68 protein-coding genes (1 of these 68 running past the window's edge) are annotated in these 47,797 nt (G+C 63.7%); 14 read left to right on the forward strand and 54 right to left on the reverse strand.

Translation table 11 applies throughout. The features are described from left to right. Both groL and groES read right to left on the reverse strand, forming a co-directional pair. On the reverse strand, positions 1–224 hold the beginning of the coding sequence (gene groL / locus HYH07_RS09260) for a chaperonin GroEL (protein ID WP_220002204.1). Its footprint begins 1,399 nt before the window's first position; 224 of the gene's 1,623 nt are visible here — the first part of the coding sequence; it begins with the start codon at positions 222–224; its stop codon lies off the left edge, out of view. 35 nt (positions 225–259) lie between these two features. Next, positions 260–574, reverse strand: a complete 315-nt coding sequence (groES, locus tag HYH07_RS09265) for a co-chaperone GroES (protein ID WP_220002205.1) — start codon at positions 572–574, stop codon at positions 260–262. 295 nt (positions 575–869) lie between these two features. Between groES and HYH07_RS09270 the strand changes: the two genes are divergently transcribed. Further along, a complete protein-coding gene (locus tag HYH07_RS09270) occupies positions 870–1,100 on the forward strand; it encodes a hypothetical protein (RefSeq protein WP_220002206.1) in 231 nt (76 codons plus the stop codon). A 51-nt stretch (positions 1,101–1,151) separates the two neighbouring features. Here HYH07_RS09270 and rpoH read toward each other — a convergent pair whose 3' ends face one another. After that, positions 1,152–2,066, reverse strand: a complete 915-nt coding sequence (gene rpoH / locus HYH07_RS09275) for an RNA polymerase sigma factor RpoH (protein WP_220002267.1) — start codon at positions 2,064–2,066, stop codon at positions 1,152–1,154. 240 nt (positions 2,067–2,306) lie between these two features. Then, complete coding sequence (locus HYH07_RS09280) at positions 2,307–3,185, reverse strand: NAD(P)H-dependent oxidoreductase (RefSeq protein WP_220002268.1); 879 nt, start codon at positions 3,183–3,185, stop codon at positions 2,307–2,309. A gap of 91 nt (positions 3,186–3,276) precedes the next feature. Between HYH07_RS09280 and HYH07_RS09285 the strand changes: the two genes are divergently transcribed. Continuing rightward, positions 3,277–4,209 (forward strand): LysR family transcriptional regulator, encoded by a 933-nt coding sequence (locus HYH07_RS09285; RefSeq protein WP_220002207.1) that lies wholly within the window; start codon positions 3,277–3,279, stop codon positions 4,207–4,209. 44 nt (positions 4,210–4,253) lie between these two features. Here HYH07_RS09285 and HYH07_RS09290 read toward each other — a convergent pair whose 3' ends face one another. Both HYH07_RS09290 and modD read right to left on the reverse strand, forming a co-directional pair. Beyond that, positions 4,254–4,520 (reverse strand): hypothetical protein, encoded by a 267-nt coding sequence (locus HYH07_RS09290; RefSeq protein WP_220002208.1) that lies wholly within the window; start codon positions 4,518–4,520, stop codon positions 4,254–4,256. 577 nt (positions 4,521–5,097) lie between these two features. After that, the gene (gene modD, locus HYH07_RS09295) at positions 5,098–6,012 is read right to left on the reverse strand and encodes a ModD protein (RefSeq protein WP_220002209.1); all 915 of its coding nucleotides are present in this window, start codon (positions 6,010–6,012) and stop codon (positions 5,098–5,100) included. 236 nt (positions 6,013–6,248) lie between these two features. On the opposite strand from modD, the gene modA reads away from it, so the two are divergent. From modA to modC, 3 genes are read left to right on the forward strand one after another with little or no spacing between them, the layout of a single operon-like run. Further along, positions 6,249–7,001 carry a molybdate ABC transporter substrate-binding protein gene (modA, locus tag HYH07_RS09300; RefSeq protein ID WP_220002210.1) on the forward strand — a complete coding sequence of 251 codons (753 nt, stop codon included), beginning with the start codon at positions 6,249–6,251 and terminating at the stop codon, positions 6,999–7,001. A 5-nt stretch (positions 7,002–7,006) separates the two neighbouring features. Beyond that, positions 7,007–7,693 (forward strand): molybdate ABC transporter permease subunit, encoded by a 687-nt coding sequence (modB, locus tag HYH07_RS09305; protein WP_220002211.1) that lies wholly within the window; start codon positions 7,007–7,009, stop codon positions 7,691–7,693. Then, positions 7,690–8,997: a molybdenum ABC transporter ATP-binding protein gene (gene modC, locus HYH07_RS36275; RefSeq protein ID WP_228749328.1), complete on the forward strand. Its 1,308-nt coding sequence runs from the start codon at positions 7,690–7,692 to the stop codon at positions 8,995–8,997. Before modB ends, modC begins: the two co-directional genes overlap by 4 nt. Before the next feature lie 13 nt (positions 8,998–9,010). On the opposite strand, the gene HYH07_RS09320 is transcribed toward modC, so the two are convergent. The 11 genes from HYH07_RS09320 to nifH form a co-directional block, all read right to left on the reverse strand. Beyond that, complete coding sequence (locus HYH07_RS09320) at positions 9,011–9,217, reverse strand: molybdopterin-binding protein (protein ID WP_220002212.1); 207 nt, start codon at positions 9,215–9,217, stop codon at positions 9,011–9,013. Positions 9,218–9,340: 123 nt separating this feature from the next. Beyond that, positions 9,341–9,637, reverse strand: a complete 297-nt coding sequence (locus HYH07_RS09325) for a ferredoxin family protein (RefSeq protein WP_188096714.1) — start codon at positions 9,635–9,637, stop codon at positions 9,341–9,343. A gap of 36 nt (positions 9,638–9,673) precedes the next feature. Next, positions 9,674–10,981 carry an FAD-dependent oxidoreductase gene (locus HYH07_RS09330; RefSeq protein WP_220002213.1) on the reverse strand — a complete coding sequence of 436 codons (1,308 nt, stop codon included), beginning with the start codon at positions 10,979–10,981 and terminating at the stop codon, positions 9,674–9,676. A gap of 66 nt (positions 10,982–11,047) precedes the next feature. Continuing rightward, complete coding sequence (locus tag HYH07_RS09335; RefSeq protein WP_220002214.1) at positions 11,048–12,154, reverse strand: electron transfer flavoprotein subunit alpha/FixB family protein; 1,107 nt, start codon at positions 12,152–12,154, stop codon at positions 11,048–11,050. Between the two features lie 19 nt (positions 12,155–12,173). Then, positions 12,174–13,016: an electron transfer flavoprotein subunit beta/FixA family protein gene (locus HYH07_RS09340; RefSeq protein WP_220002215.1), complete on the reverse strand. Its 843-nt coding sequence runs from the start codon at positions 13,014–13,016 to the stop codon at positions 12,174–12,176. Positions 13,017–13,198: 182 nt separating this feature from the next. After that, a complete protein-coding gene (gene nifW, locus HYH07_RS09345) occupies positions 13,199–13,528 on the reverse strand; it encodes a nitrogenase stabilizing/protective protein NifW (RefSeq protein WP_220002216.1) in 330 nt (109 codons plus the stop codon). Next, positions 13,521–14,312 (reverse strand): serine O-acetyltransferase, encoded by a 792-nt coding sequence (cysE, locus tag HYH07_RS09350; protein ID WP_220002217.1) that lies wholly within the window; start codon positions 14,310–14,312, stop codon positions 13,521–13,523. The genes nifW and cysE overlap by 8 nt, the downstream gene beginning before the upstream one ends. 7 nt (positions 14,313–14,319) lie before the next feature. Further along, a complete protein-coding gene (nifV, locus tag HYH07_RS09355) occupies positions 14,320–15,501 on the reverse strand; it encodes a homocitrate synthase (RefSeq protein ID WP_220002218.1) in 1,182 nt (393 codons plus the stop codon). A gap of 143 nt (positions 15,502–15,644) precedes the next feature. Then, the gene (gene irr / locus HYH07_RS09360) at positions 15,645–16,151 is read right to left on the reverse strand and encodes a Fur family transcriptional regulator Irr (RefSeq protein WP_228749329.1); all 507 of its coding nucleotides are present in this window, start codon (positions 16,149–16,151) and stop codon (positions 15,645–15,647) included. Beyond that, positions 16,142–16,840, reverse strand: a complete 699-nt coding sequence (locus HYH07_RS09365; RefSeq protein WP_312016656.1) for a nitrogen fixation protein NifQ — start codon at positions 16,838–16,840, stop codon at positions 16,142–16,144. Before HYH07_RS09365 ends, irr begins: the two co-directional genes overlap by 10 nt. Positions 16,841–16,941: 101 nt before the next feature. After that, positions 16,942–17,826 (reverse strand): nitrogenase iron protein, encoded by an 885-nt coding sequence (gene nifH, locus HYH07_RS09370; RefSeq protein ID WP_220002220.1) that lies wholly within the window; start codon positions 17,824–17,826, stop codon positions 16,942–16,944. A 391-nt stretch (positions 17,827–18,217) separates the two neighbouring features. Between nifH and HYH07_RS09375 the strand changes: the two genes are divergently transcribed. Beyond that, complete coding sequence (locus HYH07_RS09375; RefSeq protein ID WP_220002221.1) at positions 18,218–18,652, forward strand: response regulator; 435 nt, start codon at positions 18,218–18,220, stop codon at positions 18,650–18,652. A gap of 68 nt (positions 18,653–18,720) precedes the next feature. On the opposite strand, the gene HYH07_RS09380 is transcribed toward HYH07_RS09375, so the two are convergent. From HYH07_RS09380 to HYH07_RS09390, 3 genes are read right to left on the reverse strand one after another with little or no spacing between them, the layout of a single operon-like run. Further along, entirely contained in the window at positions 18,721–19,074 is a 354-nt protein-coding gene (locus HYH07_RS09380) for a ferredoxin (protein WP_220002222.1), read from the reverse strand. Continuing rightward, positions 19,071–19,406: a Grx4 family monothiol glutaredoxin gene (gene grxD, locus HYH07_RS09385; protein WP_220002223.1), complete on the reverse strand. Its 336-nt coding sequence runs from the start codon at positions 19,404–19,406 to the stop codon at positions 19,071–19,073. Before grxD ends, HYH07_RS09380 begins: the two co-directional genes overlap by 4 nt. A 14-nt stretch (positions 19,407–19,420) precedes the next feature. Further along, positions 19,421–19,654: a BolA family protein gene (locus HYH07_RS09390; protein ID WP_220002224.1), complete on the reverse strand. Its 234-nt coding sequence runs from the start codon at positions 19,652–19,654 to the stop codon at positions 19,421–19,423. Between the two features lie 356 nt (positions 19,655–20,010). Between HYH07_RS09390 and HYH07_RS09395 the strand changes: the two genes are divergently transcribed. The 4 genes from HYH07_RS09395 to HYH07_RS09410 are packed head-to-tail and all read left to right on the forward strand — an operon-like array spanning position 20,011 to position 21,893. Continuing rightward, complete coding sequence (locus tag HYH07_RS09395; protein WP_220002225.1) at positions 20,011–20,490, forward strand: M48 family metallopeptidase; 480 nt, start codon at positions 20,011–20,013, stop codon at positions 20,488–20,490. A 7-nt stretch (positions 20,491–20,497) separates the two neighbouring features. Then, entirely contained in the window at positions 20,498–20,827 is a 330-nt protein-coding gene (locus tag HYH07_RS09400) for an iron-sulfur cluster assembly protein (RefSeq protein ID WP_220002226.1), read from the forward strand. A gap of 38 nt (positions 20,828–20,865) precedes the next feature. Beyond that, the gene (locus tag HYH07_RS09405) at positions 20,866–21,633 is read left to right on the forward strand and encodes a dienelactone hydrolase family protein (protein ID WP_220002227.1); all 768 of its coding nucleotides are present in this window, start codon (positions 20,866–20,868) and stop codon (positions 21,631–21,633) included. Between the two features lie 14 nt (positions 21,634–21,647). Then, positions 21,648–21,893 (forward strand): hypothetical protein, encoded by a 246-nt coding sequence (locus HYH07_RS09410; RefSeq protein ID WP_220002228.1) that lies wholly within the window; start codon positions 21,648–21,650, stop codon positions 21,891–21,893. A gap of 12 nt (positions 21,894–21,905) precedes the next feature. Here the strand turns inward: HYH07_RS09410 and HYH07_RS09415 are convergent, their stop codons facing one another. From HYH07_RS09415 to HYH07_RS09510, 20 genes are all read right to left on the reverse strand, one after another. Then, positions 21,906–22,334 (reverse strand): group II truncated hemoglobin, encoded by a 429-nt coding sequence (locus HYH07_RS09415; RefSeq protein WP_220002229.1) that lies wholly within the window; start codon positions 22,332–22,334, stop codon positions 21,906–21,908. Between the two features lie 21 nt (positions 22,335–22,355). Beyond that, positions 22,356–22,523 (reverse strand): hypothetical protein, encoded by a 168-nt coding sequence (locus tag HYH07_RS09420; RefSeq protein WP_220002230.1) that lies wholly within the window; start codon positions 22,521–22,523, stop codon positions 22,356–22,358. Positions 22,524–22,536: 13 nt separating this feature from the next. Continuing rightward, positions 22,537–22,986 (reverse strand): Rieske 2Fe-2S domain-containing protein, encoded by a 450-nt coding sequence (locus tag HYH07_RS09425; RefSeq protein ID WP_220002231.1) that lies wholly within the window; start codon positions 22,984–22,986, stop codon positions 22,537–22,539. Between the two features lie 16 nt (positions 22,987–23,002). Next, the gene (locus HYH07_RS09430) at positions 23,003–23,227 is read right to left on the reverse strand and encodes a hypothetical protein (RefSeq protein ID WP_220002232.1); all 225 of its coding nucleotides are present in this window, start codon (positions 23,225–23,227) and stop codon (positions 23,003–23,005) included. A gap of 16 nt (positions 23,228–23,243) precedes the next feature. Next, positions 23,244–23,552 (reverse strand): 2Fe-2S iron-sulfur cluster-binding protein, encoded by a 309-nt coding sequence (locus tag HYH07_RS09435; RefSeq protein WP_220002233.1) that lies wholly within the window; start codon positions 23,550–23,552, stop codon positions 23,244–23,246. Positions 23,553–23,586: 34 nt separating this feature from the next. Then, a complete protein-coding gene (locus tag HYH07_RS09440; RefSeq protein WP_220002234.1) occupies positions 23,587–24,795 on the reverse strand; it encodes a DegT/DnrJ/EryC1/StrS aminotransferase family protein in 1,209 nt (402 codons plus the stop codon). Further along, on the reverse strand, positions 24,792–25,061 hold the full coding sequence (locus HYH07_RS09445; protein WP_220002235.1) for a hypothetical protein: 270 nt from the start codon (positions 25,059–25,061) through the stop codon (positions 24,792–24,794). Before HYH07_RS09445 ends, HYH07_RS09440 begins: the two co-directional genes overlap by 4 nt. Before the next feature lie 14 nt (positions 25,062–25,075). Then, the gene (locus tag HYH07_RS09450) at positions 25,076–25,435 is read right to left on the reverse strand and encodes a hypothetical protein (protein ID WP_220002236.1); all 360 of its coding nucleotides are present in this window, start codon (positions 25,433–25,435) and stop codon (positions 25,076–25,078) included. Between the two features lie 10 nt (positions 25,436–25,445). Continuing rightward, positions 25,446–25,685, reverse strand: a complete 240-nt coding sequence (locus HYH07_RS09455; protein WP_220002271.1) for a nitrogen fixation protein NifZ — start codon at positions 25,683–25,685, stop codon at positions 25,446–25,448. After that, complete coding sequence (locus tag HYH07_RS09460) at positions 25,685–26,002, reverse strand: nitrogen fixation protein NifZ (protein WP_220002237.1); 318 nt, start codon at positions 26,000–26,002, stop codon at positions 25,685–25,687. The genes HYH07_RS09455 and HYH07_RS09460 overlap by 1 nt, the downstream gene beginning before the upstream one ends. After that, on the reverse strand, positions 25,999–26,772 hold the full coding sequence (locus HYH07_RS09465; RefSeq protein WP_220002238.1) for a 4Fe4S-binding leucine-rich repeat protein: 774 nt from the start codon (positions 26,770–26,772) through the stop codon (positions 25,999–26,001). The genes HYH07_RS09460 and HYH07_RS09465 overlap by 4 nt, the downstream gene beginning before the upstream one ends. Then, entirely contained in the window at positions 26,769–27,296 is a 528-nt protein-coding gene (locus HYH07_RS09470; RefSeq protein ID WP_220002239.1) for a hypothetical protein, read from the reverse strand. The genes HYH07_RS09465 and HYH07_RS09470 overlap by 4 nt, the downstream gene beginning before the upstream one ends. 13 nt (positions 27,297–27,309) lie before the next feature. Continuing rightward, positions 27,310–27,618 (reverse strand): iron-sulfur cluster assembly accessory protein, encoded by a 309-nt coding sequence (locus HYH07_RS09475; protein ID WP_220002240.1) that lies wholly within the window; start codon positions 27,616–27,618, stop codon positions 27,310–27,312. Between the two features lie 12 nt (positions 27,619–27,630). Next, on the reverse strand, positions 27,631–27,855 hold the full coding sequence (locus tag HYH07_RS09480; protein WP_220002241.1) for a 4Fe-4S binding protein: 225 nt from the start codon (positions 27,853–27,855) through the stop codon (positions 27,631–27,633). Between the two features lie 10 nt (positions 27,856–27,865). Beyond that, positions 27,866–29,428: a nitrogenase cofactor biosynthesis protein NifB gene (gene nifB / locus HYH07_RS09485; RefSeq protein WP_220002242.1), complete on the reverse strand. Its 1,563-nt coding sequence runs from the start codon at positions 29,426–29,428 to the stop codon at positions 27,866–27,868. A 289-nt stretch (positions 29,429–29,717) separates the two neighbouring features. Further along, on the reverse strand, positions 29,718–30,584 hold the full coding sequence (locus HYH07_RS09490) for an SIR2 family protein (protein ID WP_220002243.1): 867 nt from the start codon (positions 30,582–30,584) through the stop codon (positions 29,718–29,720). Further along, complete coding sequence (gene nifT / locus HYH07_RS09495; protein ID WP_220002244.1) at positions 30,584–30,805, reverse strand: putative nitrogen fixation protein NifT; 222 nt, start codon at positions 30,803–30,805, stop codon at positions 30,584–30,586. Before nifT ends, HYH07_RS09490 begins: the two co-directional genes overlap by 1 nt. After that, positions 30,802–31,998 carry a cysteine desulfurase NifS gene (gene nifS / locus HYH07_RS09500; RefSeq protein ID WP_220002245.1) on the reverse strand — a complete coding sequence of 399 codons (1,197 nt, stop codon included), beginning with the start codon at positions 31,996–31,998 and terminating at the stop codon, positions 30,802–30,804. Before nifS ends, nifT begins: the two co-directional genes overlap by 4 nt. 28 nt (positions 31,999–32,026) lie before the next feature. Then, positions 32,027–32,320, reverse strand: coding sequence for a NifU family protein (locus HYH07_RS09505; protein WP_220002246.1), 294 nt, complete (start codon positions 32,318–32,320; stop codon positions 32,027–32,029). 41 nt (positions 32,321–32,361) lie between these two features. Further along, entirely contained in the window at positions 32,362–32,682 is a 321-nt protein-coding gene (locus tag HYH07_RS09510) for an iron-sulfur cluster assembly accessory protein (RefSeq protein ID WP_080136068.1), read from the reverse strand. Between the two features lie 336 nt (positions 32,683–33,018). On the opposite strand from HYH07_RS09510, the gene HYH07_RS09515 reads away from it, so the two are divergent. Then, positions 33,019–33,609: a hypothetical protein gene (locus HYH07_RS09515; protein ID WP_220002247.1), complete on the forward strand. Its 591-nt coding sequence runs from the start codon at positions 33,019–33,021 to the stop codon at positions 33,607–33,609. 10 nt (positions 33,610–33,619) lie between these two features. Here the strand turns inward: HYH07_RS09515 and HYH07_RS09520 are convergent, their stop codons facing one another. Beyond that, positions 33,620–34,024 carry a Rieske 2Fe-2S domain-containing protein gene (locus tag HYH07_RS09520; protein ID WP_220002248.1) on the reverse strand — a complete coding sequence of 135 codons (405 nt, stop codon included), beginning with the start codon at positions 34,022–34,024 and terminating at the stop codon, positions 33,620–33,622. A 263-nt stretch (positions 34,025–34,287) separates the two neighbouring features. On the opposite strand from HYH07_RS09520, the gene HYH07_RS09525 reads away from it, so the two are divergent. Next, a complete protein-coding gene (locus HYH07_RS09525; RefSeq protein WP_220002249.1) occupies positions 34,288–34,731 on the forward strand; it encodes a hypothetical protein in 444 nt (147 codons plus the stop codon). Beyond that, a complete protein-coding gene (locus HYH07_RS09530; RefSeq protein WP_220002250.1) occupies positions 34,728–35,045 on the forward strand; it encodes a hypothetical protein in 318 nt (105 codons plus the stop codon). Before HYH07_RS09525 ends, HYH07_RS09530 begins: the two co-directional genes overlap by 4 nt. Before the next feature lie 24 nt (positions 35,046–35,069). Here HYH07_RS09530 and hspQ read toward each other — a convergent pair whose 3' ends face one another. The 9 genes from hspQ to nifD form a co-directional block, all read right to left on the reverse strand. Then, the gene (hspQ, locus tag HYH07_RS09535; RefSeq protein WP_220002251.1) at positions 35,070–35,387 is read right to left on the reverse strand and encodes a heat shock protein HspQ; all 318 of its coding nucleotides are present in this window, start codon (positions 35,385–35,387) and stop codon (positions 35,070–35,072) included. Positions 35,388–35,406: 19 nt separating this feature from the next. Then, on the reverse strand, positions 35,407–35,694 hold the full coding sequence (fdxB, locus tag HYH07_RS09540) for a ferredoxin III, nif-specific (protein ID WP_188096640.1): 288 nt from the start codon (positions 35,692–35,694) through the stop codon (positions 35,407–35,409). 12 nt (positions 35,695–35,706) lie between these two features. Further along, complete coding sequence (locus tag HYH07_RS09545) at positions 35,707–35,907, reverse strand: CCE_0567 family metalloprotein (protein WP_028137114.1); 201 nt, start codon at positions 35,905–35,907, stop codon at positions 35,707–35,709. 9 nt (positions 35,908–35,916) lie between these two features. Then, a complete protein-coding gene (locus HYH07_RS09550; RefSeq protein WP_220002252.1) occupies positions 35,917–36,387 on the reverse strand; it encodes a NifX-associated nitrogen fixation protein in 471 nt (156 codons plus the stop codon). 11 nt (positions 36,388–36,398) lie between these two features. After that, entirely contained in the window at positions 36,399–36,794 is a 396-nt protein-coding gene (nifX, locus tag HYH07_RS09555) for a nitrogen fixation protein NifX (protein ID WP_100178669.1), read from the reverse strand. Between the two features lie 22 nt (positions 36,795–36,816). After that, the gene (gene nifN, locus HYH07_RS09560; protein WP_220002253.1) at positions 36,817–38,199 is read right to left on the reverse strand and encodes a nitrogenase iron-molybdenum cofactor biosynthesis protein NifN; all 1,383 of its coding nucleotides are present in this window, start codon (positions 38,197–38,199) and stop codon (positions 36,817–36,819) included. A 10-nt stretch (positions 38,200–38,209) separates the two neighbouring features. Then, positions 38,210–39,877: a nitrogenase iron-molybdenum cofactor biosynthesis protein NifE gene (gene nifE / locus HYH07_RS09565; RefSeq protein WP_220002254.1), complete on the reverse strand. Its 1,668-nt coding sequence runs from the start codon at positions 39,875–39,877 to the stop codon at positions 38,210–38,212. A 118-nt stretch (positions 39,878–39,995) separates the two neighbouring features. Further along, the gene (gene nifK, locus HYH07_RS09570; protein WP_220002255.1) at positions 39,996–41,555 is read right to left on the reverse strand and encodes a nitrogenase molybdenum-iron protein subunit beta; all 1,560 of its coding nucleotides are present in this window, start codon (positions 41,553–41,555) and stop codon (positions 39,996–39,998) included. 84 nt (positions 41,556–41,639) lie between these two features. Continuing rightward, positions 41,640–43,142: a nitrogenase molybdenum-iron protein alpha chain gene (gene nifD / locus HYH07_RS09575; protein WP_130364796.1), complete on the reverse strand. Its 1,503-nt coding sequence runs from the start codon at positions 43,140–43,142 to the stop codon at positions 41,640–41,642. 351 nt (positions 43,143–43,493) lie between these two features. Here nifD and HYH07_RS09580 point away from each other — a divergent pair, with 351 nt between their 5' ends. Then, on the forward strand, positions 43,494–43,946 hold the full coding sequence (locus HYH07_RS09580) for a SufE family protein (RefSeq protein WP_220002256.1): 453 nt from the start codon (positions 43,494–43,496) through the stop codon (positions 43,944–43,946). A gap of 13 nt (positions 43,947–43,959) precedes the next feature. Here the strand turns inward: HYH07_RS09580 and HYH07_RS09585 are convergent, their stop codons facing one another. Genes HYH07_RS09585 through sufC form a run of 4 tightly spaced genes read right to left on the reverse strand, consistent with a single transcriptional unit; the run spans position 43,960 to position 47,638 of the window. Beyond that, positions 43,960–44,313, reverse strand: a complete 354-nt coding sequence (locus HYH07_RS09585; RefSeq protein WP_220002257.1) for a nitrogen fixation protein NifZ — start codon at positions 44,311–44,313, stop codon at positions 43,960–43,962. Beyond that, on the reverse strand, positions 44,310–45,551 hold the full coding sequence (locus HYH07_RS09590) for a cysteine desulfurase (RefSeq protein WP_220002258.1): 1,242 nt from the start codon (positions 45,549–45,551) through the stop codon (positions 44,310–44,312). Before HYH07_RS09590 ends, HYH07_RS09585 begins: the two co-directional genes overlap by 4 nt. A gap of 4 nt (positions 45,552–45,555) precedes the next feature. After that, positions 45,556–46,875 (reverse strand): Fe-S cluster assembly protein SufD, encoded by a 1,320-nt coding sequence (gene sufD, locus HYH07_RS09595; RefSeq protein ID WP_220002259.1) that lies wholly within the window; start codon positions 46,873–46,875, stop codon positions 45,556–45,558. Positions 46,876–46,879: 4 nt separating this feature from the next. Next, entirely contained in the window at positions 46,880–47,638 is a 759-nt protein-coding gene (gene sufC, locus HYH07_RS09600) for a Fe-S cluster assembly ATPase SufC (protein ID WP_220002260.1), read from the reverse strand. Between the last annotated feature and the right edge of the window lie 159 nt (positions 47,639–47,797).

Raw genomic sequence — 47,797 nt, forward strand, 5'->3', positions numbered from 1 at the left:
CGCACCATCTGCGCGCCCATGTTCTCGAACTTGTCCTCCAGTTCGATCTCCTTGGCGACGGTCACGCCATCCTTGGTGATGCGTGGCGCACCGAACGATTTCTCGATGACGACGTTGCGCCCCTTCGGACCGAGTGTGACCTTCACCGCGTTTGCCAGTGTGTCGACGCCCCGCAGCATGCGCTCTCGGGCCTCGGTTGCGAACTTCACGTCCTTGGCAGCCATTTTTGTCTCTCCTTTCCTCTATGACTGTCAGCGCGCTATGCGGCCTTCTTGACGGCGCCTGCCTTGTCGATGACACCCAGAAGGTCGCTTTCCTTCATGATCAGGAATTCCTCGCCGTCGATCTTGACCTCTGTGCCAGACCACTTTGCGAACAGGACGTGGTCACCGGGCTTGACGTCGAGTTGAACGAGCTGGCCCTGTTCGTTGCGCGCGCCCGGGCCAGCGGCGACAATCTCGCCCTGCTGCGGCTTCTCCTTTGCTGTGTCTGGAATGATGATACCGCCGGCGGTTTTCTCTTCGGCATCGAGACGTCGCACGAGCACGCGATCGTGCAAGGGACGGAAATGCATGCACATCCTCCTTGGGTAGGTTCAGCGATGTCCAAAATCCGGGTCCGTAACGGCCCCCGGGCGGAAAAGCACCTAGGAGCGGGGGAACCAGTTTCAAGAGGAAGGAAGAAAATTTTTTGCGGTGAAGGCCGCCGCGTCGCTGTCGCTCGCGGCTCGCACCGGAGGCTGCCCCGGGCCATCCGGAATTGCTCGCCGCACGTTGAAAATTGAGACGATCAAACCGAGATGTTTTCTCGGCTGCGGAGCAAACTCTGCCCGGCAAATTGGAGCATCTTCGAAAGGAGGGTAATCACAGATGCGGACTTTCCTGGTACTTGCCGCTCTACTCGGGATGGTGGTTTCGCTGCAGGCGAAAGAAGCGGATTCGTCGCGAGCGGTGCGAAGCCCCGACGCCGCCGTCAAGCAGTTTGTCAGCAACCAAGGCGGCCAGCCGCGGGGCAAGCCCGCAAGAACCAGATCCGATGGCCGCAACGACCGTGATTTCTCAGCGGAAGCCGTCGTGCCTGATATCTGCACCGGCTGCTGATCCAGCGATCAGCAGCCGGCCAGCGCCGTTTTGTGGGCTGCTTCTAATATGCTATGCGCTCGCTGAAGCAGCCTCAAGATCCGGAAGGCGTGCGGACAGCATCGTCTTGATGCGCTTCAAGGCGCGCTGCTCGATCTGGCGGATTCGCTCGCGAGAAATCCCGAAGACATGGGCAAGATCGTCGAGCGTGCTTTGCTCCTCCGCCATGTAGCGGGCTTCGACGATGGTGCGTTCTCGCGGAGAAAGCGCACTCAGCGCCTCCGAGAGTGCGGCCTTCTGCCGTTCACGGTCTCCGGTCTCCATCAGCAGGGTTTCAGGATCAGGGGATGCATCGATGAGCCTGTCCTGCCATTGCTCGCCTTCTTCGTCACTAAGCTGAACGTTCAGCGTCAAGTCGCCGCGGATTCGCCGGTTCATCTCGACGACGTCAGTCTCCTTGACCTGAAGATGCTCGGAGATCTGCTTCGCCTGCTCCGGCGAAAGCTCGCCATCTTCAGGCGCACCGAGACGTCGCTTCAACTTTCGAAGGTTGAAGAACAGCTTTTTTTGCGCTGCAGTTGTGCCGAGCTTGACGAGTGACCACGATCTCAGGACGAATTCCTGCACGGACGCCTTGATCCACCAAGCGGCATAGGTCGCCAGGCGAAATCCCCTCTCGGGGTCGAACCGCTTGACGGCCAGCATCAATCCGACATTGGCTTCCGAGATGAGGTCGGTGACGGGCAATCCATAGCGCCGATATTTCAGCGCGATCTTCGCGGCCAAGCGGAGATGGCTCGTCACCAGACGGTAAGCAGCTTCGCGATCCCCGGAATCCCGAAGACGCCTCGCATACATCACTTCCTCGGATGCATCGAGCAGCGGGAAGCTGCGGATCTCCTGCAGGTACCGGGACAACCCGGCTTCCGAATGGATGGCAGGAAGGGCTGACTTGATTGACATGACTTGCCCTCCTTCAGAATCCATCGCCGCTCTCGAGCTCTGGCGAGCGGACAGAGGGAATATGCGGCCGCGAGACCCCACCGACGTGAGTGAGACTGATCGACTGCCAAACGACGATACGGGTAGCTTTCATATCCAAATCCTCCATGGAGCAAAATGGTACGAGCCGCCGTGTCGCCTGGCTCAGCTGGGCCCTGAGGCGCCCAAGGACGCGCAGGCCGGCGGCGCCAAAAGAACCACCAAGCCAATGGGTTGTTCCCCGTATCAGCTCGCCAATTCGTCGGAAGCCAAACTGCCGCGGCCCAGTGAGGCCGGGGACGTGTCCGACGCTTGCGGCTTAATTTTCCGCACGGTATGCCTTCCGCGATCGAGGTGAAGTGCGAATCCGCTTGTGCCGGGAGCCTCGAGCCCGGCGCGGAGCTGCATGCTCGGGATCAGGTAATCGCCGCCGTTTTGTCGCCGATACGGAATGGGCGAGGTGGTGGCGAGCGACCGCATCCGCTCTCGCAGACTGTCGGCGACGGGCTCAAAGCCAGAATCGTCGAACCGGTCGACCCGGTACACCACGAACGGAGGGAGGACGTCATAGCCGGGATAGTAGAGGATACCGTGATTGATGGGGAAGAGCAGGTCGTCGATCGGCCCGTTGACGCCGCGATCGGAGTAGTGCTCTTCCCAGCCGCCGGCGGTCACGACCAGCATCGCGCGCTTGCCCTTCAAGGTTCCCTCGCCATAGCGATCGCCCCACCTGACGTCGCTGTGTTCGCCGACCCCATAAGCAAATCCATAGGCGAACACCCGGTCCACCCAGCCCTTGAGAATCGCCGGCATCGAAAACCACCACAGCGGAAACTGCAGAATCAGGACATCCGCCCATAACAGCTTCTCGATCTCGGCTTTCACATCGCTGGTCAACGTGCCCGCCTCGAAAGCCTGCTTGGAGGCCGCGGCCGGCTTGAGCCGTTCACCTTGCCCCAGCGACGGAAAGTCGCCTCGGTCGACCTCAGATTTCCAGCCCTGGGCATAGAGATCCGACACCTGCACCTCGTGACCGAGCCGCTTGAGCTCGCTGACGGCGACGTTGAGCAGAGCGCCGTTCAGCGAACGCGGCTCCGGATGGGCGAAGACAATCAAGACTTTCATGACAGCACCTCCTGATGAGTGATGGTCGATCAGGTGGCACGTGAAGCCGGGATGCAGTAGATGTCGGAAATGGATAGGATTATGCCGGAAAATGGATAAATCAGAAGTCACGCTTGAACGTATGCGCAGCTTCGTCCGGGTCGCCGAACGGGGCAACCTGTCCGCGGTCGCGCGCGAACTGGGAGTCGGCCAGTCGACCGTGACGCGGCATTTGCGAGAGCTGGAGGATGCGGTCGGCGTGCCGCTGCTGAGCAGAACCACGCGCCGGGTGACCATGACCGAAGAAGGGGCGCGTTACTATCGGCACTGCGTCCAGATCCTGCGCCAGGTTGATTTGGCGGGCGAGGAGGCGCGCAGCACGCGCGGCGCGGCAGCCGGTACGGTACGCATCTCGTGCACCGCGGCGTTCGGAGTATTGCACGTCAGCCGTTTCGTTTTTGCCTTTCAGGACCGGCATCCGGACATCCTGGTTGATCTCAGCCTTACGGACGAGCGAATCGACCTCGTGCAGGAGGGCGTCGATATTGCTCTCCGGCTTGGGCGACTTGGTGACAGCTCGATGAAGCTGAAGGCGCTGGGCCAATCCCGGCGGATGCTCGTTGCCGCACCCGGCTATCTAGCCGAACGCGGCAGGCCGGCGCGGCCGCAAGACTTGGCAGATCACGAAGGCGTCAGGATGTCCAATATCGCGGGCAGCGATCTCCTGGTACTGCATGGTCAGCGCGGCGGGCGCCATGTGGTGCCATTCGGGGGTCGCTTGCGCGTTGATCATGGACTTGCAGCAAGAGAGGCCCTGGTAGCCGGACGGGGGATAGCGCCTGCACATCTCTGGCTCGTCGGGGATCTCCTCGCCGCCAACAAGCTCGAAGTGGTGCTTCCCGAATTTTCGCCACCGTCCGTTCCGCTGAACATGCTGATCGTACCGGAACGGTTGGGCATCGCCCGCGTGCGCTTGTTGGTCGACTTTCTCTCGGCACGGATCGCGCAAACGCCCGGCATCAAAAAGCGGGCTCCTGGAGGCTAGAGAGCGGGCGATGCAGGCCCGGCGAAAACCGGGCCTTCTTTTCATCACCAGTACCAGTACGGATCAACCGGCGGATAGTAGCGGACGACCCGATACGGGCGGCCATAGTAGTAAGGCGGGCCATAGACCGGCCCATAATAGACCGGTGGTGCGGTGGCGGCCGCCAGTGTTCCAGCGAACAGTCCGAGAGCAAGCCCGGGACCGATACCCGGACCGCCCCAGCCATGATGACGCCAATGGGCCGATGCCGGCGCAACCGATCCGATGAGGAGCGTTGCCGCCGCGACGACTGCAAGAGCAAGCTTTCTCATGTCGTTTCCCTCAAGTTACGTAAGCGCTCTGCGCGCTTGTCTCCTTGTCTTGGTCCACTTCGCCGAACCTCGGTTCGGCTATTCACTGAATTAGAATTGTAAGTTGCGAGTTCAAGTAACCCGTCGATGTGGCGGGGTGGCTCTACGCTGAACGGGGCACGCCGTTGGACCTCGCGGAGGCCTTCCTTCGGCATCTTCCGGATCAGCAGGTCAATATCGCTCTGCTCCAGCGTCTCCCTCTCGAGCAGCCTCTTGAAACCGGGCCAGTGTGTTCTAATTCGATGTGTGCGGTGCGGATCGCGCTGCACCCCCCCGGGCTTGGTAGATTGGCGATGGACGATTATCGCGACCTCGTGACGGCTGCTCTGGTGCTGTTCTTCGCGGGTCTCATGTTGGTTGTCGGCCAACTCTATCTCGAACACAGCACTAGAAAGGATCCCGGCACGGAGATCGAACTGCGGCATGCGCCGACGTCGTCACCAATCTTGAGCTCGCGAGGGTCCAGCCGGGCTTGATCCCGGAGGGCCCGCGCGTCGCGCCGGCGCGCTTCTCCGCGGTCGAGGGAGCGGGGCTTCCACTACATCGTCGTCGAACGCGCCTGCCGCTCCGTCCGACCGAAAATTTGACCACGGCGAGCATCCGTGGCAGCGATCCATACCTGCACGTCCTTTGGCTTGGCCAGATACGGCGCTGACGTCACCAGGACATCGCTGCCGGCCTCTGCATAGGCTGCTGCGTTGGCTGCATTGACGCCGCCGGCAGCAGCGATGATCGGGCGTTCGCGTGTATAGGCCATCGACGCCACGCGTTTGACCAACGCAGCGACCTCGGCTGGTGAAAACCTCTCCGCCTGGATCACGTCGAAACCGGCGACCGCTGCGGCGAGGGCCGCATCGGCCGTCTTCACCTCAATCACGAGTTTCTTTTCTGGCGCGGCCCGGCGTAATCGTTCGACCGCCTGAAACAAAGGCAGCTCGCCGAGAAACGCGCGGTGTTCGGGAAACACCAGCACGGTCTCGGACAGGCCGAGCCGATGCATCACGGCGCCGCCGGCCTTCACCGCCGCTACGGCAAAGCGCTTGGTGCCGGGCATGTTCTTGCGGGTGCAGGCGACCGGAATCTGTGGCGCGACCGCCCTCGCCGCGTCGACGATGGCGCGGGTCTCGCTGGCGACACCCGACCAGATTTCGATCAGGGTCTGCGCGACCTTCCAGCTCCGCAGCAGGCCGGCAGCCGGCCCGCGTGCCTCGAGGATCGGCGCACCCTGCTCCAGCGTCGCGCCGGATGCCGCGAACAGCTCAACCTCGCAGCCGGCGAGCGCGATGATCGCGGCGGCATCCTCGACGAGCGCCAGGACCATCGATGCGCGCGCGACAAACCGCATGACGCCATCGATCGCACCGATCCCGAGCGCCTCGGTGGTGAGGTCGCCGTAAGGCACATCATCTTCCAGCAGACGCTCGAGCTCGGCACGCGATGCAACGGTCGCCATGGCCCGCTTCCTTTCATTGGCGTCGGCTTGCCGACGGCTTTGTCGCAAACCCGACACGGATCGTCGGCGCTTCCGCCGCAAGGGACAGGAAGTTGCGCTTTTGACGGTCAATTCTGCAAGGCGCGCACCAAACTCCGGCTGCCCTGTCCGGCATGCCGATTGCTGAGCCCGTAACGGCCGGCGCCTCGCGGCAATCGGGCTCGCGCGGGGGCGGCTACCGTCCGCTGGAGTTCATCATGAAACTGTTTCGCAAGATCGCCGTCGCCACAGGCTTGCTGCTCGCATGCGCCGAGGCGCAGGCTGCACAGACCAACGTCGCCGTGGCCGCCAACTTTGTCGATGCCGCGAAGGAGATCGCCGCCATCTTCAAGCAGAAGACCGGACACGAGGCTGTGCTGAGCTTCGGCGCGAGCGGTCAGTTCTACACCCAGATCACGCAGGGCGCGCCGTTCCAGGTTTTCCTGTCCGCCGATGAATCGCGGCCGAAGAAGCTGGTCGAGGACGGCCTCGCGGTCGAGGGCAGCCGCTTCACCTACGCGATTGGCAAGCTCGTGCTGTGGAGCAAGTCACCGGGAGTCGTGACCGGCGAAGAGACGTTGGAGGCTGCGTCCTTTGCAAAACTCTCGATCTGCAACCCGGCCGCCGCGCCCTACGGGCTCGCCGCCGTGGAAACCATGAAGTCGCTGCATCTGTACGATACCCTGAAGCCGAAGCTGGTGGAGGGCGCGACCATCACCCAGGCCTATCAGTTCGTCGAAACCGGGAATGCCGAAGTCGGTTTCGTCGCGCTGTCGCAACTGACCGGCAGCGAGGCCGGTTCACGCTGGGTGGTGCCGCAATCGCTCTATAACCCGATCCGCCAGGACGCAGTCCTGCTGAAGACCGGCGCCGGAAACGAGGCCGCCGTCGCGTTCATCGCCTTCCTCAGGGGACCCGAGGCGCGCGCCGTCATCGAGAAATACGGCTACGCGCTGGACGGACAGAGCTGACGCGCATGGAGATCTGGACGATCGAAATCCGCCAGTCGGTGTTGCTCACGATCGAGCTCGCCGCAATCTCGACCGCGATCGTGCTGGTGCTGGCAACGCCGTTGGCCTGGTGGCTGGCGCACGCCAGGGGCTGGTGGACCGAGATCGTCGCGAGCGTGGTCGCGCTGCCGCTGGTGCTGCCGCCGACCGTGCTCGGCTTCTATCTGCTCGTGCTGCTCGGTCCCGGCGGGCCTGGCGGATGGATCGCGCGGCTGTGGAGCGGACGTACGCTCGCCTTCACCTTCGAAGGCCTTGTCATCGGCTCGGTGGTGTATTCCATGCCCTTCGTGGTGCAGCCGATCCGCAACGCTTTCGCCGCGATCGGGGAGCGACCGCTCGAGGTGGCCGCCACCTTGCGCGCCTCGCCCTCGCGCACGTTCTGGACCGTCGCCGTGCCGCTGGCACGGCCCGGCTTCATGACCGGCGCCGTGCTCGGCTTCGCGCACACCGTCGGCGAGTTCGGCCTCGTGCTGATGATCGGCGGCAACATTCCCGGACGGACCAAGGTGCTGTCGGTCGCGCTCTTCGACTATGTCGAGACTTCGCGCTGGCGCGAGGCGAGCGTCCTGGCCGGTGGCATGGTGATCTTCGCCTTTGCGGTGATCCTGACCATGGCGCTGCTCGACAAGCGAGCCGCGAGGGCCACGGCATGAGAAGAGCCGAACCCGGCCGGATCAACGCAGCCTTTCGCGGCTCGCTCGGCCGCTTCTCGCTCGATGTCGCGCTCAGCGTGCCCGCATCCGGTGTGACCGCGATCTTCGGGCCGTCAGGCTGCGGCAAGACCACGGTCGCGCGCTGCATCGCCGGGCTGCAACGCATGACCGACGGCTTCTGCGCGGTGGACGGCGAGGTCTGGCAGGATCATCACGGCTTTCGCCAGGTGCACCGGCGCCCGATCGGCTACGTATTCCAGGAGGCCAGCCTGTTTCCCCATCTCTCGGTCCGCGGCAACCTGCTGTTCGGCGCGCCGAAGATCATGAAGGCCGAGGTCGCCTTCGACGAGGTCATCGAGCTGCTCGGGCTGGCTGCCTTGTTGGACCGGGCACCGCACCGGCTTTCGGGCGGCGAGCGACAACGCGTGGCGATCGGCCGCGCTCTGCTGTCGCAGCCCAAACTCCTCCTGATGGACGAGCCACTCGCCGCGCTCGATCGCGCCACCAAGAGCGAGATCCTGCCATTTCTCGAACGGCTGCACGAGCGGCTGTCACTGCCGGTGTTCTATATCAGCCACGACATGGCCGAAATCGAGCGCTTTGCCGACCATCTCGTGCTGATGGAGCATGGCCGCGTCGTCAGCACGGGTCCGCTGCAAGCATCGCCGGCCGGCAGCGGCGATCGGCACGGAGATTGCTCGCCACGCTCAAAGAGCGTAGGAGGCCCGACCAGGATGACCGCCATGCCGATCGATTTCAACGACATCGACCCGAACCGTGTTGCCGCTATCCTCTATGGTCCGCAGGACGACATCGATAGCTTGCTCGCCGATATTGCCCAGGATCTGGTGCGATCGGGCGAACGGATCGGCGGGGTGGTCCAGCGCAACGTTAGGGATGGCGGCGGCTGCCAGATCGGCATGCAGGCGATCGACCTCATGACCGGCACTGAGATCTCGATCTGCCAGCCGCTCGGCTCGGGCGCGCTGGCCTGCAAGCTCGACGCCGCGGGTCTCGCCGAGGCCGCGGTGGCCGTGACACGCGCGATCGCGGCGGATGTCGACCTCATCGTCATCAACAAATTCTCCAAGCAGGAGGCCGCCGGCGAAGGCCTGCGCGACGAGCTGGCCGACGCTATCGCTGCCGGCATCCCCGTGCTGACGGCGGTCCCGGAAAAATGCCTGGAGGCGTGGCGTAGCTTTACCGGCGACATCGGCACCAGCCTGCTGTGCGAACGAGGCGCAATCGAAGGCTGGTGGCGAGACCTGTCATCGCGCATGAAGCGGGCGCGCAGAGCGGCCTGACCTCCTTGCGATCTTACTTGCCGATCATCACGTCGGATGACTTGATCACGGCGGAGACGGTGTCTCCGACCTTCAGCGCCAGATCGTCCACCGCCTCGTTGGTGATCGCCGAAAACACCACCAGCCCCGGCGCGAGCTCGATCTTCACATGGGCCGTCGTCGTTCCCTTGGTGACGGCGATGACTTTTCCGGGAAGAATATTGCGTGCGCTCAACTTCATTTTCTATTCCTTGCGTTCCGGCAACGCGAAGCTAGTCGCAAGGTCTGTTGCGTTCAACTCACCGTCTCGCGAGTGCATGCACGTCCGACGACGTTGCCTCGAGCCCAGCCGAAGCTGCCGGTGTCAGCCGAACTTGAACAGCACGCCGTAGCCACCGCGCGGATAGCTCCACTCGATGTCGCCGCTCCCCTCGCAGATCACCCGGCAGGTCCCGCATTCGATGCAGCCATCGACGGTAATCTCGACCTGGCCCTTGTCGTTGAGCTCATAGCAGCGCGCCGGGCAGGCCTTCAGCATGCTGAGGAGCTCCGGCGACGGTTTGGTGTGCGGTCGCACCTTGATGTGGGCTCGCCCGGCATCGACCAGGTAGCGATTGTAAAACAGCTTGTCCTCGACACGCACGGATGGCTCGATCGACATGTTTGGTCTCCGTCGTTGGTGTTCTATGCCTCGGCGTCACCGCCAGGCACGCGCGAGGCGGAAGGCATCACCGAACAACCCGCTCCACGATCGTGCCTTGACGAATGATTTGAACGTCGTCTTTTCCTTCTCGACCTTCGGCGTGCCGTCGACGCGCAGGAAGTTCTGCATCGCCTTGGAGACGAGCTCGGGATAGGTCAGGAAGAAGTTTTGCGACTGCGTGTGCATCAGCGCCGGCATGTCCTTGTACTTTTTGAGATCCTTGATGACGAAGGACTCGTCCAGCATCTTCTTGTAGAGCGACAGGTTCTCCGCCGTCATCGGATCCTTGCGCGACTTGACCTGGAAGATCGCTTCGGCCGCGATCCGGCCCGAAGTCATGGCAAGATTCGAACCCTCGCGGTGGATGGCGTTGTTGAGCTGGGCGGCATCGCCGACCACGACCCAACCCTCGCCGTAAAGCTGCGGGATCGCCTTGAAGCCTCCCTCGGGGATGAGGTGTGCAGCATATTCCTTCACCTCCGAGCCTTCGATCAGCGGAGCGACCGAGGGATGGCGCTTGAAGCGATCGAGCAAGCCGTAAGGCGTCTCGCCGGTACGCTGGAAGTCCGCAACCAGGCAACCGATACCGAGCGAGATGCACTCCTTGTTGGCGTAGATGAACCCCATGCCGGTCATGCCGCGCGAGATCGTGCCGGCCGCCTCGATCACCATGCCCTCGTCGCCCCTAAGGTTAAAGCGGGCCTCGATGGTCTCGCGCGGCAGGAAATGCATCTCCTTCACCGCGAGGGCGACCTTGTCGGGCGTCGGTCGCTGGCGCAGGCCGGCGCGCGTGCCGAGCAGGCCATTGACGCCCTCGGCCAGCACCACGACGTCGGCGTGGATCTCTCCGTCCGCGCGATCGGTGCGAACGCCGATCACCTTGCCATAGGCGTCCTGAGCAAGCTCCGTCACCGTCGTCTCGCACAGCACGGTAGCACCGGCTTCCCGCACCTTCTGGGAAAGCCATTTGTCGAACTGGGCGCGGATAATGGTGTAGCGGTTCGGCTTCTCCTCGTTGAAATCGTCGGAACGATAATGCAAGCCGGTGTGCGAGCGGTCGTCCATCATCCAGAAGCGCTGCTCGACCAGGTGACGCTCCAACGGCGCATCCTCGCGGAAATCGGGGATCAGCTTCTCCAGCATGTCGGCATAGAGGATCGCGCCCTGCACGTTCTTCGAGCCTGAATATTCGCCGCGCTCGAGCTGGAGCACCTTCAGGCCGCGCTGGGCGAGCGTCAGCGCCGCCGCGTTGCCGGCCATGCCGGCGCCGACGACGATGGCATCGAATTTCTCCTCGATCATGACGCCTCTCCTCTATTTGGGCATGTTCTCGTCGGCGAAGCGGTATCCGCTTCGCCGGAACACGCGCTAGCTCGCGATCCGGTCGCGCGAATGCGGTGACAGCCGGGCCCGGAACGCCGCCGTCAGAGCCGGAAGCAGCCGGATCGCGTCGGCAACGATGCCCATATGGGCAAAATCGAAGATCGGCGCGTTCCTGTCGGTGTTGATGGCAACGATCAGGTCGGCGCCCTCGACACCGACGCGATGCTGGATCGCGCCGGAAATGCCCGCGGCGATATAGAGTTTTGGCCGGATGGTCTTGCCGGTCTGGCCGATCTGGCGGTCCGAGGTGACCCAGCCCTTCTGCACCAGCGGCCGCGAGCAGCCATATTCGGCGCCCAGGACGGTCGCGAGCTGGCGCACCAGCTGGAAATTCTCGGGCGATCCGAGCCCGAGGCCGCCAGCGACGACGACGTCGGCATAAGCGAGATTGGATTTTTGGGAATCGCGATCAGGCAGGAACGACAGCACCTTGGTCACGATGTCGTCCTCGATAAGGCCGAGCGGATGGCTGACGATGCGGCCGACCGGACGCACGATGCGCTCCGGCATCGGCATCACGCGCGGGCGCACCGTGGCCATCTGGGGCCGGTAGTTCAGGGTGTAGATCGTGCAGAGCAGCGAGCCGCCGAAGGTCGGGCGCGTCGCGGCGAGCGAACCGTCGGTATCGACGTCGAGCTCGGTGCAGTCGGCGGTGAGCCCGGTGAGCAGGGTCGTCGCCACCGAGCCTGCGAGATCGCGGCCGAGTGTGGTGGCGCCGAGCAGGAGGATTTCGGGCTTGTACGTGTTGACGACGTCGGTCAGCGCCTTGGTGTAGGATTCATTGCGGTAGTCGGCGAGCAGATTGTCGGCGACCATGTAGACGAGATCGGCACCGTAACAGAACGCCTCCGTGGCCGCGCTCTGCGTCGCATCGCCCTCCGGGCCGATCACGACCGCGGCAAGATCGACCTTGAGCTTGTCGGCGAGCTTGCGGCCGGCGCCCATCAGCTCCCAGGACACGGGATGAACCTGGCCACGTTCCTGCTCTATGAAGACCCAGACATGCTTGTAGGCCTTGAAATGCTCGGGCAGCTCCTTCTTTGTTGCTGCGCGACCCGCGGCTGGAGCGGCTGTCTTCGGTGCGGTGCTCATGATGCTTGCTCCCCTCGCCTCAATAGCCGCGCGCCAGCGCCGCGAGCTCGGTCTCGAGCGTGGGCTGACGCTTGAAGATGGCGTCGATCAGTGCCTCCGCCGGTTGCTCGCCCGCCTCGATCAGCACCGCCTTCTCGCTGCGCGCCGCCGGTGCGAACACGCGCTTGACGATGGTGGGCGAGCCGCGCAGGCCGCATTTGGAGATATCCTCGACGCCGGCATCCTGCGCGCTCCATTTCACGATTGCCGCGCGGGCGGCGCGCAACGCATCGGCCATCGCACCACGGCGGATCTGGTTGGTCGCCTCCAGCATGGTCACAAGACACGGCAGCCTGGTGCGCAGGATCTGCACGCCGCCTTCGGAGCGCCGTTCCGCATCGATCGTACGGGCCTCCAGATCAACAGCATTGATCTTTGCGACATAGGTCAGCTGCAACAGGCCGAGCCGCTTGGCGATGCCCGGGCCGACCTGCGCGGTATCGCCGTCGATGGTCTGCTTGCCCGTGAAGACGAGATCGGGCGCGCCGAACTCGGTCGAGATCTTGCGGATCGCGGTGGTGAGCGCGTAGGTGGTGGCGAGAGTATCGGCGCCGGCGAAGAAGCGATCGGTCAGCAGCACGGCGCGATCGGCCCCGAAGGTCAGCGCCTTGCGAAGACTGTCCTCGGCCGAGGGCGGCCCCATGGTGAGCACGGTAACCTCGCCGCCGGACTTGTCGCGCAGCTCGAGGGCCGCTTCGAGCGCGAACAGGTCGTACGGGTTGATGATGGTCGGCACCCCCTGACGCATGATGGTGTTGGTCACGGGATGCACGCGGATCTGCGCGGAATCAGGGACCTGCTTGATGCAGACGACGATGTGCATGCGCTTCTCCAGGACTTAAGTTCACATGAAGAACAGCAAGTGTCGTACCAACTGTCGGCCCAACAAAAATCGGATGCGGATACAGCGACTTAGGAAAGCGACGGTATCGGCTGCTTCAGGTGGAGGCGGCGGAGCCGACAACACCGCCGCGACATGCGTCGCAAATACGACAGAGCGCGGCCTCACTTCAGCGTGCCGATCTGCACCAATGTCGGACCCTTGCTCGGCTGCGGCGCGACGGCGTCCTTCAAAACCTTGAAGACGCGCTGGTCGATCGGCGAGGACGCGACGAAATCCGCATAAGCGCGCTCCAGCACCGCCCTGCACCGCTCCGCCACGACCTCGTCGGACGCGCCGGCAAACTCCTCTCCGGCGAGGTACTGGCCCATCCGCCGCAGGATATGAAGCCGCGCCACGTTGACGATTTTCGGATCGTAGTTGACGCCGAGGAGGGTGAAGAATTCTTCGGCCGACGACGCCTTGTTGAGTTGTGCCAGGATTCCATCAGCCATTGTCGGGCTCCATCGGTTTCTGCGGCGCTAGACACGTCCTATTCGACGTCGCTGTCTCGCCGTCATCCCTGGCACGCCTCTGCATGTGGGTCAGCCGCGCCTCCAGGAACTCGACGCGGTCGAGCAACACGGCGATGGCATCGCCGACGGGATCCGGCATCAGATGATGATCGAGATCGATTCGGCCGACGACGCGGCGATGACTGAGCTGCGGGCGCACCACGCGCGCGGGAATACCGACCACGGTGACGTCGGGCGGTGTACTGTCGATCACCACCGAATTGGCTCCGACGCGGGAGCCGGCGCCGACCGTGATCGGCCCGAGAATCTTCGCGCCCGCCCCGACCACGACGCGATCCTCCAGTGTCGGATGGCGCTTGCCCGGAAACCACGAGGTGCCGCCGAGCGTGACGCCGTGATAGAGCGTCACGTCGTCGCCGATCTCCGCGGTCTCGCCGATCACGACGCAGGCGCCGTGATCGATGAAAAAGCGCCGGCCGATGCGCGCGCCTGGATGGATGTCCACATTGCTCGCAAAGCGGCCGAACCAGGACAGAAGCCGCGCCGGAAACCGCCATCCATCCAGCCAAAGCCGATTGGCGATCCGGTACCAGATCACGGCGTGGACGCCGGGATAGGTCAGGATCGTCTCCAGCTGGCCGCGCGCGGCAGGATCGCGTTGGCGTACGCAGGCGATGTCCTCCCGGATCAGCTTGAGCAGAGACGGCCTGACCGGTCCGGGAGGAGACGGTTCGGCGAGCGGAATGTCGACGACACAGGCCATGGTCACCTCATGCGCAGTTGAGAAGCGAGCGCCCGCGCACCTCGCGCCAGATCGCCGTCACCGTTTCGCGCGCGACCGCCCCCTTATGCTCGACGGCATGCTGGCGAACACGGGCGAGAACGGACTTCGCTTCCTCCGTACTGACGGATAGCTCGAGCTCGGCCAGCAGCGACGTAATCGCCGCGAGGCCCGAGTGCTTGCCGATGACGATGCGGTTGCAGCGGCCGAGCAGGCCCGGATCCAGTGCCTGATAGGTGCGCTGGTCCTTCAGGAGGCCATCGACGTGAATGCCTGACTCGTGAGTAAAGACGTGCTCGCCGACGATCGCCTTGTTCAGCGGAATGGCCCGCGCCGCCGCGGTCGCGACCACCGACGCAATGTTCTCCAGTTCGGACAGCACCACGCCGGTGTCGCAGCCATAGAGCTGCTTGAGCGCGACTGCAACTTCCTCCAACGGGGCGTTGCCGGCCCGCTCGCCAAGCCCGATCACCGTCACCGAGGCATGCGTGGCACCGGCCTTGATCGCGGCAAGCGTGTTGGCGGTCGCCAGGCCCAGATCGTCGTGACCATGGAATTCGAGCTCGAGATCGGTCGTGGCGCGAAGTGCCGCCAGCAGGGCGAAGGACGCGTCAGGATCGAGCACGCTGAGTGTATCGGCGATGCGGAAGCGTCGTGCACCTGCGGCCTTTGCGGTTGCGATCAGCTCAACCAGGAAATCGACGTCGGCGCGCGAGGAATCTTCGCCACCGACCGCGATGTCGAGGCCCTTGTCGCGGGCATAGCCGACCACGCGCTTCACCTGCTCTAGCGCCGCTTGCCGGCTACCGCCGAGCTTGGCTGCGATCTGGACGTCGGAGGCAGGGATCGAGACGTTCACCATGGAGACGCCGGCCTCGATGGCCGCGTCGACATCGGAGGACTTCATCCTGCACCAACCGATGATCGTCGCTGGCAGGCCGGCCTCGACGATCGCGCGGATCGCAGCAATCTCCTCATGGCCCATCGCCGGTGTCCCGGCCTCTATCTCCACGATACCGGCCCGCGCCAGCGCGCTGGCGATGGATACCTTTTCGGCGGTCGTGAAGGCCACCCCGGGCGCCTGCTCGCCGTCGCGCAATGTCGTGTCGTTGAGCACAATCGATCTCGGTCGCACCTTGTCGGACAGCGACGTCTTGCCGGCGAATGCCATCGGAAGGCTCCGTATTTCAACTTCCGCCGACATCTCAGCAACCGCCGTGCCATCCCGACAGCACCGGCCAGGCAATTGAAATCGTTGACTTTACCGGCGGTGACGGGCTTTGTCGCAAATGCGACAGGGTCGGAAAGGCGACGTCACATGTCGCCAGGCTTGCGGCGGATGTGAATGATGATGTCGAGCCTGGTGATCTCGTGTCCCGGCAAGGCTTCGGGCACCTGCTCGAGCACGAGCCTTTCCGGCACATCGATCAGGATGTCCTCACCGACGAGATAGAAATGCGGATGCACGCTGGTGTTGGTGTCGAAGAAGGAACGCGATCCGTCTGGACCGATCCGCCGCAGCAATCCGGCTTGCGTGAACTGGTTGAGAGTGTTGTAGACGGTCGCAAGCGACAAATAGACGTCGGCTTCGAGAGCCTCGCTGTGGAGCATCTCGGCGGTGACGTGACGATCGCCTTTGCCGAACAACAATTCGGCCAGCCTCACACGCTGACGCGTCGGACGCAGGCCCGCCTCGCGCAGCAGCCGCACCGAGTTGGTGCCGCCGCCGGACGACTCGGCCCAAGCGCGCGGCCCCAGCTCCGGCGACACCGCGACGGATCTTTCCGTGATGGCGTCCATGTCCATTGGTCTCAGGTCCATCCGCTGCCACCGGACATGGATTGATCGCCGCCGGCGCGCAAAAATTCCCGCCGGCGTTCGGCCATGCGGCTCTCGCCGCTCTCCTCGCCGAAGCAGAGATCGAAATCGCTGCATTGGGTGCAGACCGGCGTCGTACACATCACGAAGCCGTCGTCTTCGCAGAGCATGCGGTAGAAGAAGCGCTTCCACCGCATATTCCTGGTGTTGCGGCTCGCCAGGGGCGCGAAATGGCGCGTCAGGAGACGCGACAGTTCCGGACGCTCGCGCAGTCCGAGATCCTCCCACAGATGGTTCGGCTCCATCGCGCGGCGAGCCACCATCATGGCGAGCCACCGACCGACCTCGCCGTCCGTCGAACGCTGCGCGAGCAGGAGATCGCGCACCATGACGACCTCGTCGTCGATCTCCGCGCCGGATCTCGGCATCCACCCGAAGGCGCGGACCATAGCCGAAGGGAAACAACTGGCGAGGAGATTGTTCAACTCATGCTCGGACAGGCCCGCGCGCTCTGCAATCGGGCCGCCATCCATCACGGCCGCGGCCAGGATCGAGGCCAGGACATGACGATCGAAATCATCGTCGGCGCCAATGTCGGCCTCTGCCGGATCGCAGCCGGTCAGCAGGCGGTAGAACTCTATCCCCGCATCCGGAGCACCGGCACCTGCCGGTGGATGCGCTGTGGTTTCGATGGCACTCGCTTGCGCCGCAATCACGGAACGCTCCGCCTGATATGCCGCAGGATCGTTGAAATGTGCCGGCCTCGCCGATGCGGGGGAGGCCGGCACGATGCTCAGGCGGTCGCGAGCTCGGCGGCGGTCTTGCCGATCTGGCTTTCGTCGACTGCCTTCATGATGCCGTGCTCCATCAGCATGTCCTCGAGCTCGTCCATGCTGATCGGTGTCGGGATGATGCCCTTGCCGCCGTTGGCGTGGATCTTGGCCGCGAGGTTGCGATAGTGATCTGCCTGCTTGGAATCAGGCGCATATTCCAGCACCGTCATGCGGCGCAGCTCCGCGTGCTGCACGATGTTGTCGCGCGGCACGAAGTAGATCAGCTGGGTGCCGAGCTTCTTGGCCAGCGCTTCCGCCAGCTCCAGCTCCTTGTCCGTCTGTCGTTCGTTGCAGACCAGGCCGCCGAGACGCACGCCGCCCGAATTGGCATACTTCAGAATGCCCTTGGAAATGTTGTTGGCGGCGTACATCGCCATCATCTCGCCGGACATGACGATGTAGATCTCCTGCGCCTTGTTCTCGCGGATCGGCATCGCAAAACCGCCGCAGACGACGTCGCCGAGCACGTCGTAGGACACATAGTCGATGTCCTCATAGGCGCCGTTCTCTTCCAGGAAGTTGATCGAGGTGATGACGCCGCGGCCGGCGCAGCCGACGCCCGGCTCCGGACCGCCGGACTCGACGCAGCGGATGTCCTTGTAGCCGACCTTCATGACGTCCTCGATTTCGAGGTCCTCGACGCTGCCGGCGTTGGCCGCGAGGCTCAGAATCGTATCCTGCGCCTTGGCGTGCAGGATCAGGCGGGTCGAGTCCGCCTTGGGGTCGCAGCCGACGATCAGGATCTTGTGACCCATCTCGGCAAGCGCCGCGAGCGTGTTCTGCGACGTCGTCGATTTGCCGATACCACCCTTGCCGTAAAACGCGATTTGTCTCAGTGAAGACATGTTGCTCTCCATCAACCGATTGCCAATGACTCCGCGCTTCTCGCGCGAGATTGCTTCTCTCTCAGAAGCGTGGGCCCGCGGGGTTCGGGAAGGAGAACATCGCTCGCCATCGGCGTCGGCGTGTTCTCAGCCCTCACTCGTTGTTGCTGCATCCAAATAGCAACTGGCGTGCCATTCGCTGCGCGCGCACTAAGAGGCTGATCGCACTCGCGAAATATATCGCCCCCGGCAACCGACAGCAGCTGTGTCGAACCCTACAGAGGTAGGGCCTCTGTCAGAAACCGGACAAGGATCGCAGCGACGGCGGTGCAAAAGCACCGCGATATCGGCTGCGCGATGCGGAACGGAAATTGCTAACTCTGATTTCGAGGCGATGTGAGGAGAACGACAGATGCAGATCGGTGTCGAGACAGCCAAGGCCGTCGACCAGCGGCGCGTGTTCGTGGTCGACGAAGACGAGATCACTCGTGCAGCGCTCCAGTTCATGCTGCACGACGAGATCGAGACGCACGAGCTCGCCACGCCGGAAGAAGCCTACGCCAGGGGCGTTGACTGGCTGAAGCCGGACGTCGTGCTGCTCGGCGTCTCTTTCCTGAAGGCGCGCGGCCCCACCCTGATCGGCGAGCTCGGCAGCAGATTTCCGGGCGTGCGCATTCTCGTCGTCACCGACAAGTCCGACGAGGCCACTGCGGTCGAGGCGATGAAGGCCGGCGCCCATGGCGCGGTGGTGAAGCCGCTGACGCTGGAAGGCGTCCGCAAGAAAGTCGACACGATCCTCGGCCGCGGTGGCGCCGCGCCGCTGGTCCAGCTCAGCATGATGAAATAAAGAGATAGTGCTGTTGCATCGCGGCTGCACATTGCTGTGCCCTCTCCCCTTGCGGGAGAGGGCAGCTCCTAGCTCCGCGCCAGCACCATGACCAGGCGATCGACGCGGCGGCCCTGCTTCAGGTGCTCCTCGACGATCTCGTCGATGTCCTCCGGAGTCGTGGGCCGGTACCAGACACCGTCGGGATAGACGACCATCAGGGGACCGGCGCCGCAGAAGCCGAGGCACCCAGACGCAGTGAAGCCGACGTCGGTGAGGCCTATCGCCTCGATCGCCTTGCCGAGCCGTTCCCACAACGGCGCGCCGCCGGCCGCGCCACAGCTTCCGCGCGGATGGCCCGGCGGCCGCTGGGTGTGGCAGGCGAAGACGTGATGGCGGTAGAGCTGCGGAAGCTCGAACTCCTCGCTCATTCCGTCGCTCATGACGCCGCCACCGCGACGCCCTTGTCGTTCAACACTGCGGCCAGTTCCCCCAGCTTGAACATCTCGCGCACGATGTCGCAGCCGCCGATGAACTCGCCCTTGACGTAGAGCTGGGGAATGGTCGGCCAATTCGAGAACGATTTGATGCCGTCGCGGATATCAGGGTCGGTGAGCACGTTGATGCCGGTGAAGGGCACGCCGAGGCCGTTCAGGATCTGCACGACGGTGCCGGAGAAGCCGCATTGTGGCGCGGCCGGCACGCCCTTCATGAACAGCACGACGTCGCTGCCCGCGATCATGTCCTTGATACGTTGTTCGGTCGGATTGCTCATGCATCTATCCTTGTTCATTTCGGCACGGCGGTTTCGAGTGCGAGCGCATGTAGCGCCTCGCCCATTTGTCCCTTCAGGGCGGCGTAGACCATCTGGTGCTGCTGAATGCGGCTCTTGCCGGCAAAGGCTCGCGAGACGACGCGCGCGCCGTAATGATCGCCGTCGCCGGCAAGGTCGGTCACGATCACATGGGCGTCGGGAAACGCCTCCTTGATCAATTGCTCGATGTCGGGTCCCGCCATCGCCATGTCGCACACTCCTGCTTTGCGCTCGCTCCATGCAAGCGCCAAACCAGTTGCGGAACACGAGCGTCCAGAGGGACTTGCGCGCCTGACGTCGCCGTGATGTCCGACTTCCGACAACACCGCGCATGTGCGTGTCGATGACATGACGAACCCAACCGGTCCCGCTCCGGCCATGGCGACGACGTCTCGCGACGCCGCGAATCGAAGCGCTTTCGCGGTGTTTCTCGTCCGGCCCGGCTTTTGCTTCATGATGACAGCCTCCGTATTGCGATACGCCAGACGAGGAACTCGAAATTGTGTCACGCAGCGTGCAGTAGATCGGGTGATCGGCGCCGAATCCCGACGATGGCGAGGGGCTCATGACGGCCGTGCTCGTCGATTCCGACGGCATCAATTTCGGCGAGCTCGCGCCCGAGATCGATTCGTTGCTCCAGCAGGGAGTCATCAGTTACCGGCGCGACCCGCTCGAAGCCGATCGCATCTTTCGCCAGGCCTTGGATGCGGCGCCGACGGAGCTCGCGGTGTATTTCTGCCTCTACAAGACCCACACCTATCGCGGCCGTCTCGATGAGGCCCAGAGCATCGCGGAGCAAGGCATGCGCGAGGCCGCGGCCCAGGCCGGCTGGAGCCAAGATTGGCGGAGCTGGCAGCCGCAAGCCGGGCTGCCTGATGGCGCCGGTCGCTTCGCGCTCTATACGTTGAAGGCGCTCGCCTTCATCCACCTGCGCAAGGACGAACAAGAGCAGGCTCACGAGCTGCTCGTGGCACTACGCCGGCTCGACCCCACGGGCGCGGTCGGCTGGCCGGTCGTAGCCGACCTCGCCGAAGGGCTCCAGTGAGATGCCAATGACGACCACAGAGCTTTCCGACAACGACACGCTGATCACCGGCATCATCGCAGCGCTCAGGACCGTGCACGATCCCGAAATCCCCGTGAACATCTACGACCTCGGCCTGATCTATCGGATCGAGCCGAGGAGCGACGGCCTGGTCGAGATCGACATGACGCTGACCGCGCCGGGCTGTCCGGTCGCAGGCGAGATGCTGAGCTGGGTGGAGAAGGCGGTGATCGAGGTCGGCGGCGTCGAGACGGTCGCGGTGCGGCTGGTGTTCGACCCGCCCTGGGACTCATCGCGGATGACCGACGACGTCAAGCTCGAGCTCGGCCTGCTCTAGCGCAACAACCATAGGCCCACCGGAGAGGAGAGGATGTGATGATCCAACTGACCGCCAGTGACGGAGCGAGTTTCTCCGCCTATCGTGCCGAGCCCGCAGATGCGCCCAAGGGCGCCGTCGTCGTCCTTCAGGACGTTTTCGGCGTCACGCCGGAAATCCGTAAGGTGGCCGATGCCTTCGCGGCCAAGGGCTACGTCGCGATCGCACCATCCCTGTTCGACCGGGTCAAGCCGGGCGCCAATTTCGGTCACGATGAAGGCAGCAAGGCCGAGGGTGCCGCCATCAGCGTACGGATCGGCAGGGAGCAGGCGATCTCGGACATCCAGACCACCGTGGACGCGGTGAAGGACGCCGGCAAGGTCGCGGTCGTCGGCTATTGCTGGGGCGGCGACCTCGCCTATGCCGCGGCCAACAAGGTCAGCGGCATCGCCTGCGTGATCGGCTACGACGGCAGCGAAACCGTCGCCGACTATCGCGAGAAGCGCAAGGTGCCGACGCTGCTGCATTTCGGCGAGAGCGACCCTGAGCTGCCGCTCGAAGCCATCGCGCAATTCCGCGCCTGGCGGCCCGACGTCAGCGCCTTCACGTATCCCACAGCGGCCCAGGGCTTCAGCTGCGACGAGCGCGGCAGCTATCGCGAGGATGCGGCGGCGAAGGCGCTGGAACGGACCCTGTTCTGGATCTCGCAATATGTCGAAGGCCAGCAGCCGATTCTGCTGAAGAATGCCGGCGCCTATGCCCAGGCGAAGACCGAGAGGAAGAAAAAGAAGAAGGCCGAGGACGATCTCGGACCGCCGATGGATTGAGGGAGGTCCGAAAGATGCTGCCGACAACGATCCTCATCGACGACGCGCCGCGCTGCGTGGTGCGGCCGACCGATACCAAGGATCTCAATCGCTTCATTCGCAACGGCAGGACGTTCCTGCTGGCCGAGAACCCCGAAGGCAAGATCACGCACCGCGCGGCGACCGAAACCGAGATGGACAAGTGGCAGAGCGGCCTTGCCTTGCACAGGGCATGGGGCGGCGCCGAGGAAGAGTTTTTTGGCTTGCCGCTGTCGGATTGACGGAGCGCCGCCTCAGGCGTGCCCGCCGCGCGCATCGTGCGGATTTCCGGCCTGGTTGCGCATCCAGTCGGCGAGCTTGGTGAGGGCGGCGTCGAGCTCCCCGCGCGCCGCGTCGTCCGCGACCGTCTCCTCCAGCGCGCCGCGCATGCAGAGCAGCCACGCGTCGCGCTCGGCGCTGCCGATCGGAAAACCCATGTGGCGCTGGCGCAGCCGCGGATGGCCCTTCTCCGGCGAATAGAGTTTTGGGCCGCCGGTCCATTCGCTGAGGTAGCGCTTCAACACCTGCTTGGTCGACGTGAGGTCGTCCGCATGCATGGCGCGAATGCGGGCGGCTTCGGGCAGCGCGTCCATCCGCCGGTAGAAGCTTTCCACCAGGCGATCGATGGCAACAGGGCCGCCGATCCGATCGAACATTGAAACAGTGACCACCGTGTCGCTCATGCCGATGCCTTCTTTACGCTTCTATTCGTCCATGCTGGGCGAAAGAATAACCTCCGCTGGTGCGCCCGGGCCTTGATCGGCGACAAATTCCAGCGCGGACACGCGCGAAAGTCCGTCGCCGCTGTCGATCAGGACAACGGCGTCCTCCGGTAATCGCTTCAGCCAATCGAGCAGTTGAGCGACGGTCACGACCAGTCCTCCGCTAATCCGGGTGGATCATGATTTCCATGGTCTCGTCATGATCGTCGAATGCGTCGAACGGACGATCGTCCTCGACCAGCCGCTCGCCGCACAGGCAGACCTCGCCATCGACCACCGCCAACGCTATCGGCTGGAGGCTCTTGCCGTTGCAGGGGCCGTCGATACACAGCCCGCTGTCGATCTCGAACGTCGCGCCGTGACGGCCGCATTTCAGGAACGCGCGGTCCTGCGTGAAGAAATCGCCGCTGCCGATATTGAGCCAGACCCCATCATGCGGGCAGGCGTTGACGTAACCGACATAGGCGTTGTCGTGGGTCCGGATCACGACGATCGGGAACGGCCGGCTTTCGCCTGATGCGTCGATCCGCGACAGGCTGAACGCCCTGGCGCCGCCGCGCTCGATCTCGTCGCTCGCGCAGATGACGAAGACCTCGATTTCCTGCGTGCCCATGCCCGTCTCCCGAAGCCTAGGCCGCCGCCGGCGCGGCCGCCTGCTTCAGCGCTGTCAGCTCATCGCGCGTCAGACGGAACACACCCCGCCCGCCCGCGAAAGCCTGGTAGACGTCGCCGGCCTTGTCGCTGAGGAAGTTGAACCAGGCCTGCGGCGTGAGGTTTTGAGGCCGCTCGCTGATCTCGACCACGGTGCCGTTCGGCGCGAAGCGCGCGTGAAGAATGACGTTCTGCGTGTCCATCGTTCCTCTCCCGCGCTCACAGGCCCGACGAGAAGCCGAGCAGCTCGATCTTGACGTCCTCGGTGCCGAGCACGGTGGCCTGGCAGGCGAGGCGCGACTTCGAGCCGACGCCGACGATCGAATCGAGCTTCTCGTTCTCGAGCTTTGCGATCTTCGACAGGCCTTTGCGCCCCTCCTGCACGAAGATATGGCATGAGCCGCATTTGGCCTGACCTTCGCATTTGTGTGGGATAGCGATCTGGGCCCCCAGCAGCGCGGCCAGCAGTGTCGTACCCTCCGCGACCTCGATGGTCTTGCCTTCCGGCATGATGGTCAGTGTCGTCATGGTCCTCATCCTCTCTGTTATGCGAATTCGTGGTTCAGTAGATCGCCGCCCCCGCACCCACGTTGATCGAGGCGTCCTTCATGGTCTCGACGATGAATTCGATCTGGCTGTCGGTGAGATGGGTATGAAACGGGAGCGCAATGGCACGATCGGCGATCTTTTCGGTGACCAGCAGATCGCCGCGCCGGTAGCCGAGATCAAAATAATGACGCTGCAAGTGCAATGGATGGCTGTAGGCGATCGCCTCGACCTGCTCGACGCGGAGGTCCTCGGCAATGGCGTCGCGGCTGGAGCGGGTGAAGCGCGTGCCGAGATGCACGAGATAGAGGAACCAGTTCACCTCGGTTACATCGGGCGCGACATAAGGCGGCTTGATACCCTCGAAGGACTGCACATGCGTCGCATAGAGCTGCTCGACCAGCCGGCGGCGTTCGATGATCTCGTCGATGCGCTTGAGCTGAGCCAGCCCGAGCGCGGCCGCGAGATCGCTGAGTCCGGCCTGATAGGGCGCGGCCGAGCCGACCACGACCGAAGAGCGCTCGCTCAGCCGGTGCGAGCGGTGACGCCGCAGCGTCACGGCAAGGTCGATATCGTCGGTCACGACCATGCCGCCCTCGCCGCAGGTCAGCAGCGATGGCTGCGCGAAATCGAACACGGCGACGTCGCCGAAGCTGCCGACCAGCCTCTGCTTGTAACGCGAACCGATCGCCTCGGTGGAATCCTCCAGCAGGACGAGACCGTGCCGGGTCGCGATGTCGCGGAGGTCCGACCAGGGCGCCGGGTGGCCATTGGTATTGGCCGCGAGAATGGCTCGCGTGCGCGGCGTGATGCGCTCCTCCACCTTCGCCGGCGCCAGGTTGCCGGACCAATAGTCGATGTCGGCAAACACCGGCCGCGCGCCGGCAAGGCTGATCGCGTGCGCGGTTTCGCGAAATGAATAGGAGGAGGCAATGACCTCGTCACCGCCGCCGATGCCATACGCCTTCAGCGCGAGCAGAAGGCCGATGGTGCCGCTCGGCACCGCGATCGCATAGGCCCGGCCGACATAGGCTGCAAACGCCGCCTCGAATTCCTCCGCCAGCGGACCGCTGGAGAGCCGCGGCGAGCGCAGCACGGCGTCGACCGCCCCGATCTCCGCCAGCGTGACGTCCGGATCGGACAGTGCAATAAAGTCGCGAGTCGTCTCGACCGGCGCCTCGCCGATCTCCGCGACGTCGTCATAGGCGAGAGCCGGCTCCATCATGACGCGGCCGCCCGCTTTGCCAGCACGATGCCGGTGGCGCGCGCCGGATCGTCGGTGATCGCAGCACAGTGATCGCTACCATCAAGCAGATGCAGGTCGAAAAGATCGAAGCTACGGTATGGCGTCTCCGTCACGTCGGAAGCATCGCAGCGGATCCAGGCCAGATGCGGGAATTTCTGCCGCAGCTCGAGATAGGCCTGCGGCGTCGCGTTTGGCGATTTCAGCATCTGCTCGATTGCAGCGAGTTCGATTGCAGCCAGTGCCATTTCCCCCACTCCTGCTATTGCCAGAACACGCGTTCGGGATCGGCGTTCAGGACATCGGTCGCCGACACCAGCCGCTGATGCACCCCATGCAGCTCCCAGGAGTCCGCCGCGTGATTCTTGCGAAACAGCTTCCAGCTCGCGCCAACCGCATCGTGATGCAGCAAAGCCACATCGATGACGCCGCCCTCCGCATCGATATTGCGTGAGCAGCACGGGCTCTCGATGAGATAGCCGCCGGTCACGCCCCTCACGACCGGCGAGACGTAGCGATAGCGCTTGCGTGATCCGAGGGCCCGCTCGATCCGCTTGCGGTCGAGCTCATTGGGATGCGCTGGCAGGTGCGCGCCCGGCTGTCTGAGGACCGCGGCGTTCATCGTGGCATCCCTATAGTGGACTGATTTCTTCTTCGAGGCAGCCCACCACCAGCCGCTCGCCGAATTCGACGAGATAGATCGGCAGATTGGCGTCGGTATGCCGGCCGACCTGCACGATCTCCCCGGTGTGGCCGATGCCGACGAGCAGCCCCTCGGCCGGCGCGTCGGGAAACGAGCCATCGTTATGCAGGTCCACCGCGGCCTTCACGCGCTGGCCCCATTGGTACTTTGGCAGTTTGGGTTCGATCATCATGATGCAGCCTCCGGCAGCGGAATGTCCTCGACCGCGTCGCGCGGGGTGACGGGATCGAGCTCCTTGCGCTTCATCCCGACGCGGTTACCGCTGTCGAGGAATTCGACGCCATAGATGTAGAATTGCTGCAGGAAGGTGCCGATCGAGACCACGTAGCCAATCTCGCCCTTCTTGGCGAGGATGTCGCCGATCTCCTTGCCGGCATAGGTACCGTCATTGCGGATGGTGCGCTTGGCCCGCACCTTCTCGCCGAAGCTGAAGAACGGCGGTGCCGTCAGCTCGACGACGTCGCTGTCACGGACGATGTTGCTCATGCGGATGTCCCCGTTCCTCGCTCGAGCCGCACCGCGATGCGCGATCGCGCGACCTCGCGCACCAGGCTATCCTGATCCTCGACGAGCCCCGTGAGCTCGCCGGCTGCTGCGCGGCTCGCGACCTCGTAGCGGATGCGCCAGTCGGGATCGCGGCGCATGAGCGCCAAACGCTCAGGCGACAGGCGCTGCGCGACCTCGAACCGCACCGTTGCGTCGCGGTCGTTGATCATGCCGAGCAGCCATTCGTCGGGGATGCGCCGGGCGACGACACGGCGGACTTCCGTCTCCTCGTCATTGATCATCCGACCGAGCAGCACCGGCGCCAGCCGACGCGCGACAACGAGGCGAACATAGTAATCGGCGTCGGATGCCATCGACAGCAGATCGTCGCCGTCGATCAGGGTCGCAACCCGCATCCTGACCTCGCGATGCGGATCTCCACGCAATTGCAGTGCATAGCGTCTGGGCAGGCGGCGGACCGCGTTCCAGCGCACGGTTTCGTCGACATCGCCGAGCAGCGGCGGCAGCAGGAACAAGTTGGCGAATTTCGCCGCGATCGCACGCACCTCGAAATGAGCGTGGCTAAGGTAGCCGTCGGCGAGGCCGGGATTCCAGTTGAAGAACCGGTCGATACGGCGTGCGTAGCGGTCGTTGACGCAGGCGTGCCTGATGCGACAACCGCCGGCGTCGTTGAGCGCCAGATGGGGGCAAGCCGCGCAATCGACCTGCTGGCCACGCCAGTCGCGGGCCTCGTCGATGTCGTCAGTCATCGTCCTGCCCCCATTCGCTCGACCACGCCAAGAAGGACCTTGGCGCCGATCTTGTCAGTGGGATCGAGCTCCAGCAGTTTCTCGACCGCCAGCCGCCCTTCCGCGGTTTCGCCGAGGCGCATCTGCAAATAGGCGTAGCCCTTCAACGAGAACAGGAAGAAGCGCGGCAGGATGTTCTCGTAGCGACCGAACTCGGCATCGCTCGCTCGCACCCGGTGCCAGTCGGCGGGCAGATTGTTCTCCTCCGCTGCCTTCAGGAGGCAGCGCCGGGCGACGTTGAGCGCTTCGGCAAGTCGTCCCTTGTAAAAATAGAAGCGATAGAGGCCGATCAGCACGGCGGCGTGACCGGGGGCGAGCGCCTCGGCTTCGTGCAGGTGACCTTCCGCAATGTCGTCCAGATGATAGGAAAGCCCCGCCTCCCACAAATGACGTTCTGCCTCGCTCGGCAGCCCGTGCCCGAGCAGGGCGCTGGTGACCAGCGCCTCGTTGATCTCGACCTGCGGGCTGACGAACGTGTCCGGCATCGCTCTCGCCTCTTCAGTGATGTCCGCAGGAGACCTGCCTCGGATCGTGGAACACGAGCCCGGTCTGGGTCGCCGTATCGGCGAAATCGATGGTGACGCCGTCGAGCAGCAACCGGCTCTCGGCCGGCAAGAACAGCTTGACACCGTCGCGTTCGACCACCGCGTCACCCGCCTGCGGTTCTGCGCGTACGCTGATGTCGGCAGCAAGGCCCGAGCAGCCGCCCGGGCTGACCGCGAGGCGGAAGCCGCTCCCCGCGCTGCCGTCCACGCGGAGCATCATGCGCATGAACTTTTGCGCCGCTGGTGTGATCGTGAAGTTCATCTCTTTTCTCCGTCAGGCCGGCGCCTGGTAGCGCGGCAAGGACGTATCGACGACACAGGTGTTGTCGACCGGACAGACCGCCACGCATTGCGGCTCGTCGAAATAGCCCAGACACTCGGTGCACTTTTTCGGATCGATCACGAACGTGCCACCCTTCTCGGAGATGGCGACGTTCGGGCATTCGGGCTCGCAGGCCGAACAGCTCGTGCACTGCGAGGCGATGATCTTGAACGGCATCGGTCTCTCCTCAGGCCGCCGAAATCAGCGCGCCCTGGCGGATGGCGGCATCGCCGCGCTCCACATGGGTGATCTCACCGCTATTGACCTTGTCGAGATAGGCCTTGAACCAGGCGATCGCCGACTTCTCGATGAACTCGTGCGCGTATTGATCGACCGGCTCGATACCTGCCTTGATCAGGTCGCCCTTCGGGCACCCGCCGATCTTGGCCACGAACACGGCGTGGCAATCGTTGATGGCCCGGATGATGGTCTCGAGACTGTCCTCCTCGCCGTAGCCGCCCTGGCAATAGAGATCGACGCGGCGGTGGCCGACGAACTTTGCGCCCGCGGTGGAGAGTTCGTAGACCTGGAACTCCTTGGCGTGACCGAAGTGCTCGTTGATCAGGCCAGAGCCCTTGGTCGCGACCGCCGCCAGCACCTTGATATCGCTGGATGCACCCGCGAGCTCGGCGAGCTCCTCCTGCTTGGCTGCGACCTTGGCGACGCGCTCCTCCTCGACCTTCTCCTGATACGCCTTGCGGGTGTCGGCGTCGTACTTGACCTCCATGGCCATGATCTTCTCGGTGGTGAACTCGGCGCTGCGGTCCTCGCCGAGCAGACCGACGGCGTCAGCCCGGCACTGCCGGCAGTGCCGCATCATGTTCATTTCGCCTTCGCAGGAATCCTGAAGGGCTTTCAACTCCTGTGCGCTCGGGCCGCGCTGGCCGTTCAGGCCGAACACCGTGCCGTGCTCGGGCGCGGAGATCAGCGGCATGATGTTGTGCAGGAACGCGCCGCGCGATTTCACGGCTCTGTTGACCTCGACCAGGTGCTGGTCGTTGATCCCGGGGATCATCACGGAATTGATCTTGCAGAGGATGCCGCGCTCGGTGAGCATTTCCAGGCCCTGGAGCTGGCGATCGGTCAGGATCTTGGCGGCCTCGTAGCCGGTGTAGCGTTTGTGCTTGTAGAAGATCCAGGGATAGATCTTGGCGCCGATCTCGGGATCGACCATGTTGATCGTGATGGTGACGTGGTCGACATTGTACTTCGCAATGGTATCGACGTGATCCGGCAGCATGAGGCCGTTGGTCGATAGGCACAGCTTGATGTCGGGCGCGGTGTTGTAGATCAGCTCGAAGGTCTTGAAGGTCTTTTCCGGATTGGCGAGGGGATCGCCGGGGCCGGCGATGCCGAGCACGGTCATCTGCGGAATGGTGGAGGCAACCGCCAAAACCTTCTTGGCGGCCTGCTCGGGCGTCAGCTTCTCGCTGACGACGCCGGGGCGCGATTCATTGGCGCAGTCGTACTTGCGATTGCAGTAGTTGCACTGGATGTTGCAGGCCGGCGCGACCGCCACGTGCATGCGCGCATAATGATGGTGCGCTTCTTCGCTGTAACAGGGATGGTTCTTCACCTTCTCCCAGATTTCGGTCGGCAGGTCGCCCTGGCCGGCCTGCGATCCGCAACTTGCTTTGCCACTGCCGCCAGTGGTGCCGCAGCCCTTGTGCTCGGCGATGGCCTGCATGATCTCGCCGACTTCGGCGACGTGACCGTTGCTGCTGGCGTCGTGTTGCGCTGATACGTCCATATGCTCAGTTCTCCTTGCAAGGCCGAACAGATTTTGCGGGGCTCGGATTTCGAGAAGCGTCCTAAGATTCGTTCTAGAAAGGTATTAGCAACCTGCATGCCACCGTCGCTTCGTTCGGTTTTGCTGCTTGCTTCAAGGAGTTAGCGCGCATACTGCAGAATGTCGGGTTGCCAACGCGTGTTGGAAAGATGACAGACTCGACGTCGTCGACGCCATGCAGCGATGCGCGCAAGACCGCCGCGCGAAACTCCGTCCGCGCGGCCAAGCCGGATCGTCGATGCAAAGAGGATCAGCTCGCCAATACGATCTCGATGGCGCGCGCAAGCGGGATTGCGAGCGGAGTGAGGCCCTGGCTGACCAGGAAGCGTAATTCGTTCTTCGACAGCGTGTCGGGCTCAACGACGGCATAATGGGTGTCGCTCGAACGCTTCGAGACCTGTCGCGCATAGATGCGCAGCAGTTGGTCGTTGAACCGGCAGCCGAGGAACAGGAAGCTGCGGCCGGTGCGCCGCGCCTTCACCTCGTCCGGGATCGGTGTCTGAATGTCGATCTCGGTCAGCACCTCGACGTAGTCGGCATCTGAGATCAGAAAGTTCTTGGCCGGCGCAATGCTGCCGTGGGGCTTGTAGAGGATCGTGGTCCAGTCCCTGGCCTGCGCGCGGTCAACCTCCTGGCCAGCGGCGTCGTAGAACCGGTACCACCGATCCTCGCCGATGCCGGCGCGGGTGATGCCCTGGATCTCGCCCCAATCGGCGCGCTCGGCGAGTGCACTTCGCATCGCGCCATCGTACCAGCTGTCGACGATCAGCGGCAGCGGCAAGGTGGCGAGATGGCGATGCAGCGCGGTCGGTGCGACTGGGCTGGCAAAGGCATCCGCCATCAGCGCGGTCACCGTGGCGCGGTGTCTGGTGCTCTCGATGTGTTGCGCCGAAGCCCAGGCATTGCCGCGGGCGCGGCGCGGCAGCGCCACCTTGGTGCCGAAGAAGGCCGCCAAGGCTTCCGGCTTCATCGGCACGGCCGGTTCGGCGAGTTCGGCGACGCCCGGCCCGAGATAGGGAATGACAGTGCCGCCACGCAACTGCGTGACGACGCCGCGAAGGATAGCCTCTGCATCGGCGGGATTGGCGAAGTCGATCTGCGGGACCGGCGCGTTCATCACTCGTCTCCCTCTCCGCCGCGCTTCCTGGCGTTGATCGTGATCGGCAAATTGGTATCGGCGGCCATCTGCGGCAGGTCGAGGACCCAGCCATTGGCGATCTTGATCCAGCCGCCCCACAGGGTCTCGTGCTCGGCTTCGACGATCGGTTCCTCAAGATCCTTTTTCGGCACGTAGATCGACAGGCCGGTCTCTGGGGAACGGCGAATCATGACTTTCATAGACTCATCTCCGCTGGACGAGAGGTGTCGCTCGCGCGCTCTTGCCACGACGGAGACAATGCTCTCAATTTCGAAAGGATATCCGGCAGCACCTGCAGGACGTGGTCGATTTCCTCGGACGTGGTCTCGCGGGACAATGAGAAGCGGATGGCGCCACGCAACGCCTGCGGCGGCACGTTCATCGCGCGCAGCACATGCGAGGGCTCCATCGAGCCGGAAGCGCAGGCCGATCCCAGCGACGCAGCGATGCCGGCGCGGTTCAGATGATGAATGATCGCCTCGCCTTCGACATGCTCAAAGGCGATGTTCGAGGTGTTCGGCAGCCGGCTCTTGAGGTCACCCAGCACCATGCAGTGGCCAAGCTGCAGGATCTCCTGCTCCATCCGGTCGCGCTGCAGGGCAACCGCGGTCCGCTCCTGCTCGAGCCGGCTCGCGGCGAGTTCGGCCGCCTTGCCCAAGCCGACGATGCCGGGAACGTTCTCGGTGCCGGCGCGGCGGCGCCGCTCCTGCGGACCGCCCTGGATCAGCGGCTTGAACTTGGTGCCCTTGCGCACATAGAGCGCGCCAATCCCCTTGGGACCGTGCAGCTTGTGGCCCGACAGCGACAGCATGTCGATCTCGGTGGCCTTCAGGTCGATCGAAATCCGTCCGACCGCCTGCACCGCATCGGTGTGAAACAGCGCGCCCGCCGAGCGGGCCATTTTCGCCAGGAACTCGACCGGGAAAATTGTGCCGGTCTCGTTGTTGGCCCACATCACGGACGCGATCGCCGTGCGAGGGCCGAGCGCACGCCTGTAGGCCTCGATGTCGAGCCGACCACGCCGGTCCACGGGAATGAGATGGCTCTTGATGCCGCGGCGCGCGAGATCCTCGACCAGCGACAGCACCGCGGGATGCTCTACAGCGGTGGTGACAATCTCGTCGCGCCCTTCCTGTACGGAGAGCGCCGACAGGATCGCCGTATTGTCGGACTCGGTCCCACCCGAGGTGAAGACGATCTCGTGATCGAACGCTGCGCCGACCAGGCCTTGAACGCTACGACGCGCCTCCCTCACCGCCTGGGCGACGTCGCTACCGAAGGCGTGCGCCGAAGATGCGTTGCCAAACTGATCCGAAAAGAACGGCAACATCGCCGCGACGACCGAAGGATCCGTGCGGGTCGTCGCGTTGTTGTCGAGGTAGATCGGCCGCACGAAACCCTCTTTCGGTGACGAGGCTTGTTCAGTGACGGGGCTTGCCCGCTCCGGCAACGGGGATCAGACGGACGAACTCGCCGAGCCGTTCGATCAGGCGCGCCTGGATGCCCTCCAGCGTCGCGCTGGCAAGCTTGCAGAACACGCAGGCTCCGGTCAGCCTGACCATGATCTTGTTGCCGTCGATCTCGAGCAGTTCGCAATCGCCGCCGTCACGCTTGAGATTGGGCCTGATCTCGTCGAGCACAGCGCGGACGATCTGCTCGCGGTCCGAGGATTCGGCGGCCGGCGACTGTTTCAGGTGTTCGGATTCGACGAGCATTTCAAATTCTCTCTGTGGCGGATCGGATCGACGGACGCAGCTCAGCTAAATGACTTTCCGCAGGAGCAGCTCGACTTCGCGTTGGGATTGTCGAAGGTGAAGCCGGAGCCTTCCAGAGCGACGACGAAGTCGATCGTGGTTCCGTTGAGATGCTCGTGGCTCGCATTGTCGACGAACACCTTGACGCCACCGCGCTCGATCACGGTGTCGTCCGGCTTGGCCTCCTCGGCGAGGCCCATCATGTATTTGAACCCGGCGCAGCCGCCGGTCTCGACCATGATGCGCAAGCCGCTCGCCGGCTGCGCCGCGGAGGAGATCGCGGTCTTCACCGCATTCACCGCGCTGTCCGTCAGGTTGATCATCGCTCGCCCTCGCTGTCTGGGTCTGTTGCAGTGAAGGATCGCAAGTCCCGTGCCAGAGCGCATCCACCTGAAACTGCAGTGTTTTCGCGAATCATCTCCTGTTGCCTTTGCGACGCTTGTCGGGTTTGCGACAGGCGGTCTTGGCAGCGCTGCAACAAGCGATGCGGCAACACGATACCGAGCGATGTGCATCGACCGGACAGACCGAGCCAAAACTCTGCTGCGTTCGAACTCTCGGAGCATGTGCGGACGATCGGCAAACTCCTTGCATAAGGGCAGCCGAGACCTTTGCGCCGACCGACATCCGCGCGCGGTAGATGAGACGAGGAGAGATTCATGACGTCGATCGACAACACCGCTCTTGGCCGGCTGGACAAGGAAGGCCGGCTCCTGAACGCGGTGCTCAAGGGAGACACCACGAAGCCGGGGCGTTTCGGCTTTCGCGGCGACATCGCGCTGAAATTCCAGGCCCAGGTCGCCGACGAGAAGCGTCCACCGGACTATTCGATCGAGCAGGTACTGACCGTGACGCAGGAGGGCGAACCGACCATCCCGGTGCTCGCCGGCTATCTGCACTCCTTTGCCTATCTCGCCGACGTCGCCAAGGTGCTGGACGGCGCGCTCAGTCCCAAGGGCGCCTATTTCATGTTCTGCAACAACATCGACTTCCTGGCGAAATACCGCACCAAGATCGGCGATATCGAGTTCCGTGTACTACCTTGCGACGAATCGACGGTCTGGAAGGAAATGATGGACCTTGCCGGCGTCGACAAGAACGACATCAAGAAGCTGGATACCGCCGGCAAGCTCGATTACCTGCTCGACGCCGCAAAGGATCTCGACGGCTCCTATACCGAAATCTCCTTTGAGGAAGGCGTCGCCAAGATGGAGCCGGTGAAGAACCGCAACGAGAACCGTCCGGTCTGACGCGGTCGCGTCAGACCTCTTCTTCACAGGCCGTCTCGTCGTCCTCGACCAGCGTCACGCCGGTGACGCAGATATCGCCGTCGAGCACGGCAACCGCGATCGGCGTCAGGCTCTCGCCCTTGCACGGTCCGTCCACACAACGGCCGGTGCCGAGTTCGAAGGTGGCGCCGTGCTTGCCGCACAGCAGCCTGGTGCCGTTACCATCCAGGAACTGGTTGCGCTCCCAGTCCAGATTGACGCCGTTGTGCGGGCATCGGTTGAGATAGCCGAACACCTGCTTGCCCCAGCGCACGATCACGATCGGCCAGGGCCGCGGCGCGCCGTCGTCACCGACAATCATGAGATGAAAGCCGATCGCCCGCTGGCTCGGAATGTCGTTGAAGGCGCAGATCGCGTAGGCGGTATTCTGGTCCATGCTGTCCTCGTTCGCGGTCGAAGGCTTGCCAAAAGTGTTGCAAGATTCGCGCTAGATGCGCCGAGGACGGCCGCCACATTCAGGCTGTACGGAATCTGACATTCAGGTCTGTCCTGTGACGCGCAGTCTTTGCGCACGGGCTACTTGGCGGCAAATCATAAGTATTTCGGCGGCATTCAACGATGCGGCGCGCTTCACTGTGCCACGCTACGTGGCACGGAAATTGATGTTGTTCAGCCAGGCCCCTCGGCAAGGAGATTGATATGATCGTTGCGTCGGAATTTACCGCCTGCTCGGAGGACGAGATCAAGGCGCTGCTCGATGGCGGCACGCTGACGGTCTACTCGGTCGCACGCCCGGTCACCGCCGATCGCCCGGTCGATCGCAGCGGCGTGCTCGCCGCGTTCAAATTCGCAAGCCCCGCCTTCAATTCGGACGGCGCGAGCTTCGCGGCAAATCCGGTACCGGCGAGCACCGTCGGCACACCGGGCTTTGCCCGCGCCTGCAAGGCCGACGGAACCGTGGTGGCGGATTTCTCTGCCGGGCCCGGCCCCCGCGAAATCAAGTTCGCCGAGGTGTCCTGCTCGCAAGGTGCGCCCGTGAAGATCACCACGTTCAAGTTCATCGCCGAAGGAGGCTGGCCGGAGCGGCCTGATTATTACGACGCCCATCCCCGCCCCGGCTTTGCCATGCCCCTGGTGCCGTGATGGCGATCCTGGTCAAGACCACACAGGACGGCCGCAGGCTCGAAGTGGTCGGGCTCGCGATCACGCTCGGCGGCAGGCTCGAAGCCAACGAGTTGATCGAGGTGAAGGATCACCCATATCGCCGCGCGATCCGCGCCGCCGCACCGGAGGCGACGCACATGGCCGGTCGCGTACCTCTGACCCCGGCCGAGGCGCAGATCGTTCTCGCAGCATTTAAGCAGGCGGAAGCCGATCTGCTCGCCAATCCCGTCGCCATCCACGAACGCTTCCGTATCGCCGCGATGATGAAGGCCCGCGAACAGGGGATCGAGTAACGGGACCGCACCGCCCGCGCTGCATCAATTCAGCAGCTGCCGGCGCTGGCGATAGCCGCCCGCCTCCTGCACATCGAACAGCGCCCCGATCCCGGGATGGCTGACCGGCTCGCCGGAGTCATCGGGCTCCAGGTCATTCTCGGCAATACAGGCCACATAGGGAATTTCGTCATCCTCGGCGAACAGCCTGTAGACCAGTGTCGTTGCCATTCCGTCGGCCGTCGGATCGCCATCCGTGCCGGCGAATGACGTATCTACGTCGAAGATGACACCGCGCATCGCATAGAGCCGGTGACGAATGACCTGGCCGATATTGTACCTGGCAAACCGCGTCTTGCTCATCGCAGGTCCGCCACCGCGCTCAGGCGGCCGCAGGCGCGTGGGTCTGGCAATTGGTCGGGCAAACCCGCGCGCAGGCGCCGCAGCCGATGCAGGCGCCGTCGTCGTTCATCACCATGACCTTCTTCTCGACCTCGTCATCGTCGTCGTCGAGGTCGATCATCTCGCCGTCCTCGTTGATGCCCTTCAGCGTCATGACCTCGCGGCCGCACACCTTGTAGCAGCGGCCGCAGCCGATACACTTCTGCGCGTCGATCGACACCAGATAGTCCGGCTTCCAGTCGCGGCCGTCGCGGGTTGCATAGGACATGGCGGGACCCGGCTATGCCTTTTCCAGCGTCTTGAGGTCCTCGCGCTTGCGCTCGAGCTCGGCAAAGGCGTCGTGAGCTTTCTGAGCCACACTCAGGATCGAGGTCCAGTTGATCGGAAGCTCCTCCGAGAGATCGTGGAGGTCCATTTTGGCCTGCGTGGCCTTGGCCGACAGCTTCTTGATTTCGGCCTTCAGGGTTTCAAGATCGCTCATGGTCAAACCTCAGTAATTCGCCACGTCGGGGAATTTGCGGATCATCTCGATGCCTCCGGCGACATATTTGTCGCCTTCGGCCGCAAGCTTGCCGAGATTATCGAAGCCGAAGCGATGCACGTCGCGCAGCTGCTTGTTGACGACGATGAGCCGGCCGCCGATCAGGACCATGCGGCCAAAACCTTCATGGTGCATCTTCAGCATCGGCGAAATCATCACGCCGGTCGCCTTCTCGATCGACAGCGCGACCGCGTTGAAGAACAGCTCCATCCGCCAGATCGTGTCAGGGTCGGGATCGCCGACGATCGGCAGCGCGCGGCGCTTCTCCTTGTCGAGGATGTAGGGCTCGAGCAGATCGAGATCCTTCTTGCCCTCCCAGGCGCCGTGGGTGTCCTGGGCCCGCCAGATCTTGACGAGCTCCTTGACGAACGGCGCTTCCGCCGCGGCGTCGGGTTGGATCAGTTCAGCCGCTTCAGTCATGGCGGATTCCTTCAGTCTTCGAAATCAAAGCTGCGTTCCTGGCCCTTGGCGAGCACCTTGCGCAGCCAGGGCGGCGGCGAGCCCTTCAGAACGTCCTCGAGCTTGACGCAGAGATCGTCGATCGCCTCGGGCTGCGCCACTTTCATCGGGTGGATGTTGTTGGCCACGACGCGGGCCGCGCCCGAGCCCCCGATCGCTGCGACGTAGAGGATCGTGCAGTCCTTGATCGCCTCGATCTTTGGCGCCAGCTTGTCCTCGTTACCGTCCTCCTTGAGGTCGCCGTCAAACTGGATGGCCTCAACGAAGCGATGGCCGTCCGGATTGACGTCGTAGATGGCGATATTCTTGGCCCAGCCGAAATGCGCATCGACGCGCTTGAGGTCCTGGGTGGCAAAGGCGACTTTCATCGGTCTGGTCCCTCTTCTTGCGTCAGTGCAGTTGCGGCGGAACGACCTGAAGGCCGCTGTCCGTGGTCCGCCAGGTATCGGGCGTCGGCTGGTGATTGGCCTCGCGATCGGCGACGACGAGATTGGCGAGATCGAACACCAGGTCGCGCGTACCGCGGTAACCAACCGACAGCTGGTGCCCGGCGCCGAGCCGGTCGAACATCGGGAAGCCCGCGCGATAGAACGGGATCTTCAGACGCGAAGCCGCCTGGCGGCCGTGCGAATGGGTGATGAGGAGATCGCAGTCGCGCCCCTTGGCGAGGTCCTCAAGATCTTCGAGATCGCCGATCAGCACCTCCTGCGCCTTGACACGTTCCAGCACGGGCGAGGCCGTCGTGGTGACCGCCGCTGTGACCTCGACACCCATCTCGTAGAGCATGCTCGACAGGTCGAACAGCAAATCGGGCTCCGCACCGATTGCGAGCTTGCGGCCGCCGATATGGAAATGCGTGTCCAGCATCGCATCCGCGAGCTGGCCACGCTGCCGGCGATACTTCACCGGCACGGGCCGGCCGCTGATCTCGCTCAGGAAGGCGATGAATTCGTCATTGGGGACGAGGCCGCAGAGCCGCTCGAACAGGCGGAACGGCACGCCGGTCTTCTCCTGCATGGCCTCGGCCGCGCGCTTCATCTGCGCGCCGATCGCGATGCTCCAGGCCGCCTGTCCCATCGAGGCGATTTCGTCGACGCCGATGCCGCCGATCGTGGTCGGCGTGAATTCGTCCGGTATGTGGCCATCGAGAGAGCCGGCAAGATCAGGCAGAAAGGAAGGCCTGAGTCCGAAATCCTCCAGGATCGTACGCAGCTCGTCGAGATCGCCGGGCGTGAGATGGCAGCCCGGCAGGACGTTGACGCGGGTGGAATCGCGCGCCGTTCCGACCTCGACCGGATCGACCAGCACCTCGACCATGCGCGCAACCGTCTTCTCCCAACCGTCCTGAAAGGCGTCCTTGAAATCAGGCGTGGAGACGTAGACCAGCGGAAATTTCTCGAGCTGCGGATGCTTCTGCCGGATCAGACGAATGAAACCTTCGACGTCATCGCCCTTGGTTTCGGTGACGCCAGTCGAGTTGATGCCGATGATCTCGGGCTTGGTGCGATTGTAGATGTTAAGGATCGCCTGCTCGACATTCTCATAGCCGCCGAGCACGGTCGCGACCTCGCTCATCGCGGTGGTCTGCATCGGCACCGCTTCCTTGAAATGCCGCACGAACAGCGTCAGGCCGAACGAGGTGCAACCTTGCGAACCATGCAGCAGCGGCATCGCACCGCGCAGGCCCATGAAGGCAAACGAGCCGCCGATCGGCTGGCTCATCTTGAGCGGATTGACCGAGCAGGCCTTCTTGGACGTGGTGACGATGGCCATCGGGGACGCCCTACTCCGCTGCCTGGAGCACGGGCGCCGGTTGCGCGGCGAGGATGTCCTCGATCCGGCCCTTGCAGGCGCCGCAGCCGCCAGAGGCATTGGTGCGCTCCTTGATGCCGTCGACTGTAGAAAGGCCGTGCGCCGCGATGGCATCCTCGATGGTGCCGAGATCAACCGTCTTGCAGAAGCAGATCTTCTTGGCGCGCCGGGTCGCCTCGGCCAGGGCCGGATCGGCGGCGATTTCCGCGGCCTGCGCGTCCATCTGCGCCATCGCCTTCGCCTGCCAGTTGACGCCGGCATCATCCCACGGCGCGGGACGGCGGAGCTGTGCCCACATCGGATTGTAGAGCGCCTTCTCGATCTCCTCCATCAGCTTGACCATGCCGATGTAGCCCATATAGCCGTGACAGCGTTCCTGATTGATGTCGAGCCATGGCATCGCGGCCTTCAGGGCGACGAATTGCGACTTGCCGCCGGAGAGCATGATGTCGGCGCGCGCGTCCTTCAGCATCTTGTACATTTCGCGCGGCGTCATGTCCTCGATCATATGGGCATCCTGGCCCATCAGCTCCTTGATCCGCTCCTTGTCCTCCTTGGTGGACTTCTTCACGGAGGTGCCGACGATCTCGAGACCCGCCTCCTGGAGCGCCGCGACCACCGACCACGACTTCACCCCGCCGGTGATCAACAGCACCTTCTTGTCCTTGAAGCGCGGCTTGAAGCGCTCGATCGCAGCCCAGGCCTTGGCCTCCTCGCGCGCGATCACGGCCTCGGTCCGCTGCATCAGCTCGGCCGGCGCGCCGCGCTCGATCAGCAAGCGCGCGATCTCGCGCAAGGAATCGCTGGAGTCTTGGATGCCGTAGAAGGAGCCCTCGAAGTACGGGATGCCGTAGCGCTCCTCCATCTTGCGGGCGACGTTGATCATCGCCTTGGAGCACACCATCATCGCGGCCTTGGCGCGGTGCGAATAGGCGAGCTCACGATATTTGCCATCGCCGGAGATGCAGGAGAGGATGCGGATGCCGAGTTCGTCCAGGATCGGCTTGATCTGCCAGAACTCGCCGGACAGATTGTATTCGCCGATGATGTTGATGTCATAGGGCGTGGTGTAGTCGGGCTCCTCGGTACCGATCACGTGCTCGAGCAGCGCCTCGCCGGCGAGCTTGTTGCCGAGGTTTTTCGGGCCGACAAAGCCCGGCGAATTGACGGGGATGACCGGCTTGCCGAACTTCGTCGCCGCCGCCTTGCAGACGGCGTTGATGTCGTCGCCGATCATGGCGGGTACGCAGGTCTGGTAGACGAAGATCGCCGGCGGATCGTATTTCTCGATGACTTCCTTGATTGCCTTGTAGAGCCGCTTCTCTCCCCCGAACACGATGTCGGTCTCGTTCATGTCGGTGGTGAAGCTGCGCCGCCAGAGGTCGGAGCCCGACGAAGCGCTGCCGCGATTGTCCCAGGAATTGCCCTCACAGGCGATCGGGCCGTGAACGAGATGCGCGACATCGGTGAACGGCTGCAGCGCGATCTTGGCGCCATCGAAGGCGCAGCCGCCGGCGGCACCGCCAGGCTGCAACTGCTTGGTGCAGCCCTTCTTGCGCTCGGCCTCCGTCTTGTTGGCGTTCTTGCCGCAACCGGGCTCGTTGAAGACGTCCTGGATGGTAGTCGACAGCGAGCTCATGCGTCTCTCCTATTCCCTGACCCGCTGCGCGAGCACGTCGCCCCGCAGTCTCGATCGCTCTGGCTAGACTCGTCGTCCGTCGCCGCCTGTTTCGAGGCGGCGACGGATCTTTCGGGCATCAGCGAATGATGTCGAAGCTGTAGTCGGTCTTGGCCGGCACGTTGGTGTTCTTGTCGATCTCGTCAAAGATCTTGTCGAGGATCTTGACCAGCACGTTCATGCCGCCCTGATAGCCCCACACCGGATAGCGATGGTGATGGTGGCGATCGAACACCGGGAAGCCGATACGGATCAGCGGCGTGCCGGTGTCGCGCTCCAGATACTTGCCGTAGGTGTTGCCGATCAGGAAATCGACCGGCTCGGTGAACAGCAGCGAGCGCATGTGCCAGAGATCCTTGCCCGCGTAGGCATGGCAGTTCTTGCCGAACGGCGAGCTGGCGAACAACGCCTCCATTTTCTCCGCCCAGCCCTTGTTGCCGTTGGTGGAGAGCACGTGGGTGGGCTCGGCGCCGAGCTCGAGCAGGAAGGCCGCCAGCCCGTAGCAGAGATCCGGATCGCCGTAGATTGCGAACTTCTTGCCGTGGATATGCGCACTGGAGTCGGCCATGGCATCGACCAGACGGCCGCGCTCCTGCTCCAGCGCCTTCGGGATCGCTTTGCCGGTGATGCGCGACAGCGTCATCAGGAACTCGTCGGTGGCGCTGACGCCGACCGGATGGTTGAGGGCGGCGACCTCCTGGCCGTGGCTCTCGATGAAGGGCAGCGTCTTCTCCGTGCAATACTGCTGCATGGAGATGGTCGCCTTGGCATTGATGGCGTTCGCGGCGTCCTCCAGCGCGGTGCCGCCGTCATACATGCGGAACTCGCCGTCGGTCGGGGTGTCGAACACGTCGCTGTTGTCGGCGAGGATCGTGTATTCGATGCCCATCAGTTCGAAGATGCGCTTGATCTCGCGGATATTGCCGACAGTGTAGCCGTCGAAACCGCCGATGAAGTTGATCTTGTCGTTCGGGCTGCGCTCGAGCTTCGGCGCGGTGCCAGCCTTGCCGTCCCAGAAGTGCTCGATGATGCCCTTCAGCGCATTATCGTAACCGGTGACATGGCTGCCGACGAAGGCGGGCGTGTGGGCGAAGGGAACGTCGTAGTCGGCCGGGACCGAGCCCTTTTCCTTGGAGGTCTTGATGAAGGCGTTGAGGTCATCGCCGATCACTTCCGCCATGCAGGTGGTGGAGACCGCGATCATCTTGGGCTTGTACATGTTGTAGGTGTTGGCAAGCCCGTCGATCATGTTGTTCAGGCCGCCGAACACGGCCGCGTCTTCCGTCATCGAGGAGGATACGCACGAGCTCGGCTCCTTGAAGTGCCGCGACAGGTGGCTGCGGTAGTAGGCAACGCAGCCCTGCGAGCCGTGCACGAAGGGCAGCGTGCCCTCGAAGCCGACCGCGACGAACACCGCGCCCAGGGGCTGGCAGGCCTTGGCGGGGTTCACCGTCAGCGCTTCACGGGCAAAATTCTTCTCGCGATATTCGGGCGTCTTGGCCCATTCGCGGATCCGCTCGACTTCCGCAGGGTCATGCGGATTTTCAAACAGCGTTTTCTTGTTGGCCAGCATCTGCTGGTATTCCGGGCCTCGGAACAGCTCGAAGTGATCGAGCACGTGTTCGGCATTCTGTGTCATCGTGGCACCTTCGTTGGATCTCGTGTTCGATCGCCCGTCTCTCGGCTCTTCCCGGGGATCGGGAAGAGCCGGACGTCGCCTCTGTTATTCAGCCGCCATCAGGCTCGGCCGCGGGGCATCCTTCCAGGGTGCCTTGGTCTTCTTCCAGATCGGCGAGTTGATCGCCATGTCCATGTCGCGGGCGAAGATCGCAAACCCGTCATAGCCGTGATAGGGACCCGAATAGTCCCAGGAATGCATCTGCCGGAACGGCACGCCCATCTTCTGGAAGACGTACTTCTCCTTGATGCCGGAGCCGACGAGATCCGGCTGGATCTTCTCGACGAAACGCTCGAACTCGTAGCCGGTGACGTCGTCATAGATCAGCGTGCCGTCCTTGACGTAGTGCTGGGCCGTGCGCTGGTAGTCGTCGTTGTGGCCGAACTCGTAGCCGGTGCCGACGACCTCCATGCCGAGATCTTCATAGGCGCCGATCACGTGGCGGGGACGCAGGCCGCCGACGAACAGCATCACGGTCTTGCCCTCGAGACGCGGGCGGTACTTGGCGATCACCGCATCCATCAGCGGCTGATACTTGGCGATGACGCGCTCGGCGCCCTCCTTGATCTTGTCGTCGAAGAAGCTCGCGATCTTGCGCAGCGACTCCGCGATCTTGGACGGACCGAAGAAGTTGTACTCACACCACGGAATCCCGAACTTCTCCTCCATGTGGCGGGAGATGTAGTTCATCGAGCGATAGCAGTGCAGCACGTTGAGCTTCGCCTTGGGCGTCGCCTCCAGCTCGGCGAGGCTGCCGTCGCCGGACCATTGTGCGATCACGCGCAGGCCCATCTCCTCGAGCAGGATGCGCGAGGACCAGGCGTCGCCGCCGATATTGTAGTCGCCGATGATCGCGACGTCGTAGGGCGTCGACTCGAACGCCGGCTTGGCTTCCGGGTTGACCTTGTCGAATATCCAGTCGCGCACCGCGTCGTTGGCGATGTGGTGGCCGAGCGACTGCGAGACACCGCGGAACCCCTCGCAGCGCACCGGGACGATGGTCTTGCCGTCGTATTCCTTGGACTTCACCTTCGAGACGGCCTCGATGTCGTCGCCGATCAGGCCGATCGGGCATTCCGACTGGATGGTGATGCCGTGGTTGAGCGGGAACAGTTCCTGGATCTCGTCGATGATCTTGGCGAGCTTCTTGTCGCCGCCGAACACGATGTCCTTCTCCTGGAAGTCGGAGGTGAACTGCATCGTGACGAAGGTGTCGATGCCGGTCGTACCGATATAGTAGTTGCGCCGCGCGGCCCAGGAATACTGGCCGCAGCCGACCGGGCCGTGGCTGATGTGGATCATGTCCTTGATCGGACCCCACACCACGCCCTTGGAGCCGGCATAGGCGCAGCCGCGAATGGTCATCACGCCGGGGATGGACTTCAGGTTCGACTTGACGCCGCAATCGGACTTGCCGGCCTCATGCACGTTGAGGTGCTTGGCGCGGCGCTTGGCGGTCTTCTCGGGGTAGACCTTCAAGACCTCGTCGATCAGTTGCTTGTTGCGGGCCTTGATCTCCGCGACGCTCTGGGTGGTTGCTAGGCTCATACGAATATCCCTCGGTTATCCCTGTGTGAACGATCGGACGCCTTAACCGGTGCGCCGCTCTCGCGAGCTCTCTCCGCGAGGTCGCCTTGCACAAGGACTTTTGCAACGAGTGTGCCAGCGTCTGCGCGAGGCAAAAAACGAAGTGATTGGAGACAGATAGCTTCGGAGCTGTCGATTGTTGCAAACCCGACATCGCATCATCTCGACATGTGCGTGCACGGACGGCTGTTGGAAACAAAACAATGCGCCGTCGCCCGCCGGCATCGAATATGAATTTTCCCGCACGGAAACATCGATCGAGCCGCGGTATGGAGCTTGCTTGATGCATCTCACCAACCCATCGAGGCGATCATGCAGCTTGAAACAAGATCCCGACCGACAGTGATCGACGACATCATCGAGAACTTCTCACTGCTCGAGGAATGGGACGACCGGTATCGCTATGTCATCGAGCTCGGACGCAAGCTGCCCGCTTTTCCCGAGGCGCAGCGCACGGACGCGAACAAGGTGCAGGGCTGCGCCAGCCAGGTCTGGCTGGCGACCACCATCGAGCATCGGAACGGACGGCCGCTTCTCACCTTCGCCGGAGACAGCGATGCTCATATCGTCCGTGGACTGGTCGCAATCCTGATTGCGCTCCTGTCGGGACGATCCGCGGCGGAGATCACCGGAGAAGATCCCCTCGCCCTGTTCGGCCGGCTCGGCCTCGGCGAGCACCTGACGCCGCAACGCTCGAATGGCTTCCGGTCGATGGTGGCCCGGGTGCGGGCGGATGCGACAGCCGCACTGGGGGAGGCCGTTTGAAGGCCGGGCAGCGTCAGGCGACGTCGAATGCCGTTCCCATCCGCACCATCTCGCGGCCGCGCATGATGACGAACACCGCTCGGGCCACGAATTCGACCGTGTAGTAGACCTCGCCGAGAAAGCGCCAGCTCTCGCGGACGACGCCGGCGTCGCCGGGATGCACCAGCGGCTCGCCGATGTCCTTGTGCGGATACATCCCGTCGTTCCTGATCAGAGCCGCAGCACGGACCGGCTCGCCGGGCAAAAACTCGCCGGTGAAGCGCCGCTCCATGTTCCGCACCGTCCGGCGCTGGTGAGCATCGCAGACGATGCGGGCTACGGGCCGCTGCTTGACGGGATGGCGCTTGGTGGCGATCCGGTCACTCATGAGAACAGCTCCTGCGCCCTGGTCAGGGCCTCGGCGAGCGCGTCGACCTCGTCCATGGTGTTGTAGAGCGCGAACGAGGCGCGGCAGGTCGCGGTCACGCCGAAGCGATCAAGCAGCGGCATCGCGCAATGGGTGCCGGCCCGCACCGCAACGCCGGAGCGATCGATCACGGTCGCAAAGTCGTGGGCGTGGGCGTTCTTCATCTCGAACGACACGACCGGGCCCTTGTCGGCGGCTGTCCCGATGATCCGAAGCGAATTGATCCCGCGCAGCCGCTCCTGGGCATGGGCCAGCAGGCTGTTCTCGTGCTTGCGGATCCGTTCCTTGCCGATGGATTGGACATAGTCGATGGCGGCGCCGAGGCCGATGGCCTGCACGATCGGTGGCGTTCCGGCCTCGAAGCGGTGTGGCGGCTCGCCATAGCTGACGTTACCGCAAGAGACTTCGCGGATCATCTCACCGCCGCCATTGAACGGAGGCATCGTTGCGAGATGCACGTATTTGCCGTAGAGCGCGCCGATTCCGGTCGGTCCGTACAGCTTGTGTCCCGTGATGACGTAGAAGTCGCAGCCGATATCGCGAACGTCAACGTCCATGTGAACGGCGGCTTGGGAGCCATCGATCAGGACAGGAATCCCGCGCGCGTGCGCCAGGCGCACGACTTCCTTGACCGGAACGACACTGCCCAGCACGTTCGACATCTGGGTGATTGCGACCAGCCTGGTCCGTGCATTCAGCAGTTTCTCGAATTCATCGATCAGGAAATTGCCATCGTCGTCGACCGGCGCCCATCTGATCACGGCGCCCTGTCGTTCGCGCAGGAAGTGCCACGGCACGATGTTGGCGTGGTGCTCCATGATCGAAAGCACGATCTCGTCGCCCTCAGCGATGCGCTCGCGGCCGAACGTCTGGGCCACGAGATTGATCGCCTCCGTGGCGCCGCGGGTGAACACGATCTCCTCGCGCCGTTCCGCGTTGAGGAACGCCGCGACCTTGTCGCGCGCACCCTCGTAGGCCTCGGTGGCAGCGTTGGCGAGGTAATGAAGGCCGCGATGGACGTTGGCGTATTCGCTGGTATAAGCCTGCGTCAGCCGGTCGAGCACCACCCTCGGCTTCTGGGCCGAGGCCGCATTGTCCAGATAGACCAGCGGCTTGCCGTGCACTTGCATCGACAGGATCGGGAAATCCTGACGAACGCGGGTGAGGTCATAGCTTCCATTGCGCACCGCCGGATGCATGATCTTATTCCCGTCCCTTGAACCAGTCGAGCATCTTGCTCGACAGCGCCTCGCGCAGATCATCGCGCGCGATCGCATCGATCACCTCGCCGACAAAGGCCTGGATCAGCAGCGCTTCGGCCTCCTTCTCCGGAATGCCTCGGGCCATCAGGTAAAATTTCAACTGGTCGTCCAGCGCGCCCGTGGTGGTCCCGTGCCCGCACTGCACGTCGTCGGCAAAGATCTCCAGCTCCGGCTTGCAATTGGCGACGGCCTCGTCGGACAGGAGCAGCGCCCGCGCCATCATCCTGGCGTCGGTTTGCTGTGCGCGCGGCTGCACCGTGATCCTGCCCTGGAACACGGCGCGCGCCTCGTCGTCGACCACCGCCTTGAAGACCTCACGACTCTGCGATCCGCTGGCGGCGTGGTCGACGACGAGCGTGGTGTCCGCGTGCTGGCGGCCGGACAGAAGGCTCGCCTGGTACACGCTGGTGGTTGTCCCCTCGCCGGTGAGCCTCAGGAAGAGCTGGTTGCGCACCACGGCGCCGCCTGTCGTGAGTCCGAATTCACGGTAGTTCGCATCTGCGCCAATCGAGGTCTCCAGCGTCGCGATATGCAGCGCAGCCGCGCCCTCGCTCGTAACCTTGATGTGATCCAGGCTGGCCTTGTCACCGACGTTTATTTGCAAGGCCGCATTGACTTGATAGTCGGACTGGTCCGGTCCTTCGTGCGTCTCGACCAGCGTCAGCGATGCACCGTTACCAAGCTCCAGCCGCGATCGCGTAAACATCGCCGACGGTGCACCGCTTGTGGTCACGAAGACGAGATGAATCGGCCGCGCCACGACGACGTGCGCGGCAACCGTGATCACGACGCCGTCGCCAGCGAGCGCGGTATTGAGCGCCGCAACCGGATCGGCCCAGGCCATACCAAATGGAAGGGACATCTCCTTCGTCCCCAAGGCCTCGACCGTCGCACGAATGGCGACACCGGCTTCGAGAGCAGCGAGATCGGAGAGTTCGGGCACGAAGGCGCCGTCGACGATCAAGAGCCGCCGAACGTCGAGAGCGGCGAACACCGCGCCGGCTCCGCCAGCCGCGGTTTTGGCGGCCGCATCAGGCTGAGGCGCAAGCGGCTTGGCATCGCTTACCAGGCGCCGCAGATCGGTGTACTTCCATGCCTCGACCCGGGAATTGGGCAGCCCCTGGGCCGCAAAGCGATCGAAGGCGTCAGATCGTATCGCCTCGGTGCTGCTACCCCCGGGCAGGTCCTTGCGCACAGCCGCGAACAGATCGGCAAGGCCGATTTCGGCGGCAGTCTTCACGGGACGGATCTCGGCATTCATAGGATCACGCCGCTTCGCTCTGATACTGTGCATAGCCCGTCGCCTCCAGTTCGAGCGCGAGCTCCTTCCCACCGGTCTTGACAATGCGTCCCGCCGAAAGCACGTGAACGACGTCCGGAACGATGTAGTCGAGCAGTCTCTGGTAGTGGGTGATCACGATCATGCCGCGGTCGGCGCCGCGCAGGCGGTTGACGCCATCGGCAACGATGCGCAGCGCATCGATGTCGAGGCCTGAATCGGTCTCATCCAGCACGCACAGCTTTGGCTCCAGCAGCGCCATCTGAAGCGTCTCGTTGCGCTTCTTCTCGCCGCCGGAGAAGCCGACGTTGAGCGGCCGCTTCAGCATCTCCGGGTCGATACTGAGCTGCTTGGCCAGCTCGCGTACCCGCTTCAGCACGTCGGGCGACGATAATTCCTCTTCGCCGCGCTTTTTGCGCTGGGCGTTCAGCGCCGTGCGCAGGAACGTCAGGGTGGCGACGCCGGGGATTTCGAGCGGGTATTGGAAGGCCAGGAACAGCCCCTTGGCAGCCCGCTCGTCGGGATCCATGGCGAGGAGGTCCTCGCCATTGAAGGACACCTCGCCGCCGGTGATTTCGTAGCCCGGCTTGCCCGATAGCACGTAGGACAATGTCGACTTGCCGGCACCGTTCGGGCCCATGATGGCGTGGATCTCGCCCTTGTTCACGGTGAGGTCGAGTCCGTTGAGAATCTGGCGGCCATCGATCTCGGCCTTGAGCCCGCGGATATCGAGAAGGGCCGTCATCGCATTGCTCCCTGCCTGTTGGGTTCGAAGATCGTCATCCGACGCTCCCCTCGAGCGAGATCGAGATCAGCTTCTGCGCTTCCACCGCGAACTCCATCGGCAGTTGCTGCAGCACGTCCTTGACGAAGCCGTTGACGACGAGGCCGACCGCTTCTTCCT

Source organism: Bradyrhizobium sp. BR 10261, assembly GCF_019455395.1.
Taxonomy (GTDB): Bacteria; Pseudomonadota; Alphaproteobacteria; order Rhizobiales; family Xanthobacteraceae; genus Bradyrhizobium; species Bradyrhizobium manausense.

Excerpts from the sequence above, each read along its gene's own strand:
- groES (WP_220002205.1), bottom strand. The coding sequence starts at position 574 with ATGCATTTCCGTCCCTTGCACGATCGCGTGCTCGTGCGACGTCTCGAT.
- HYH07_RS09270 (WP_220002206.1), top strand. The coding sequence starts at position 870 with ATGCGGACTTTCCTGGTACTTGCCGCTCTACTCGGGATGGTGGTTTCG.
- rpoH (WP_220002267.1), bottom strand. The coding sequence starts at position 2,066 with ATGGATTCTGAAGGAGGGCAAGTCATGTCAATCAAGTCAGCCCTTCCT.
- HYH07_RS09280 (WP_220002268.1), bottom strand. The coding sequence starts at position 3,185 with ATGAAAGTCTTGATTGTCTTCGCCCATCCGGAGCCGCGTTCGCTGAAC.
- HYH07_RS09285 (WP_220002207.1), top strand. The coding sequence starts at position 3,277 with ATGGATAAATCAGAAGTCACGCTTGAACGTATGCGCAGCTTCGTCCGG.
- HYH07_RS09290 (WP_220002208.1), bottom strand. The coding sequence starts at position 4,520 with ATGAGAAAGCTTGCTCTTGCAGTCGTCGCGGCGGCAACGCTCCTCATC.
- modD (WP_220002209.1), bottom strand. The coding sequence starts at position 6,012 with ATGGCGACCGTTGCATCGCGTGCCGAGCTCGAGCGTCTGCTGGAAGAT.
- modA (WP_220002210.1), top strand. The coding sequence starts at position 6,249 with ATGAAACTGTTTCGCAAGATCGCCGTCGCCACAGGCTTGCTGCTCGCA.
- modB (WP_220002211.1), top strand. The coding sequence starts at position 7,007 with ATGGAGATCTGGACGATCGAAATCCGCCAGTCGGTGTTGCTCACGATC.
- modC (WP_228749328.1), top strand. The coding sequence starts at position 7,690 with ATGAGAAGAGCCGAACCCGGCCGGATCAACGCAGCCTTTCGCGGCTCG.
- HYH07_RS09320 (WP_220002212.1), bottom strand. The coding sequence starts at position 9,217 with ATGAAGTTGAGCGCACGCAATATTCTTCCCGGAAAAGTCATCGCCGTC.
- HYH07_RS09325 (WP_188096714.1), bottom strand. The coding sequence starts at position 9,637 with ATGTCGATCGAGCCATCCGTGCGTGTCGAGGACAAGCTGTTTTACAAT.
- HYH07_RS09330 (WP_220002213.1), bottom strand. The coding sequence starts at position 10,981 with ATGATCGAGGAGAAATTCGATGCCATCGTCGTCGGCGCCGGCATGGCC.
- HYH07_RS09335 (WP_220002214.1), bottom strand. The coding sequence starts at position 12,154 with ATGAGCACCGCACCGAAGACAGCCGCTCCAGCCGCGGGTCGCGCAGCA.
- HYH07_RS09340 (WP_220002215.1), bottom strand. The coding sequence starts at position 13,016 with ATGCACATCGTCGTCTGCATCAAGCAGGTCCCTGATTCCGCGCAGATC.
- nifW (WP_220002216.1), bottom strand. The coding sequence starts at position 13,528 with ATGGCTGATGGAATCCTGGCACAACTCAACAAGGCGTCGTCGGCCGAA.
- cysE (WP_220002217.1), bottom strand. The coding sequence starts at position 14,312 with ATGGCCTGTGTCGTCGACATTCCGCTCGCCGAACCGTCTCCTCCCGGA.
- nifV (WP_220002218.1), bottom strand. The coding sequence starts at position 15,501 with ATGGCATTCGCCGGCAAGACGTCGCTGTCCGACAAGGTGCGACCGAGA.
- irr (WP_228749329.1), bottom strand. The coding sequence starts at position 16,151 with ATGGACCTGAGACCAATGGACATGGACGCCATCACGGAAAGATCCGTC.
- nifH (WP_220002220.1), bottom strand. The coding sequence starts at position 17,826 with ATGTCTTCACTGAGACAAATCGCGTTTTACGGCAAGGGTGGTATCGGC.
- HYH07_RS09375 (WP_220002221.1), top strand. The coding sequence starts at position 18,218 with ATGCAGATCGGTGTCGAGACAGCCAAGGCCGTCGACCAGCGGCGCGTG.
- HYH07_RS09380 (WP_220002222.1), bottom strand. The coding sequence starts at position 19,074 with ATGAGCGACGGAATGAGCGAGGAGTTCGAGCTTCCGCAGCTCTACCGC.
- grxD (WP_220002223.1), bottom strand. The coding sequence starts at position 19,406 with ATGAGCAATCCGACCGAACAACGTATCAAGGACATGATCGCGGGCAGC.
- HYH07_RS09390 (WP_220002224.1), bottom strand. The coding sequence starts at position 19,654 with ATGGCGATGGCGGGACCCGACATCGAGCAATTGATCAAGGAGGCGTTT.
- HYH07_RS09395 (WP_220002225.1), top strand. The coding sequence starts at position 20,011 with ATGACGGCCGTGCTCGTCGATTCCGACGGCATCAATTTCGGCGAGCTC.
- HYH07_RS09400 (WP_220002226.1), top strand. The coding sequence starts at position 20,498 with ATGACGACCACAGAGCTTTCCGACAACGACACGCTGATCACCGGCATC.
- HYH07_RS09405 (WP_220002227.1), top strand. The coding sequence starts at position 20,866 with ATGATCCAACTGACCGCCAGTGACGGAGCGAGTTTCTCCGCCTATCGT.
- HYH07_RS09410 (WP_220002228.1), top strand. The coding sequence starts at position 21,648 with ATGCTGCCGACAACGATCCTCATCGACGACGCGCCGCGCTGCGTGGTG.
- HYH07_RS09415 (WP_220002229.1), bottom strand. The coding sequence starts at position 22,334 with ATGAGCGACACGGTGGTCACTGTTTCAATGTTCGATCGGATCGGCGGC.
- HYH07_RS09425 (WP_220002231.1), bottom strand. The coding sequence starts at position 22,986 with ATGGGCACGCAGGAAATCGAGGTCTTCGTCATCTGCGCGAGCGACGAG.
- HYH07_RS09430 (WP_220002232.1), bottom strand. The coding sequence starts at position 23,227 with ATGGACACGCAGAACGTCATTCTTCACGCGCGCTTCGCGCCGAACGGC.
- HYH07_RS09435 (WP_220002233.1), bottom strand. The coding sequence starts at position 23,552 with ATGACGACACTGACCATCATGCCGGAAGGCAAGACCATCGAGGTCGCG.
- HYH07_RS09440 (WP_220002234.1), bottom strand. The coding sequence starts at position 24,795 with ATGATGGAGCCGGCTCTCGCCTATGACGACGTCGCGGAGATCGGCGAG.
- HYH07_RS09445 (WP_220002235.1), bottom strand. The coding sequence starts at position 25,061 with ATGGCACTGGCTGCAATCGAACTCGCTGCAATCGAGCAGATGCTGAAA.
- HYH07_RS09450 (WP_220002236.1), bottom strand. The coding sequence starts at position 25,435 with ATGAACGCCGCGGTCCTCAGACAGCCGGGCGCGCACCTGCCAGCGCAT.
- HYH07_RS09455 (WP_220002271.1), bottom strand. The coding sequence starts at position 25,685 with ATGATCGAACCCAAACTGCCAAAGTACCAATGGGGCCAGCGCGTGAAG.
- HYH07_RS09460 (WP_220002237.1), bottom strand. The coding sequence starts at position 26,002 with ATGAGCAACATCGTCCGTGACAGCGACGTCGTCGAGCTGACGGCACCG.
- HYH07_RS09465 (WP_220002238.1), bottom strand. The coding sequence starts at position 26,772 with ATGACTGACGACATCGACGAGGCCCGCGACTGGCGTGGCCAGCAGGTC.
- HYH07_RS09470 (WP_220002239.1), bottom strand. The coding sequence starts at position 27,296 with ATGCCGGACACGTTCGTCAGCCCGCAGGTCGAGATCAACGAGGCGCTG.
- HYH07_RS09475 (WP_220002240.1), bottom strand. The coding sequence starts at position 27,618 with ATGAACTTCACGATCACACCAGCGGCGCAAAAGTTCATGCGCATGATG.
- HYH07_RS09480 (WP_220002241.1), bottom strand. The coding sequence starts at position 27,855 with ATGCCGTTCAAGATCATCGCCTCGCAGTGCACGAGCTGTTCGGCCTGC.
- nifB (WP_220002242.1), bottom strand. The coding sequence starts at position 29,428 with ATGGACGTATCAGCGCAACACGACGCCAGCAGCAACGGTCACGTCGCC.
- HYH07_RS09490 (WP_220002243.1), bottom strand. The coding sequence starts at position 30,584 with ATGAACGCGCCGGTCCCGCAGATCGACTTCGCCAATCCCGCCGATGCA.
- nifT (WP_220002244.1), bottom strand. The coding sequence starts at position 30,805 with ATGAAAGTCATGATTCGCCGTTCCCCAGAGACCGGCCTGTCGATCTAC.
- HYH07_RS09505 (WP_220002246.1), bottom strand. The coding sequence starts at position 32,320 with ATGCTCGTCGAATCCGAACACCTGAAACAGTCGCCGGCCGCCGAATCC.
- HYH07_RS09510 (WP_080136068.1), bottom strand. The coding sequence starts at position 32,682 with ATGATCAACCTGACGGACAGCGCGGTGAATGCGGTGAAGACCGCGATC.
- HYH07_RS09515 (WP_220002247.1), top strand. The coding sequence starts at position 33,019 with ATGACGTCGATCGACAACACCGCTCTTGGCCGGCTGGACAAGGAAGGC.
- HYH07_RS09520 (WP_220002248.1), bottom strand. The coding sequence starts at position 34,024 with ATGGACCAGAATACCGCCTACGCGATCTGCGCCTTCAACGACATTCCG.
- HYH07_RS09525 (WP_220002249.1), top strand. The coding sequence starts at position 34,288 with ATGATCGTTGCGTCGGAATTTACCGCCTGCTCGGAGGACGAGATCAAG.
- hspQ (WP_220002251.1), bottom strand. The coding sequence starts at position 35,387 with ATGAGCAAGACGCGGTTTGCCAGGTACAATATCGGCCAGGTCATTCGT.
- fdxB (WP_188096640.1), bottom strand. The coding sequence starts at position 35,694 with ATGTCCTATGCAACCCGCGACGGCCGCGACTGGAAGCCGGACTATCTG.
- HYH07_RS09545 (WP_028137114.1), bottom strand. The coding sequence starts at position 35,907 with ATGAGCGATCTTGAAACCCTGAAGGCCGAAATCAAGAAGCTGTCGGCC.
- HYH07_RS09550 (WP_220002252.1), bottom strand. The coding sequence starts at position 36,387 with ATGACTGAAGCGGCTGAACTGATCCAACCCGACGCCGCGGCGGAAGCG.
- nifX (WP_100178669.1), bottom strand. The coding sequence starts at position 36,794 with ATGAAAGTCGCCTTTGCCACCCAGGACCTCAAGCGCGTCGATGCGCAT.
- nifN (WP_220002253.1), bottom strand. The coding sequence starts at position 38,199 with ATGGCCATCGTCACCACGTCCAAGAAGGCCTGCTCGGTCAATCCGCTC.
- nifE (WP_220002254.1), bottom strand. The coding sequence starts at position 39,877 with ATGAGCTCGCTGTCGACTACCATCCAGGACGTCTTCAACGAGCCCGGT.
- nifK (WP_220002255.1), bottom strand. The coding sequence starts at position 41,555 with ATGACACAGAATGCCGAACACGTGCTCGATCACTTCGAGCTGTTCCGA.
- nifD (WP_130364796.1), bottom strand. The coding sequence starts at position 43,142 with ATGAGCCTAGCAACCACCCAGAGCGTCGCGGAGATCAAGGCCCGCAAC.
- HYH07_RS09580 (WP_220002256.1), top strand. The coding sequence starts at position 43,494 with ATGCAGCTTGAAACAAGATCCCGACCGACAGTGATCGACGACATCATC.
- HYH07_RS09585 (WP_220002257.1), bottom strand. The coding sequence starts at position 44,313 with ATGAGTGACCGGATCGCCACCAAGCGCCATCCCGTCAAGCAGCGGCCC.
- HYH07_RS09590 (WP_220002258.1), bottom strand. The coding sequence starts at position 45,551 with ATGCATCCGGCGGTGCGCAATGGAAGCTATGACCTCACCCGCGTTCGT.
- sufD (WP_220002259.1), bottom strand. The coding sequence starts at position 46,875 with ATGAATGCCGAGATCCGTCCCGTGAAGACTGCCGCCGAAATCGGCCTT.
- sufC (WP_220002260.1), bottom strand. The coding sequence starts at position 47,638 with ATGACGGCCCTTCTCGATATCCGCGGGCTCAAGGCCGAGATCGATGGC.